This is a genomic window from Bacillus sp. AP8, assembly GCF_000321185.1.
Classification (GTDB): Bacteria; Bacillota; Bacilli; order Bacillales; family DSM-1321; genus Bacillus_AD; species Bacillus_AD massilioanorexius.
This window is the reverse complement of the sequence record NZ_CAPG01000051.1, coordinates 1-57671: the sequence shown is the minus strand read 5'-3', so window position 1 is coordinate 57671 and position 57671 is coordinate 1. Positions and strand designations below refer to the sequence as shown.

Genomic DNA, 57671 nt, shown 5'->3' with positions numbered 1-57671 from the left:
AAGCTGTAAACTTCGGTATAGTATATGGAATTAGTGATTATGGTTTATCTCAAAACCTTGGAATTACAAGAAAAGAAGCGGGTAATTTCATTGATCGTTATTTAAAAAGCTTCCCTGGTGTTCAGGAATATATGTCGGAAATTGTTCGACAAGCAAAGGAGCAAGGTTACGTTACAACTTTGTTGCATCGTAGACGTTATTTACCAGAAATAACAAGCCGTAACTTTAACTTGCGTAGCTTTGCAGAAAGAACAGCTATGAATACGCCGATTCAAGGAAGTGCTGCAGATATCATTAAATTAGCGATGATTAACATGAGTAAACGTTTAGAAAAAGAAAATTTACAAGCTAAATTGCTACTTCAAGTACACGATGAACTAATTTTTGAAGCGCCAGAAGAGGAAATTGAAATATTAAAAGTAATTGTTCCAGAAGAAATGGAACATGCTATTTCGTTAAAAGTACCGCTAAAAGTAGATTATGCATACGGTTCAACATGGTACGATGCTAAATAATAATTGCTAGGAGAAATGTAAGAATGCCAGAACTTCCTGAAGTTGAAACAGTCCGAAAAACGCTTGAACATTTAGTTGTCGGTAAAATTATTCAAGATGTTGTTGTCCAATGGCCTAATATTATAAAAAAACCAGTAGATCATGAACAATTTTCAGATGCTTTAAAAGGACAGGAAATTGAAGCGATAGGTAGACGTGGGAAATTTCTTATTTTTTACCTAACAGATCTTGCTCTTGTTTCACATTTGCGTATGGAAGGGAAGTATGGTGTCTTTTCATCAGACGTTCCATTAGAAAAGCATACTCATGTTATCTTTACCTTTACCGATGGGACGGAAATGAGATATAAGGATGTTCGTAAATTTGGTACGATGCATTTATTTGTAAAAGGTGACGAAATGAAGCAATTACCATTGAAACAACTTGGTCCTGAGCCATTATCAAATGATTTTTCGGCAGAAGCACTTAAAGGACAATTGGAAAAAACATCTCGTAATATAAAAGCTGTTATTCTTGATCAAAAAACGGTTGTAGGAGTAGGAAATATTTATGTAGATGAAGCATTATTTCGCTCGCAAATCCATCCTGCTAGAATTGCCTCTTCACTAAGTGATGAAGAAGTAAATAAGCTTGTAGAAGAAATTAAAGCTACGCTTTCTGAGGCAATTGAGCAAGGAGGAAGTACAATTCGTTCTTATATAAATTCTCAAGGTCAAATTGGAATGTTTCAGCAGCAACTACTTGTTTATTCACGAAATGGTGAAGAATGTAAAAATTGTGGAACACCTATTGATAAAATAAAAGTGGCAGGTCGAGGAACGCATTATTGTCCTAACTGTCAAAAGCTTTAATTGTACATGTAACATTGGGCGGTCTCCCTCATATACTATCTTATTGATTGTAGGAGGGAGCTCTTTTTTATGTCGAACTTTATGGCACTTATTTTACTGGCCTTTGCAGTAAGCCTAGATAGCTTTAGTGTAGGCTTTACGTATGGTCTTCGAAAAATGAAAATTCCATTTAAATCAACGATGATCATAGGATGTTTATCTGCAGCAACTATATTAGTTAGTATGCTAATCGGAGAAGTGCTGAGCAATTTCCTTTCCCCGTCTTTTACTGCAAGAATAGGAGGAATGATTTTAATCCTGCTTGGAATATGGGTGACCTTTCAAACATTTCGCTCCAAAGATGATGATATTATTGATTTCCAAGAGCGTGGGGAGAAAGTCATTGCTACTATTGAAATGAAGTATTTCGGCATTGCTATTAATATCTTGAAAAAACCTATGGCTGCAGACATTGACCGTTCAGGGGTAATCAGCGGTAAGGAAGCACTAATACTTGGTGCAGCACTTTCCTTTGATGCCTTTGGAGCCGGTTTAGGTGCAGCGATGCTTGGTTACTCTCCTATTTTATTAGCTGGTTGTATTGGGATTATGAGTAGTTTGTTTATCAAAATGGGCATGTTGTTTGGAAATAAATTATCTTATCAAAGGTGGATTAATAAATTAACACTGTTACCAGGTATTTTACTCATTCTTATTGGTATATTAAAATGGTAGTAGATGAACCTAGAGGGGGAATATCTACAAAGTGAGAAAAATAGTTGGAATTACAGGTGGTATTGCTAGTGGAAAAAGTACAGTGAGCAACATGATTAAAGGGCTTGGATTTACGGTCGTAGATGCAGATCAAGCTGCAAGAGATGTCGTAGAACCTGGTAAAGAAGCTTTGTTAGAAGTTGTTGCGGCGTTTGGTAAGGAAATACTTAATAATGATGGAACATTGAATCGTGCAAAATTAGGTTCTATTATTTTTAATGATGATGAGAAAAGATTGCAGCTTAATGCGATCATGCACCCTGCTATTCGTAAACATATGGATGAGCAAAAGGAAGCTGCATTTGCAAATGGAGAAGAAGTAGTATTTATGGATATCCCATTGTTATTCGAAGGTAAAACAGATGATACTGTCGATGTGACTTTGTTGGTATATGTAGATGCTGATGTTCAATTACGTCGATTAATGGACAGAAATCAATTTTCTCATGATGAAGCACTTGCACGAATTAATTCTCAGCTTCCTTTAGCAAAGAAAAAAGAGTTAGCAGATGAAGTAATAAACAACAATGGCACATTACAAGAAACAAAGGAACAGTTATTGACTATTTTAAATAAATGGCACATTCCATATAAATGAATAGAAGGCTGTATTAGGGGCATCACAAAGGTGATTGTTAATCTTTCTTGAGACGCCCCTATGCTTGCTTTTTTATGTAATCGTTGTGTTTCTTTTTTAGATGGTGCTAGTGATAATTAGCTATTTTGATCGAGGGTAAGAGAAGAAGTTATTGTATTAAAATAGAAGAATCTATACTCTATTAATGTTTCACCATACTAAAATGTATGATTCGTTATTGACAAATAATTCCATCAAAATTTACAATGGTCTTATACATTAGATAAGATGATAGGTGGTGTATTCATGAGTACAATGAAAATAGGGAAGGTAGCCACCTTATTAGCAATGCTTGAAGATGAAGAATTAACCATATATGAATATTTGCTAAAAGATTATAAGAGTTGCTTTGGTAAAGTAGGATCAATGAATCTACAAAAAATTATTTCAGCTGTTGAAACAACTGCAAAGCGTCATAAAATCATCCAAGAAGATTTATATAGAGAAACACATGCCCTATATCATGCAATATTAGAAGCACTTGAGGGTGTGACAAGAGGACAATTAGCCATTGGGGAAATGATGAGAACGGTAGGTTTGCGTTTTGCTATTGTAAGAGGTAAAGCGTTTCGAAATGAAAAAGAAGGAGAATGGATTGCTGTCTCTTTCTATGGAACAATCGGAGCACCTGTAAAAGGACTAGAGCATGAAGCTATTGGTCTTGGGATAAATCATATATAATCAAAACCCCTTTACGATTTTCTTATGGAAGACAGCTGATGCAAATAATGAGTTGCATCGACCTTCCAAATAGAAAAGGAAAACTGAATTATTTTTCTGAAGTCATGACCTAAAGTGAGTAGTGAGTAGGAGGTAATGATGGTATTTTACATGCCATTATTACCTCTTTTTTGTTTTTAGAATAGAAATAGGAGGGAGAATGATGATTGAGTTAACTGGTCATAGTTTAACGGTGGATCAGCTTAAGAGAATCTGTTTTGAAAACGAAAATGTATCAATTTGCCAGGAAAGTTTAGAGAGAGTTCAAGAAAGCCGATTAGCTGTAGAACAGATTGTAATGGAAAAAAAGACGATCTATGGAATTAATACAGGGTTTGGAAAATTCAGTGATGTAACGATTGATGATCAGGATGTAGAAGATTTACAGCTCCACTTAATTCGTTCGCACGCTTGTGGAATGGGAGACTATTTTTCACCGATTATTGTAAGAACGATGATGGTATTACGCTTAAATGCATTATTGAAAGGGTTTTCTGGTGTACGAACTGTTATAGTAGAAACGTTAGCTCTGCTTATAAATCATCATATTTATCCATTGATACCTCAACAAGGTTCCTTAGGTGCTTCGGGTGATTTAGCTCCTCTATCTCATTTAGCATTAACGTTAATTGGAGAAGGAAAGGTATATGGAGAAAATAATCTTCCGCAAGATTCTTCTTTAGTATTAAAGAAAAAAGGAATTCGTCCCATCATACTTCAAGCGAAGGAAGGTTTAGCATTAATCAATGGTACTCAAGCGATGACGGCTGTTGCAGTAGTAAATTATATTGAAGCAGAAAAATTAGCATATGACAGTGAATGGATCGCAGCATTAACGATGGAGGGGTTAGAAGCGATCATTGATGCTTTTCATCCAGCAATCCATCAGGCACGAGGATATCAAGAGCAAATCGATGTTGCGAGACGGATAGTGCAGTATTTACAAGGCAGTCATCTCATTGGTCGTCAGGGAGAAAAGCGCGTACAAGATGCTTATTCGATTCGATGTATTCCACAAGTACATGGTGCATCTTGGCAGGCGCTTCGCTATATAAAAGAAAAAATTGAAATCGAAGTGAATGCTGCTACAGATAATCCACTGATATTTGATGGAGGAAGGATTGTCGTGTCTGGTGGGAACTTTCATGGACAGCCAATTGCTTTTGCTATGGATTTTATGAAAATAGCTATTGCAGAATTAGCAAATATATCAGAAAGAAGGATTGAACGATTAGTTAATCCACAATTAAATGATTTACCTGCATTTTTAAGTGCTCAACCAGGTTTACAATCAGGTGCAATGATCATGCAATATGCTGCAGCATCTCTTGTGTCTGAAAACAAAACATTGGCTCATCCAGCAAGTGTTGATAGTATTCCGTCTTCAGCGAATCAAGAAGATCATGTGTCAATGGGGACTATTGCGGCTCGACATGCCAATATGATTATTCAAAATACAAGGCGAGTGCTTGCAATCGAATGCATTTGCGCACTTCAAGCAGTTGAATATAAAGGTGTTGATCGCATCGCACCAAAATTAAAAATAAAGTGGGAAACGATGAGAAGGATAGTTCCAAGTATTACACATGATCGTGTTTTTTCTGAGGATATTGAACATGTTACTCAGGCATTGAAACCACAGATACAGTGCAATTGGCAAGTATCTGATTCTACAATCTAGTCATCTTCAATCACGTGGATATAAGCTAGTTCGCCAAAAAGGTCAGTTTGTAATAGAAGGATGCACAATAGCTTATTGAGGTATTTCAGCTTTGTTCGTTATTTGAAAGACCATTATGTTTTCTTATTAGAGGAGGAAATAGGTTATGAGTCAAATGAAAAATGAAAGAATAATCACGGCCAAAAAAGGTTTGAACTTAGAATGTAAGGGATGGGAGCAAGAAGCCGTTCTTCGGATGCTTTATAACAATTTAGATCCACTTGTGGCAGAAAAGCCAGAGGAATTGGTCGTATATGGAGGGATTGGAAAAGCGGCGAGAAATTGGGCAGCCTTTGATGCTATTGTGGAGACTTTACGTCGTTTAGAATGTGATGAAACCATGCTTGTTCAATCAGGGAAACCAGTTGCTGTTTTTAAAACACATATTGCGGCTCCACGAGTTCTTTTATCCAATTCTATGATAGTACCGAAATGGGCAACATGGGAACATTTTCATGAATTAGATCAAAAAGGGTTAATGATGTATGGGCAAATGACGGCGGGAAGTTGGATTTATATTGGTACACAAGGTATTTTACAAGGAACATTTGAAACATTTGCTGCTGTAGCAAAAGAACATTTTAACGGTAGTTTAAAAGGAACATTGACTTTAACAGCAGGTCTAGGAGGAATGGGAGGAGCACAAGCATTAGCAGTTACCATGAATGAAGGTGTAGTCCTGGCAATAGATGTGGACCCAGAAAGAATAAAGAAAAGAATAGACACAGGTTATTGTGATTTTATGACAGATTCGATTGATGAAGCGATTGAAATCGTACTGCGAGCTAAGGGTGAGGGACAGCCATTGTCTGTTGGTCTTGTAGGAAACGCTGCATTTGTCCATCATGAATTGCTTGCTAGAGGAATCGTGATTGATATAGTAACAGATCAAACATCTGCTCATGATCCTTTAAATGGATATGTACCAGAGGGATATTCCATTCAGGAAGCTAATGATTTGCGAGTTCAAGATCCAAAAACATATACCGAACTAGCGAAGAAATCAATGGCTAAGCACGTGGAAGCAATGCTAGCTTTTCAGCAAAGAGGTGCCATTGTTTTTGATTATGGTAATAATATTCGCCAAGTGGCTAAAGATGAAGGCATTGAAAATGCTTTTGATTTTCCTGGTTTTGTTCCTGCTTACATTAGGCCTTTATTTTGTGAAGGAAAAGGTCCTTTTCGTTGGGCGGCGCTGTCAGGGAATCCAGAGGATATTTATCGAACAGATCGCTTAATTCAAGAGTTATTCCCAGAAAATGAACCACTACAACGTTGGATAAAGATGGCCAATGAAAAGGTTATGTTTCAAGGGTTACCAGCACGCATATGCTGGCTTGGTTATGGAGAACGTTTAAAAATGGGTATCGCGATTAATGAACTAGTAAGAAACGGTGAAATAAAAGCGCCAATTGTTATTGGTCGTGATCATCTTGACTGTGGATCAGTGGCTTCGCCGAATAGAGAAACAGAAGCAATGAAGGATGGTAGTGATGCAGTTGCTGATTGGGCGATATTAAATGCATTGGTAAATACAGCAGCGGGTGGTTCCTGGATTTCAGTACATCATGGTGGAGGAGTTGGAATGGGGTATTCATTACATGCTGGAATGGTCGTTGTGGCAGATGGAACACAGTTGGCAGAAGAACGTTTAAGAAGAGTTCTTACAACAGACCCAGGCATGGGAATCGTACGACATGCAGATGCAGGTTATGAGAAAGCGATTGCAGAAGCAAAAATAAAAGGTGTAGATATTCCAATGTTATAGGACGATGAAGGGGGAAACAAAATGTTAGATACACTTATTATCCATATAGGAGAATTGTTATTACCAAGACGTAGTACTTTACCCTTAAAAGGTGATGAAATGAAGAAGTTAGACGTACGAAGAAATGCGGCGATAGGTATAAAAGATGGGAAAGTGTCTTGGGTTGGAACGAGTGTAGAAGCTAAGGAACATCGTGCAAAGCATGTGATCGATGCAGAGTATAAAGTGGTATCTCCGGGGCTAGTCGACCCCCATACTCATTTAGTTCACGGAGGCTCAAGAGAAAACGAGCTAGCCATGAAGCAAAGGGGTGTAGCATATTTAGATATTTTAAAACAAGGTGGAGGAATATTATCTACTGTACGTGCAACAAAGGAAGCGAGTATGGAAAAGCTTTTCATGAAATCGATACAACACTTAGAAACAATGATTTCATATGGTGTTACGACTCTTGAGGCGAAAAGTGGCTACGGCTTAGAGCGTGAAACGGAGCTAAAGCAATTAGAGGTAGTAAAACGATTAAAAGAGCAATATCCGATTGATATTGTTTCTACATTTTTAGGACCACACGCAATCCCGCTTGATTACATTGGATGTGAGGATAAGTTTCTCGAATTAATGATAGATCTTTTACCAGAAATAAAAGAAAAACAGCTAGCAGATTATGTAGATATATTTTGTGAAACAGGTGTATTCTCTATAGCGCAATCCCGCATTTTTCTGGAAGCTGCACAACAACTAGAGTTTGGTTTGAAAATACATGCAGATGAAATAGATTCTTTAGGAGGAACAGAGTTAGCAGTTAGGTTAAAAGCTCAAAGCGCAGATCATTTAGTAGCAGCATCCGAAGACGGAATTCAACAGCTCGCTCAATCAAATACAGTTGCTGTTCTTTTGCCAGGTACAACTTTTTATTTAGGAAAAGAGGCCTTTGCACAAGCTCGAAAAATGATTGACGAGGGTGTGGCAGTCGCGTTAGCAACAGATTTTAATCCTGGAAGCTGTGTTACTGAAAATCTTCAATTTATTATGTCTTTAGCGGCTCTAAAGTTAAGGATGACCCCAGAAGAAGTATGGAATGCTGTCACCATTAATGCGGCTTATGCAATAGGTAAATCAGAGGTAGCAGGTGCGTTAAATATAGGAGACGCTGCAAACTTTGTTATATGGAATATTCCAAATTACACATATCTACCGTATCACTATGGCATTAACCATGCTAATGAGGTTTTTATCAATGGTAAAACCATTTGGAAAAAGGAGAGATTACGTGACGTTTCAATATTGTAATCATGGGACAAATGCTATTTTTAAGGATCGTTTTGTAAAAAAAACGAGTGAATGCTTATTACCCTACAAAGCAGGTGTTAAGGGAGAGGTTGGCATGCTTGGACTCCCATCTTCAAAGTCATCTATTACGTTGTCATTGGCGGCTAATGCTCCTAGTGCTATTAGAAATGCTCTGTATTCGTATAGCGTGTATAGTAGTGAAAGGCGAAGAAACCTTCCTTTTAAAGATATTATTGATTTTGGTGATGTGACTATCCATCCAACAGATAATGAAGAAACAATCAATCGTCAATATTTAAGTGTAAAGGAAATATTGCAATCAGAGATTTGTGATACTTTTATTTTTCTTGGTGGTGATCATGGGATTAGTTTCCCAGTTATAAAAGCTTTTGCGGAAGCAAAGGGGAAGATAGGTGTCATTCAATTTGATGCGCATCATGATGTGCGGAATTTAGAAGATGGTGGACGGACGAACGGAACTCCTTTTCGTAGTTTATTAGATGGCGATATTATCGAGGGACAGCATCTTGTTCAAATAGGTATTCGTGATTTTGCTAATGCAGAAGAATATGATCACTATGTCCGGGAGCAGGGGGTTCATGTGTACACAATGGGTGATATAGATACACTAGGACTTACTTCCATAATTCGTAAGGAATTAGTAAGATTGAGCTCGGAAGTAGAGATTATATATATTTCATTAGATATGGATGTGATTGATCAAGCATTTGCTCCAGCTTGTCCAGCGCCAAATCCATACGGACTTACTTCAAGAGAATTGTTAACAAGTGTGGCTACAATTGCCGAGTATTCAAAAGTAAAAGCGATAGACATTGTAGAAATTGATCCTTCAAAGGATATTAGAAATTTAACAAGTAATCTAGCAGCTTACGTTATTTTAACATTCCTTAACCATTTAAAATAACAATTCGTTTATTCTTCATTTCTATCATAAGAACCGTTGAATATATAAGAGATATTGAGTTTGTGTCAAAAAGAAATAGGATGTTGAAAATGTGATATTTGCTTATTTTTTTCAAAAAAATAGAACAATTGAGCATATTTTTGTCGCAATTAAAATGTATTGTGTTATACTAATGACATATAAGGTACTTTTGAGTATAACATTAATTCGGGAGGGGCCGAAAAATGAAGGCACGAATTGCGATCAATGGGTTTGGACGAATTGGGAGAATGGTTTTTAGAAGAATGATTTTAGACAATACAGTAGATCTTGTGGCTGTTAATGCCTCATATCCTGCAGAGACATTAGCTCACTTAATCAAATATGATACAAACCATGGGAAATTTGATGGAGAAGTAATTGCAGAAGATAATTCATTAGTTGTTAATGGAAAACGTATTATGCTATTAAGTAATCGTGATCCAAGAGAATTACCATGGAAAGATATGAATATTGATATTGTGATTGAAGCAACTGGTAAATTTAATGAGCGAGAAAAAGCAGCCATGCATTTAGAAGCAGGAGCGAAAAAAGTAATCTTATCAGCTCCTGGGAAAAATGAAGATGTTACAATTGTAATGGGTGTTAATGAAGGGGTATTAAATATAGAAGAACATGATGTTATCTCAAATGCTTCTTGTACAACAAACTGCCTAGCTCCAGTAGCAAAAGTTTTAAATGAGCAATTTGGAATTATCAATGGATTAATGACAACTGTTCATGCATATACAAATGATCAAAAAAACTTAGATAATCCACATAAAGATCTAAGAAGAGCTAGAGCTTGTGCACAAAGTATTATTCCTACAACTACAGGTGCTGCGAAAGCGTTGTCACTTGTACTACCTGAATTAAAAGGGAAATTACATGGTATGTCACTACGTGTACCAACATCAAATGTTTCATTGGTTGACCTTGTAGTTGACTTAGAGTGTAATGTAACAGCCGAAGAAGTGAACAGTGCTTTTGTTACGGCTTCAGAAGGAGCGCTTAAAGGGATTATTCAATATACTGAAGAACCTTTAGTTTCTATTGATTTTAATACTAATTCACATTCATCTATTATTGATGGCCTTTCCACAATGGTAATTGGAGATAACAAAGTGAAAGTATTAGCTTGGTACGACAATGAATGGGGATATTCATGTCGAGTAGTAGATTTAACTAAACTTGTAGCTAAAGAGTTGCTTGCTCTTGAAAGTGTTGCAGTCGGATAAGTATCAATCGTATAAGAGCTAAAAGAAGTACTCTTGCTTCTTTTAGCTTTTTTTTGTGAAAAAAGCTTAGAAAAATTAAAATCAATTGATAAAAGATACACTATTCGGTGTTGAGACTGAAAAAAATGTAGGAATACCACGAGGAATGGGCAAATAGTGGGAAGGAAGCATCATGAGAAAGAGTGACCATTTTAAAGAGGTGTTTTTACACCTCTTTTTTTAATGCTTATTATTGTGAATGGATAACAAAAGATTAAAGAATAATCAATTATATATCTCCTGTATTATTTGATGAAATCTCCTATTATGTTTAAAATATACAACATATATAGGTGTTTTAGCTTTTACTATTGTGAAACATCAATGTTTTTTATAATATAAGGGTACAATACAACGTCTGACAAATTAAAATACTTATGCCGATTATTATAATAACGGAGTTGATCATATGAAATGTCCTAGTTGTCAACATAACGGAACTCGAGTTTTAGATTCTCGTCCGATTGATGAAGGTCGAGCGACTAGAAGAAGGAGAGAGTGTGAAAGTTGTGGATTCCGTTTTACGACTTTTGAAAAAGTAGAAGAAATGCCTTTAATTGTTGTGAAGAAAGATGGTACTCGTGAAGAATTTTCAGGAGATAAAATTTTAAGAGGTTTAATAAAGTCCTGTGAAAAACGACCTGTTTCGTTGAAAAATCTAGAAGATCTCATTTTAGATATTGAAAAAGAATTACGAAGTAGTGGTATTTCTGAAGTGAAAAGTGAGATAATTGGTGATATGGTAATGAATCGATTAGCGAAACTTGATGAAGTTTCTTATGTACGATTTGCATCCGTATATCGTCAATTTAAGGATATTAATGTTTTTATTGACGAGTTGAAAGATTTAATTAATAAAGAACGTTAAGAGCTGAATTTTTAGCTCTTTTTTTCAAAGACTTGAAAATTGAAAGGTTTGAATTGTGATGATGAAACATTGGCAGCAACTCCTTCCTGTTGATCAATATCAGGTTATGACAAAAGGAATGCTTGGAGAGTATGACCGAAAAATCATTACATTGCTATATCAGCCTCTTATTGGTCCATTAAGTGTTAGTTTATATATGACGCTATGGAGTGAAATTGAGAGTAACAGATTATGGTCGAAAGATAGTAATCATTATTGTTTAATGAATATGATGGGACTGTCATTAAAGGAAATTTATGAAGCAAGAAGTAGACTTGAAGGGATTGGACTGTTGAAGGTGTATAAGCAATCAAGTCAAGAAGCAACATCATTATTATATGAATTGATGGCTCCTCTAAATCCAGAGCAATTTTTTACAGATGGCATGTTAAATGTATATTTATATAAAAAGATAGGGAAAAGTCAGTTTGCTAAACTAAAGCATTTCTTTAGTGATGAAGCAATGGATGTGAAGGGCTATCAAGAAACAACCAAAACGTTTCCTGAAGTATTTGCTTCTTCGCATCTTGATTCGCTTTATGTGTCAGAAGAATCTAGGCAAGACTTAGAAGTCGAGCATGGACAATCCTTTGTTAGCCGAATGGAATCACAAGAATTAGATGGTTTTGCAGAGCATTTTGATTTTGGTTTATTCTTTGCTGGAATGAAGTCTACGCTTATCTCAGAAAAGGCATTTACGAAGGATATTCAAATGACAATCGCTAAGCTTTCATACATATATGGAATAAACCCCATTGCCATGCAATCCATTGTTATGAGAGCGGTTATTAGCGATGATGAAATCGATATGGAAGAATTGCGTAGAGCAGCGCGAGATTGGTATCAAATCGAATATAATCAGGAACTACCTTCTTTAGTTGAACAAGTGCAACCTATTAAATATAGACATACAGAAAAACCGAAAACAAAAGAAGAGGAATGGATTCAACATCTTGAACAAGTTTCGCCTAGAGAATTGCTGATTCAATATGGTGGTGGAGTCGAGCCTACGTTGACAGAGCTTAAAATTGTTGAAGAGGTTATGATTGAACAAAAATTATTACCAGGTGTAATGAATGTTCTGATAGAATACGTTATGATTAAAAATGATCGAAAGTTTCCAAAGGCATACGTGAAAACAATTGCCAGCCATTGGGCAAGGAAAAATGTTAAGACCGTTAAAGCAGCAATGGATTTGGCTAAAAAAGAATATGAGAAAGATCAAAAACGTAATTCAAAGCAAAAACAATCCTATTCTAAGACCAAAAAAGTTATTAGAACAGAAATTGTCCCTGATTGGTTAAAAGATGCAAAAAATAGGGAAACAAATCAAATAGAAGCCGATCATTCAAATACTAAAGAAACGGAAGAAAATGCAGATTTCCTAGCAGAAAAAGAGAAGTTAGAAGCAGAACTTAGAGAAAAATATTAAATAAAGGGTGATAGTTGTGAAAAAAATTAATCAAAGCTTCGGCAAGCTCACCCATACGGATTCATTTTCTAAGCGATATGAAGCGATAAGGAGTGAAGTCTTATCACATCCTGATGTTGTCACTTTTTTAAAAAGCCATAGTTCTTCTATTGATTCTGAAATCATAGAAAAAAGTTTAATGAAGCTTTATGAGTATACAACACAAACGAGAGATTGCTCCAAGTGTCATACCTTATTAGATTGTACAAATATGATGAAGGGCTATGTACCTCGCTTGAAATTACAGGGGAAATCGATCGAATTATTTTACGAGCCTTGTGAGAAGAAAATTAGGGATGATGAAAGAAGAAAGAGAGAAAAATTAATTCAAAGCTTGTATATACCGCAAGATATTCTGTTAGCCACTTTAAAAACGATTGATATTAATACAGTAGGTAAAATGAAAGCCGTGAAGGCTGCACACCACTTTATTGAATCGTATATGAATGGTGAAAGTCCGAAAGCACTTTATTTGCACGGATCCTTTGGAGTTGGGAAGACTTACTTGCTTGGCGCAGTTGCCAATAATCTAGCTGATAAAAACGTATCCTCGTTATTAGTGTATGTACCTGATTTTTTACGTGAAATAAAATCTGCTATTGGTGATCAAACATTAAATACTAAGCTTGAATTTGTGAAGACAGCACCTATTCTAATGCTAGATGACATTGGGGCAGAAACGATGTCTAGCTGGGCAAGGGATGAAGTACTAGGTCCAATTTTACAGCATCGAATGGCTGATAAATTACCTACATTTTTTACTTCAAATTTTGATTTTAAGCAACTAGAAAATCATTTAACGTATTCGCAAAAAGGGGAAAAAGAAGAGGTAAAAGCTGCTCGGATTATGGAACGAATTCGAACATTAGCAGAACCGTATCTGCTAGATGGAGAAAATAGAAGAAACGAATAGTTTTTCACATTATAATGGAATATTTGTTGTGAGATTTATAAGCCATGCTCAGATTTTGCGGAGCATGGCTTATTTTTGTTCGTCATTTTCAACAATATCGTCTTATTTTAAAGTAGAGTGTAATTCATTTTTGTAAAAGGTTGCTTCCTAAAAGTTTATTGTTTTTAAATAGGAGCCGGAAGGTTCGAGATTTCACAAGTCCTATGTGCCAAGTATGCTCGTTGTCCGCTCTTAGTTCTCCGTTTATATTCGTTTTATGGTATGTGCAAACTCCTTTGTTAAAATGCGCAATTATCCCCAAAAATAGGGGTGATGCTTTTTCTTATTCTTACTACTTCTAAATAAGGACATCTTTCCATATACATATATGGAACGTTTGGCTAGGAGGGGTATTATTGGTACATATTTATTTTGAAACGAAAGAACAAGCAGAGCGTATTATGCATATCTTTTCTCAACAATTTAAAAATAATGATTTACTTTCATATATAAATTATTATCAAAATGATTCGATTTCACTTGTAGTAGAGGAGGACAATTATGTAAAGTTGCTTGAAATTACTCGTGAAGCTATTTTATCATTTATTCGCGATGATTTATTCCTTCAATGGCTTTTAAAGATTGTTCGTGAAAAATTCTACTTTAGTGACAAAGAAGAATGCGATCAAATTGTTGAAATGGCAGTGTCGGTTATGCAGGAGGATAAAAGGAAGAATGAAGCATTTTGGAATGAATTAAGACAAAAAATTGATCACAGCTTAGCTGTAATTTTTGAAAGAAAGGTTTCTTTGTCATTTCCTTCTTTTCTGAAATTTAGAATGAAGGGTGTGATGAATTATTTATTGGATTATGTAGAAATTGCAATTGATGAGTATAAAATGGAACAGGAGTTTCAGCATTTTCTTCATAAGCTAAGAGCTTTTATGCTATCTAAATCTCCTTCGATGGAGGAGCTTCATCTTGTGCATCAGAAGGACTTCAAGTTTTACAATGAATTTTTTTCCGAATTGGAAAAAGAAGAAGTAAAACAGTTTATTGATCGTAAGCTCTTTTATGACTATCCGATGTATATAGACTCTCATGTACTTGCTCCACTTATCTCAATTGCGCCAAGAAATCTATATATATATTGCGATCAAGATGATTATCCTTTAATTATCACCATTCAACGGATATTTGAAGAGAGGGTTCAAATTTTACCAATTGCTCGTTTTGAATCAAATAAAATAGACGCACAAATGAAAAGTACTTAAATGTGAAACCTCACTTGCTTTTACTTACATAACAATTTATAATATCTTACATAATCAAACTACTATATGAAAAAAGTGATGATGAGGACAAGAGTAATTTTGTGATGGTTTTTAGAGAGGGAAGTCTATAGGCTGTAAGCTTCCTATCCTAGCGCTTTACTTACCACCTCTAAACTTCAGCTGTGAAAGAAGATCGAGTAATAGCTGACGGACGCTGCCGTTAACAGCTTTCTTAAGAGTCATTTATTTTTCAAATGAGAATAAATGAAACAAGGGTGGAACCGCGGGTTATAAACGTATAGCTCGTCCCTGTATTTCATACAGGGGCGGGCTTTTTATTATGTCTAAAATGCTCTGACCCCTGAAATTTAAAGGAGGAAACAATATGTCTGAAATGCTAAAAATTACTTTCCCAGATGGCACTGTAAAGGAGTTTGCTAATGGAACAACAACTGAACAAATTGCCGCTTCTATAAGTCCAGGGTTAAGAAAAAAATCACTTGCTGGAAAAGTGAATGGTACATTATTTGATTTGAAACGTCCAATAACAGAAGACGCTTCTATTGAGATTATTACTGAAGATTCTGCTGAGGCACTAGAAATTCTTCGCCATAGTACAGCTCACTTAATGGCTCAAGCTGTTAAAAGAATTTACGGAAAAGAAAATGTTAAGCTTGGTGTAGGTCCTGTAATCGAAGGTGGTTTCTATTATGACATCGATGTGGATCAACCAATTTCAACTGATGATCTTCCAGCTATCGAAAAAGAAATGAAGAAAATTATTAATGCTAACATTGAGGTTGTTCGTAAAGAAGTAACTCGTGATGAAGCACTTGCTTTCTTTAAAGATGATGAATACAAAGTGGAGTTAATCGGAGCTATTCCTGCAGATGAGAAAGTAACGATTTATGAGCAAGGTGATTTTGCTGACCTTTGCCGTGGAGTACATGTTCCTTCAACTGGGAAAATTAAAGAGTTTAAATTATTAAGCGTAGCAGGTGCGTATTGGAGAGGAAATAGCGGTAACAAAATGCTTCAACGTATTTATGGAACTGCATTCTTTAAAAAAGCAGATTTAGAAGAGCATTTACGCTTATTAGAGGAAGCAAAAGAACGTGATCACCGTAAAATCGGGAAAGAATTGAATTTATTCACTAACTCACAAAAAGTAGGACAAGGTCTTCCAATGTGGTTGCCAAAAGGTGCTACAATCCGTCGTATAATCGAGCGTTATATAGTGGATAAAGAAGTTCGTTTAGGTTATGACCATGTATACACTCCAATTATGGGAAGTGTTGATTTATATAAAACATCAGGTCACTGGGATCACTATCAAGATGATATGTTCCCTGTAATGGATATGGATAATGAACAATTGGTATTACGTCCAATGAACTGTCCACATCATATGATGATTTATAAAAACGATATCCACAGCTATCGTGAATTACCAATTCGTATCGCTGAATTAGGAACAATGCACCGTTATGAAATGAGTGGTGCTCTTTCTGGACTTCAACGTGTACGAGGAATGACTCTTAATGATGCTCATATTTTTGTCCGTCCAGATCAAATTAAAGAGGAATTTAAACGAGTTGTTCATTTAGTTCTTGACGTATATAAAGACTTCAATCTAAATGACTATTCTTTCCGTTTATCATATCGTGATCCTGAAAACACAGAAAAATACTATGATGACGATCAAATGTGGGAAAAAGCGCAAGCCATGCTGAAAGAAACAATGGATGAATTAGAATTACCTTATTTTGAAGCTGAAGGTGAAGCGGCATTCTATGGTCCTAAAGTTGATATTCAAGTAAAAACAGCACTAGGTAAAGAAGAAACATTATCTACTGTTCAACTTGACTTCTTATTACCAGAACGCTTTGATTTAACTTATGTAGGTGAAGATGGTAAACCACATCGCCCGGTAGTTATTCACCGTGGGGTTGTATCAACTATGGAACGTTTCGTTGCATTCTTAATCGAAGAATACAAAGGGGCATTCCCAACTTGGTTAGCGCCTGTTCAAGTACAAGTAATTCCTGTATCTCCTGATGTGCACCTTGATTATGCGAAAGAAGTGCAAGAGAAGTTAATTGCTGCAGGTTTACGTGTAGATTTAGATCACCGTAATGAAAAAATTGGATACAAAATCCGTGAAGCACAAATGCAGAAAATCCCTTATATGCTAGTTCTTGGCGATAAGGAAGTGGCTGAAGGCACTGTGAATGTCCGTAAATATGGTGAACAGAATTCAGAAACTGTAGCTTTTGAAGAATTTAAAAACATGATTGTGGCAGAAGTTGCTCGTTAATCATTAATTATATTACGAAGTGAGCTATCGAGAAGAAAAAAATTCTTCTCGATAGCTCATTTTTGTTAGTAAAAGCTCATTTATTGAATTATGTTACGCTGTCTCTATTTATTTGGAAATGTATTATTGTAAGGTGTTTTTTATAAAAAAGTGTCACTGAAGGCTGATTATAGCGAAAAGAGAAGGTAGTGTTTTTCTATATATGTGAAAAAATATATTGCAAAAATGAAATCTCTTTGATAATATAAATTTTGTTGTTAGAAAAATAGTTTTAACGTTTGACATGTTAGAAGAACTATGATATATTTCTAAGGTATGAAATTGAATACTTCTTTGAGAAAAGAAGGAGCACCCGCTTCTCACCTGATAACGCATTGAGCAGTTTACAGGTCTTGGTTTTCTATTTGGCAGTTTTGTCTAATTAGTCTATCATAAGTGTGGGTGTATAAGCATCCACACTTTTTTAATGCGGTTATCTTCTTTATTCGCTTAAACGATGTATTCGGAAATAAACCTTGGAGGTGGCTAACTATTAGTAAAGACATGATGGTAAACGAGGGCATCCGTGCCCGCGAAGTTCGTCTCATTGACCAAAACGGAGAGCAGTTGGGCATTAAGACAAAATTCGAAGCTCTGGATATTGCTGCTCGTGTAAATCTTGATGTAGTGCTAGTTGCTCCAAACGCAAAACCTCCTGTAGCCCGTATTATGGACTACGGAAAATACCGTTTTGAGCTACAAAAGAAAGAAAAAGAGGCGCGAAAAAATCAAAAGATCATCAGTTTGAAAGAGGTTCGCTTGAGCCCAACAATTGATGAGCATGACTTTAATACAAAACTTCGCAATGCCCATAAGTTCCTGCAAAAGGGAGATAAAGTGAAAGCATCCATTCGCTTTAAAGGTCGTGCGATTACTCATAAAGAAATCGGACAGCGCGTATTGGACCGCTTCTCTGCGGAATGCACAGAAATTGCTACTGTAGAGCAAGCTCCTAAGATGGACGGACGCAGCATGTTCTTAATCTTAGCACCGAAAAACGAAAAGTAATTTTTAGATTGTATTGAGGAGGAAATCCATATGCCTAAAATGAAAACTCACCGCGGATCTGCAAAACGTTTCAAGAAAACGGGTTCTGGTAAGTTAAAGCGTTCAAACGCATATACTAGCCACTTATTCGCAAACAAATCTACAAAACAAAAACGTAAACTACGTAAAGCTAGTCTTGTAAGCGCAGGCGATTTCAAACGTATTCGCCACATGTTAGACAACATTAAGTAATTAATCGTTGATTGATCGATTTATATAGGAGGGAATTACATGCCACGTGTAAAAGGCGGTACTGTTACTCGCAAACGTCGTAAAAGAGTTCTTAAATTAGCAAAAGGTTATTATGGTTCAAAACATACATTATACAAAGTTGCAAACCAACAAGTAATGAAATCTCTAATGTATGCATTCCGCGATCGTCGTCAAAAGAAACGCGACTTCCGCAAATTATGGATCACTCGTATCAATGCAGCTGCTCGTATGAACGGTCTTTCTTATAGCCGTTTAATGCACGGATTAAAGCTTGCTGGTATTGAAGTTAACCGTAAAATGTTAGCAGATTTAGCTGTTGCTGATGCTGCTGCATTCACTGAATTAGCTAATACTGCTAAAAAACATTTAGAAAAATAATATAGGATTTTACTCATAAAATCCTATTGAAAAAGCTGTCTCTAGAGTCCGTACTTACGAACGTTAGAGGCAGCTTTTTTTTTGTTCTAGAAGAAGTGCTACGATTTATATTTTTGAAAAATTAGTATACATGGTGCTTTAATGCCTAAGGCACCATGTTAATAGGGAGATGGAAAGGTGAAATGGATTTTGTTGTATTTGTTTATTTGTAGTGTGATTGGATTTGTTGTTATGGGAATCGACAAACAGAGAGCGATACACAAGAAATATAGAATTTCCGAAGCGACACTTTGGGTGCTAGCTATTATAGGTGGAGCTATTGGAGCGACTTTTGGTATGTTTTATTTTAGACACAAAACGAAACATATGATATTTAGGATTGGTTTACCAGTATTAGCTTTTATTCATATTCTTCTAATGATTACTTATTAAGTGAATTGGGTAGATATAGAATGACTATGCATCATCCTTGTTTAATAATTCCTTAATAGGACTCTTCCAATCAAGAATGGTGGTTGGGTAATATTTTTGAATTTCTTTTTCGATAATTTTAAAGTCTTCTTGTTTTAAGTTATGAATTTCCTCGATGTTTTCAGGCCAAATGAAGATAGATAGAATTTTATAATCTTTTCTTTGTGGATCGATATACTTTTCGCCTTGAAAAACTATTCCTTTGTATGTGATGTGAAAATTTTTTCTGAAATTTTTAGCATCATCTACAAATAGCAGCTTCTTTTTTCTTTGTGCTTGTCTAAGCCTTAGGTTAGGGTTAGTCAAATATTTATAAGTTGTAAATCCAAGAACTAATAGCAGTAAAAGGATTAATACTCGTATTAAAAAGATAAACATAAGAACCCTCCGTTTTAGAGATGAGTATTGTAATTAACTTACGATACGATTAATAGAAGGAAAAGTTTCATTTTTTTCCTGAAAAAATTTCATTTTGTTATATGTTCCTGTTGTTTTTTTAGGGAAAAAAGTGAGAATCCATAATACTTCTACTTGAAAAGCAAGATCTCACAGTAAGGATTTTAGGTTCGTTCCCGAAAAGTAAATGGATTGGGGCTATTTTCAACATGGAAGGTTAAATGCAGCTAAAAATTTATTAAAGGAGAATGACTATGGTACCAGAAAAAAATTCTTCCATACAAGAGTTACCGGATCAAAATCCGAAGGAATACAATCATACACACTCCTCCACATCTACAAATGAAATAAATTTTTTAGATTTATACGTGCAATTAGGTAAGATGGCTAACTTAATGAGTAGCACAAACGAACAACAGATATTTGAGGAAGAGGTATTAAAGAAGAATTTATTAGAGTCTTATGTGAAAGGTCTTTACCTGATTTCAATTATAGGAAATGATTTCGGTTTTGGCAGAGAAGTGTATGATCATCGAATGTTGAATATAATAGAAAAAGATATAACAAATCAATTTTTGCATGTATTCGAAGCAGTTACTTTATTAAAAGTAAAAAAATCTCTGAGTGTATATAAATTTTTGCTTTTTAATTATTTACATTTAGGAACTTTACTTGAAATATCCAAAAATGAGATTGATGATTACTATTTACAAGAATATGGAATAGCTCAAAAATTTCTGTAAATTTAGTTCGACCATTTTTGTAAATTGTGATTAAGAATACTGTTGAAAGATGAATGGTTTTTCAAGGGGCTTTCTATTTTAGTTCATCCACGATATTGGAATGAAAATCATCTACAAAGTTAACAGAGTTAATTGTAAAAATGCTATAATAATTTTGAATATTTGTTAGGGAGGCGAAGTATATGACAAAAATGGATTCTACATTATCAATGTTGAAAGATTTAACAGATGCAAAAGGAATTCCAGGTAATGAAAAAGAAGCACGTGAAGTAATGAAACAATACATAGCTCCATTTGCTGATGAAATAACAACTGATGGATTGGGAAGTTTGATTGCGAAGAAAATAGGACAAGAAAATGGCCCGAAAATTATGATTGCAGGTCATCTTGATGAGGTAGGCTTTATGGTCACTCGTATAGATGATAAAGGGTTTGTTTATTTTCAAACAGTTGGGGGCTGGTGGTCACAAGTTATGCTAGCTCAGCGTGTGACAATTGCGACTAATAAAGGTGAAATTACAGGTGTAATTGGTTCAAAACCACCACATATTCTTTCACCAGAAGCTCGTAAAAAACCAGTTGAAATCAAGGATATGTTTATTGATATTGGTGCTTCTAATCAAGATGAGGCAAAAGAATGGGGGGTACGCCCTGGAGATATGGTCGTACCGTATTTCGAATTTACAGTAATGAATAATCCAAAGATGTTGTTAGCAAAAGCATGGGATAATCGTATTGGCTGTGCGATTGCTATAGATGTTTTAAAGAATTTAAAAGATGCTAAGCATCCTAATGTTGTATATGGTGTAGGCAATGTGCAAGAAGAAGTAGGTCTACGTGGAGCGAAAACAGCGACACATAAAATACAGCCTGATATCGGTTTTGCAGTTGATGTTGGTATTGCAGGTGATACTCCTGGAGTGACTGAAAAAGAAGCGATGGGTAAACTGGGAAAAGGTCCAGGAATTGTCTTGTATGATGCAAGTATGGTATCTCATAAAGGCTTGCGTGACTTTATTACAAATGTAGCGGATGAATTGAATATTCCTTATCAATTCGATTCAATGCCAGGTGGGGGAACGGATTCGGGTTCTATTCATGTTACAGCTAATGGTGTCCCAGCTTTATCTATAACAATTGCAACTCGTTATATCCATTCCCACGCAGCTATCATACATCGTGATGACTTTGAGAATACAGTGAAATTAATAACAGAAGTTGTAAAACGTTTAGATCGTGATGCTGTTAACGCGATTACATTCGATTAATTTAATTATCAAAACAAATAACAGCCGCAAGAAGCGGCTGTTATTTGTTTAAACCAGACTCTAAAGCATAGAGCATTTCTTTCTTTTCTTCGTCGGTAGAATTTTTCCAAATGACTTCAAAGAGAACCCCTAATCCGGGTAGCATTTTTTCTTCTCCGCTTTGGATTGCGTCTACAATGGTTTCTTGTAATTGATCTTGACTATTACCTGTTACATTATGCAAAATAGCATTTCTTAGATTTAATCCCATAATTATTCCTCCATTTTTGGTGTTCATTCTATTTTTTCTCAACTATCGATTTATTATGTATCATGTTTAGGCTATAATAGGAAAATCGAATTGACTAGAAAAGGAGTGAATGAACGTATGAAATTCATTCAATCTATACAAAATGAAAGAGTAAAGGCTTGGAAGAAGCTTTTAACGAAAAAAGGTCGAGATAAAGCAGGACTATTTCTTGTAGAAGGATTTCATTTAGTAGAGGAAGCTTTAAAACAAGATTTTGTTTTAACTTTAATAAAGGATGAAAAGATAGAATTCCCGATTAATTGGAATGTAGATGGGATTGAAATATATAATACAACGGCCTCAGTGGTAAAAGAATTAGCAGAAACTGAAACATCTCAAGCTGTTTTTGCTGTGTGTAAACAAAAAAAATATGAAGAAAAAAAATATCAAAAGTTATTATTGTTAGACGGTGTTCAAGATCCAGGGAATATGGGAACGATTATTCGAACAGCAGATGCAGCAGGTGTTGAAATAGTGGTATGCGGGGAAGGTTGTGTTGACATTTATAATAGTAAATCATTACGTTCAACACAAGGATCTATTTTTCATTTGCCTATTGTCAAAGCAAATTTGACCGAATATATTCATGGTTTACAAGATAAGAATATTCCTGTATTTGGGACATCGCTTTCTAATGCAATAGATTATCGAGAAGTAGAGACTAAAGAATGTTTTGCTTTAGTGATGGGGAATGAAGGAAATGGGGTTCGTGAAGAAATTCTAAATCAATGTACGCAAAATTTATATATACCTATTTATGGTGGAGCAGAATCTTTGAATGTAACGGTAGCAACAGGGATTCTTTTATATCATTTAAATAAATAGCAAGAACTTTACAAAGTACGGTTGCATACAGTAATAAAAATTACTATAATAGTTAGGTATATAAATAATGAAAAGCAGTGACAGAGAAAAGTAACTCTATTGGAACATACAGGGAGAAAATACCATTTGATTGAGAGTGTTTTCATGAAGAAAAAAGAGTGAAGTTCACCTCTTGAGCTGACATCGGGACCGCAATTTTTTGCGTAAAGATGCTCCGGTTGAGAAAACCGTTATCCTAATGAAGTAGTGTATAGATTATTTGTACATGTAACAAGGGTGGTACCGCGACGATTACCTCGTCCCTTTTTAGGGAGCGAGGTTTTTTTATTGTTAAAAAGATGTATCATTTTGGATTTAGTTTAATGTCTATCTTCAGCGTCTAGCCCCTCGAGGTCATAAGCCAATCCGGCTAGGAGGTTAAAGAGCAACCTTCTAGCCGACTCGTCTTATGCTTGTCGGGGCTGACCAAGACGCTTGCGCTTTTCTAATAAATTGGGAGCATAGTCTTTAGTCATTTGTCCAAATTAAGTGGAATTTACATACCGATTGAGTTCGGGAATAAAGGAGGAAATACATTATGCAAGAAACGTTAAAGCAACTACAAGCAGAGGCGCTTCAAAAAATTGAAGCAGCATCGGATTTGAAAGAATTAAACGATGTGCGAGTAGCTTATCTTGGAAAGAAAGGCCCAATTACTGAAGTTTTAAGAGGTATGGGTAAATTATCAGCTGAAGAGCGTCCAAAAATGGGAGCTTTAGTCAATGTTATTCGTGAAGAAATCGCTAAGAGTATTGAAAGCAAGCAAGCTGTATTAGAGGAAGCAGCAATTAATGCGAAATTGGCTGCTGAAACAATTGACGTAACGCTTCCTGGTTACACAGTGAAAGCTGGAGCATCTCATCCACTAACAAGAATAATTGAAGAAGCAGAAGATTTATTCATGGGAATGGGCTATACAGTAGAAGAAGGTCCTGAAGTAGAACAAGATTACTATAACTTTGAAGCATTGAACTTGCCACAAGGACACCCTGCTCGTGATATGCAGGATAGCTTCTATATTACGGATGAAACATTAATGCGTACACATACTTCACCAGTTCAAGTAAGAACGATGTTGAAGCATGCTGGTAAAGGACCAGTAAAAATTATTTGCCCTGGTAAAGTATACCGTCGTGATAATGATGATGCGACTCACTCACATCAATTCATGCAAATTGAAGGTTTAGTTGTAGATAAAAACATTGCAATGAGTGATTTATCTGGAACTTTAGAAGTGTTCGCGAAGAAAATGTTCGGTCAAGAACGTGAAATTCGCCTACGTCCAAGCTTCTTCCCATTCACAGAGCCTTCAGTAGAAGTAGATATTTCTTGTAAAATCTGCAGCGGTAAAGGCTGTAACGTTTGTAAGCAAACAGGTTGGATTGAAGTACTTGGAGCGGGTATGGTTCATCCAAACGTCTTAAGAATGTCAGGCTTTGATCCTGAGGTGTATTCTGGATTCGCTTTCGGTATTGGTGTAGAACGTATTGCGATGTTGAAATATGGTATCGATGATATTAGACATTTCTACAGTAATGATATTCGTTTCTTAAAACAATTCGAGCGTAACGAAGAATAATAAGAGGAGGGTTATATAATGTTTGTTTCATATAAATGGCTACAACAATATGTAGATTTAAACGGTATTTCAGCAGAAGATTTAGCTGATAAGATTACAAAGAGTGGTATTGAAGTTGAAGGTGTCGAAAAGAAAAGCGAAGGAATTAAAGGTGTAGTAGTTGGACACGTTTTAGAAAAAGTAAAGCATCCAGAAGCTGACAAACTAAATGTATGTCAAGTGGATATTGGAGCAGAAGAGCCAGTACAAATCGTATGTGGTGCTCCAAATGTGGATGCTGGACAAAAAGTTGCTGTAGCTACTGTAGGTGCAGTATTACCAGGCAACTTCAAAATTAAGAAAGCGAAACTTCGTGGTCAAGCTTCACACGGTATGATTTGTTCATTACAAGAGCTTGGTATTGAAACAAAGTTAATTGCGAAAGAATACAGCACAGGTATTTTCGTATTCCCTAATGATGTTGAAGTTGGAACAGATGCTTTAGTGCAACTTAGCTTAGATGACGAAGTATTAGAATTAGGCTTAACACCTAACCGTTCTGATTGCTTAAGTATGCTAGGTGTTGCATACGAAGTTGGAGCAATTTTAGGCAAAGAAGTAAAATGGCCTGAAATTAATGTAACAGAAAGCAGTGAAAAAGCTTCTGATTACATCTCTGTAGAAGTGGAAGCAAACGAAGATAATCCGCTATATACAGCTCGTGTTATTAAAGATGTAAAGGTTGGTCCATCACCACTTTGGTTACAAACAACGTTAATGTCTGCTGGTATTCGTCCACACAATAACGTAGTGGATATTACAAACTATATTTTATTAGAATATGGTCAACCACTTCATGCTTTCGACTATGACAAATTAGGTTCTAAGAAAATTGTTGTACGCAAAGCGAAAGCAGGAGAGAAAATGACTACTCTTGATGATGCAGAGCGTACGCTTCAAGATCATCAATTAGTTATTACAAATGGTACTGAGCCAGTTGCACTTGCAGGTGTAATGGGGGGAGCTAATTCAGAAGTAAGTGATACAACAACTACTGTACTTCTTGAATCAGCATACTTCACGGGTGCTTCTGTACGTAGAACGTCTAAAGATCATGCACTTCGCAGTGAAGCAAGCGCTCGTTACGAAAAAGGGGTAGATCCAGCTCGTGTACGTGCAGCAGCTGACCGCGCAGTAGCTCTTATCGAGCAATATGCAGGTGGAACAGTGTTAGAAGGATCAGTAGAAGTGGATACTTTAACTGTTGAGCCGGCGGTAGTTTCAATTACAATTGATAAAATCAATACATTATTAGGTACTTCTTTAACAATGTCTGAAGTAGAAGCTATTTTCGCAGCATTGAAATTCGAAAGTGCTGTTGAAGATGACACAATTACAGTCACAGTACCTACTCGTCGTGGTGATATCACGATTCCAGAAGACTTAGTGGAAGAAGTAGCTCGTCTTTATGGTTATGATAATATTCCAAAAACACTTCCTTTTACAACTGGAACAGTAGGACAATTAACTCCTTACCAAGCAAAACGCCGTCTCGTTCGTCGTTACTTACAAGGTGCTGGTCTATATCAAGCTGTAACATATGGTTTAACTTCTGAAGCAAAAGCAACAGCTTTCGCGATCGAAAAAGCGGATACTGTGAAGCTTGCAATGCCAATGAGTGAGGAAAGAAGTGTACTTCGTCAAAGCTTAGTACCTCATTTATTAGAAGCGCTACAATACAATGTAGCTCGTCAAAATGATACTGTCGCTTTATATGAAACAGGTACAGTATATTTAAATAATACGGATGATGATTTACCATCCGAAAGAGAACATGTGGCTGGAGCAATGACTGGCTTATGGCATTCTCAACTATGGCAAGGTGAGAAGAAACAACTTGATTTCTTCGTAGCCAAAGGTATTCTTGAAGGCATGTTTGAAAAGCTTGGTGTTAGTGAGCAAATCGTATTCCAAGCGGCTGTTATCGAAGGTATGCACCCAGGTAGAACAGCTAGCATTACGCTAAACGGAGAATACATCGGTTATGTTGGTCAAGTACACCCAATGGTTGAACAAAACCATGACATTAAAGCAACATATGTATTCGAGCTTTCATTAAAAGCATTACTAGAAGCTGCTGTAGCACCAATTGCTTATACTAGCATCCCACGTTTCCCATCTATTACTCGTGATATCGCACTTGTTGTTGATAAAGCAACTGTAGCGGGTGATATTCAAGCAATTATTACAGAAGCTGGTGGTAAGTTATTAAAAGAGGTTTCTGTGTTCGACTTATACGAAGGAGAGCGTATGGAAGAAGGGAAGAAATCAATCGCGTTCTCATTAAAATACTTCGATCCTGCAAAAACATTAACAGACGAAGATATTACAAAAGCGCATAACAAAGTTTTAGATGCAGTGAAAGAAAAAATCGGAGCTGAGCTTCGAGGATAATAAAAAAAGTGCCTAAAAGTTGTTGGCTTTTAGGCACTTTTTAACAAGATGAGGAAGTATTTTTCTTGTTATAAGAGTCTCATTCAAAAGTCAGTTCTTCGACCAGCTTTTGAATGAGGCTTTTATTTTTTTGCCAATAATTTCTTGGCTTTATCTGTATTGGCGAAATGTAGTTTCGTAAAAGATTGTAAACTTTCGAGACCTTTTGATTGAATTAATCTAGCTGCAGCTATGTCTACTTTCGGTCCAGCACCTTTAGGAATGATGAAACCGGCTTCCTTACTAAGTTCATCAAACTTTTTGACAAAGGCAGCTCTGGCCAAAATCGACGCGGCAGCAACGCTAACATGGATGCTTTCGGCGCCAGTACTTAAGTAAATTTTGTCGGCAGAAAACATCTCTTGATTCTTTAAGTAGCCGAAAAAGACATCTGGCTTTGCGAATTGGTCAATTAAGACCGCCTCTGCTTTTATAGGTTGAATTTTATCAATTAATTTTTTTAAGGCTAAATTATGTAAGTAAGCTTTAATTTTTCCTTGTGACATTCCTTTTGCTTGAAGAGTATTGTACTTTGCATTATCCAAAACAAGTAATGTAAAAGGAACAGCATGCTTTAGCTGTGAGGCGATTTGCAAGATTTCTGGATCCTTAATATTTTTAGAATCGCGGACACCTAATTCTTTAAGTATTGGTATAGTTTCGCGGTTTGCATATACGGCTGCTACAGTAATTGGTCCAAAATAGTCACCAGTTCCCACTTCGTCAGATCCAATGACATTTAGTTCACCAATGTTTGCTGGTGGAGAATAGGAATGATGTTTAACATTATTTTTCTTTACTGTAGATGTGGATTTTATTTCCGTTTGCTGAGATTGCCATTTTGCTGCTTCTTGTTCAGCAAGTACTCCTTGAAATAATACTTTCCCTGATTTATACGCAGTAACATTGCATTGATTTACTTTGGCAGAAAAGATTCCACCAGCAGGAGTTACAGATTTTAATTGGTCTTTGTAATAATCAGCCATTTTTGATATAGTCGATACATTCATTTGTAAAACGACAGTTGCCATTGTGAAACTCCTTTCCAATATGGATGATAGTATACTCTATTGTATCACTTTGGGATTTTATATTTTCATGCCGATAGTGTTCATGTTATCATAGAGATTAGGATTCTTTAGATTGGAGGTTATGATTTTGTCAGACATCAAAAAAAATAAAATAACCGTTGATATTTATGGGCAACAATATACGATTGTCGGCACTGAATCATCTAGCCATATCCGTTTGGTAGCCTCTTTAGTAGATGATAAAATGCGGGAAATCAATGAGAAGAATCCACATTTGGATGTTAGTAAACTAGCTGTTTTAACAGCTGTCAATACGATTAGTGAATATCTTAAACTAAAAGATCAATTAAATCTTTTAGAGATGGAACAAAAGACAGAAAAGGATTGAAAAAAATGCTAGATTTAATACTTTTAGTTATTTTCCTAATGGGTGTAACAGTTGGATTAAGACGTGGTTTTATTCTTCAACTTATACATTTAACTGGATTCTTAGTAGCATTTATTGTTGCTGTTTTAACATATGATCAACTTGCGCCGAAGCTTGAATTATGGATTCCTTTTCCATCTATGGGAGAAACATCTTCCTTTAATTTGCTATTCGATAGTGTTGGTTTAGATCAAGCGTATTACAATGCGATAGCTTTTATCGCCATTTTCTTTGGCGTTAAAATTTTGTGGCAAATATTTGGTTCGATGCTAGACTTTATTGCGCAATTCCCAATTCTGAAACAATTAAATAGATGGGGTGGCGGGATCTTAGGGTTTCTAGAATCTTATCTTATCATATTTGTTTTATTATACCTAGCAGCCCTTCTGCCAATAGAATTTATTCAGAATCATATTCAAAACTCTTTCTTGGCAGAATCTATGATTAAACATACACCGATTCTTTCGGAAAAGTTAAAGGATCTCTGGTTTCATTATATGTCAGCATAGAGCTGATCCAAAAAAGCTGAACATTCCATTGGCTATTTTGGATTAGCTTTTTTGTTTAAAGGTTTAAATATTATATAATTTTGGACATAGATTATGGAAATGAAGGTGAAATTTGAATGGTAAATAAAAAAGATATTATTAAGTTGCTCGAAACGATAGCTTTATATATGGAACTAAAAGGAGAAAATCCATTTAAAATTGCTGCTTTTCGAAAAGCAGCAGCTAGTTTAGAAAGTGATCAGCGCAGTCTAAAAGAAATAGATGATTTCACTCAATTATCTGGTATTGGAAAAGGAACCGCAGCTGTCATTACTGAATACATAGAGAAGGGTGAATCTGAAACTCTCCATCAATTGCAATCTGAAGTTCCAGATGGTCTGCTTCCATTGTTAAAAATTGCAGGTCTTGGAGGTAAAAAAATTGCAAAGTTATATAAGGAATTAAATATTACTAATGCACAAGAATTACAAGCTGCTTGTGAAGCGAAAAAAGTGAGCGCATTAGCTGGATTTGGAGCAAAGTCAGAAGAGAAGATTTTGGCAGCTTTACAGGAACAAAGCTCAGGTCCGGAGCGGTTACCACTTGCTTATGTATTACCTATTGCAGAAGAAATTGAAGCATTCTTAGCTACTATTCCAGAAGTTGAGAAATTTTCGAGAGCTGGTAGTCTGCGACGAATGAAAGAAACGGTTAAAGACTTGGATTTTATTATTGCTACGAATAATTCTTTGGCTGTTAAAGAGAAACTTTTAAGCATTGAAAACGTAAAGAATATTATCGGTGCAGGAAATACAAAAGTATCGGTGACACTTGCTTATCAATATGATGTATCGGTGGATTTTCGTCTTGTTAAACCAGAAGAATTTTATACAACCTTACACCATTTTACAGGATCGAAGGATCATAATGTTCGAATGCGACAATTAGCAAAGGACCGAGGCGAAAAAATTAGTGAATATGGTGTGGAAAATGTAGAAACGGGTGAAGTTCGTACATTTAATAGTGAAGAAGAATTTTATGCCTATTTTGATTTGCCTTATATAGCACCTGAATTTCGAGAGGATGGAAGTGAAATCGATTCTTTTGCTGGCAAAGAGCTTCTTTCACAAGGTGAAATTCAAGGCGATTTACATATGCATACGACATGGAGCGACGGTGCTTATTCAATAGAAGAAATGATTGAAGCTTGTCGTGCTAAAGGATATAAATATATGGCTATTACCGATCATTCAAAGTATTTAAAGGTTGCCAACGGTTTAACAGAAGAACGATTAAGAGAGCAAATCAAAATAATAAAAGAATTAGATAAAAAATATGATGATATATTAATACTTGCTGGAATAGAGATGGACATTTTACCGGATGGAACATTAGATTACGATAATGAATTACTTCAAGAATTAGATATAGTTATCGCTAGTATTCACTCGAGTTTTTCTCAAAGTCGAGAGAAGATCATGGATCGATTGAAAACTGCACTTCAAAATCCACATGTAGATTTGATAGCACATCCGACGGGGCGATTAATTGGTCGACGAGAAGGATATGATGTGGATATTGAGGAATTGATTGAACTAGCAAAAGAAACAAATACAGCATTGGAGCTAAATGCAAATCCAAATCGTTTAGATTTATCGGTAGAGCATTTGAAGAAAGCTCAGGCTGCTGGAGTCAATATTATGATTAATACAGATGCACATAATATGGATATGCTCGACCATATGAGCATTGGTGTGTCGAATGCTATGAAAGCACATATGAAAAGTGCAACAATATTAAATACCAAAAGTACAGATGAATTATTAGCATTTTTAAAAAGAAATGACTGACTAATACAAGACACAAATTAAAAATAGGAGGATTATTCTCCGTGAATAATAAAACGTTAAAATCATTAGAATTTGATAAAATTCGTGAGCAGTTACTACAGTTTGGATCTTCCTCATTGGGAAGAAAAAAAATTGAACAGTTAGTTCCATCAACTTCATTTGCTGAAGTTGAAAAATGGCAGGCTGAAACTGATGAAGGAGCTACAGTGATACGTCTAAAAGGCAATGTCCCTTTAGACGGAATATTTGACATATCGCCACATGCAAAAAGAGCAAAAATTGGCGGTATGTTAAGCCCAAATGAATTAAAGGAAATCGCATCTACTTTGCGTGCTGGGAGAGTACTGCAGCATTTTATTGACGACTTAATCGATGCAGAAGTGGAGCTGCCACTTTTAGATGCACAAATCCATTCATTATACGATTTATATGATATCGAAAAACTGATTTCAAATGCTATTGGTGACCAAGGAGAAGTATTAGATACTGCCAGTGAGAAGCTTAGAATTCTTCGTAGTCAATTGCGAGCAAATGAAGCACGAGTGAGAGATAAATTAGAAGGTATGATTCGTTCATCAAATGCAGCAACCATGTTATCGGATAGCATTATTACGATTCGCAATGATCGCTTTGTAATTCCTGTAAAACAAGAATATAAAGGAGTCTATGGCGGAATCGTTCATGATCAATCATCTTCCGGACAAACTCTATTTATAGAACCACAAGCAATTGTTGAATTAAATAATGCTTTACAAGAAATTAGAGCAAATGAACAACAAGAAATTGAAAGAATTCTAATTCAACTTTCTGTAACGGTTGGAGAGTATACATCGGAGCTAATGCATAATGTCTATATTCTCGGACAGATGGATTTTATTTTTGCCAAAGCAAGATATGCTAGTAGTATGAAAGCGACGAAACCAACTCTTAATAATGAGGGAAGAGTCAATCTTATTAAAGCGAAGCATCCATTGATTGATCGAAACCAAGTGGTTGCCAACGATATTTTTATAGGGAAGGACTTCTCTACTATTGTTATTACAGGTCCTAATACAGGTGGTAAAACGGTAACTTTAAAAACAGTAGGTTTATGCTCATTGATGGCCCAAGCAGGTTTACAAATTCCTACTTTAGATGGTTCGGAAACATGCGTATTTGAAAAAATCTTTTCAGATATTGGAGACGAACAATCGATTGAACAAAGCTTAAGTACATTTTCTTCTCATATGGTAAATATTGTAGAGATTTTAGATGAAGTCGATAGTAATACGTTAGTATTGTTTGATGAATTAGGTGCAGGAACGGATCCTCAAGAAGGAGCAGCGTTAGCAATCAGTATTCTAGATGAAGTACATGCACGTGGAGCACGTATTATTGCGACCACTCATTATCCAGAATTAAAAGCATACGGTTATAACAGAGAAGGTGTAGTTAACGCGAGTGTAGAATTTGATGTTGAGACATTAAGTCCAACATATAAGCTGTTAATTGGTGTACCAGGACGTAGTAATGCTTTTGAAATATCGAAAAGACTTGGTTTATATGACAGAATTATAAATAATGCTAAAGGATATATTGGTGAAGATACGAATAAAGTGGAGAATATGATTGCATCCCTTGAATATAGCCGTAAGCAAGCTGAAGATGAAAGAATGGAAGCAAGAGAATATTTAAGAAGTGCTGAAAAGCTTCACAGTGATCTTCAACGTGAGATGGTAGCATATTACGAAGAAAGAGATGCTGAAATTAATGCGGCCAAAGAGAAAGCTCAAAAAATTATTGAACAAGCAAAAATTGAGGCAGAGCAGGTAATTTCTGATCTTAGAAACTTGAGATTGCAAAAGCATGCAGAAGTTAAAGAGCATGAACTGATTGAAGCAAGAAAAAAATTAGAAGATGCTACTCCAACTATTACGAAAAAAACGAAAAAAATTATTCCGCAAAAACATGAGTTGCAAGTTGGAGATGAGGTAAAGGTTATAAGCTTTAATGGAAAAGGTAGCTTATTGGAAAAAGTTTCGAATGATGAATGGCTCGTACAAATTGGAATTATGAAAATGAAGGTAAAAGAACATGATTTAGAGTATATTAAACCTCAAAAGCAGACCGAAACAAAACCACTAGCAACGGTTAAAGGGAAAGATTTTCATGTAAGTCTAGAATTAGATTTACGTGGAGAACGCTATGAAAATGCTCTAGCTCGAGTGGAAAAATATATTGATGATGCACTGCTAGCTAATTATCCAAGAGTATCTATTATTCATGGAAAAGGTACTGGTGCACTGCGACAAGGTGTTCAAGAATACTTAAAAAACCACCGATCTGTAAAAAAAATTCGTTTTGGAGAAGCGGGTGAAGGTGGAAGTGGTGTAACGGTAGTCGAGTTTAAATAAGAAAAACAATCACCGATTCTTTTTAAAGAAAATAATATGCTCGAGTATTGTTTGATCTATAATTATTGTCATAAAAATGATTAAACTCCCATCAAACAGGAGTCATTCGGGAGCAATAAGACGTACCTTGTAAAAAGGGAGTTTTTCCCTTCTGAAAAGGAACGAATTTTAGTCAAGCATGGCAGGTGTATGGTTAGACAAAGAAATGCAAAAATGTCATATAAGATATGGAACAAAGGCTTAAGATCGCCACTTCCTATGACAATGCCTTTGTGAACCATATCCTGTAGAGGCCTCCAATCAGCATAAGTCAAGCTATCTAGATGGTAGCTTTTGGAACCTTCTGGATAGCTTGGCTAAACACTATCTGATTTTAATGGATATTTATCTTTTCTTTTGACTTGTTTTCTAATAGATTGTTGTTTTTAAATAAGTTCAGTGAATAAAATGAGCATAAGTGTAAGTTGAGAAACGCTTGCTGTATCAGCGGAGAAGGTTAAGCGCCCGTACCGTGTAAGCGAGTGAAGCGGAATTCAATCAGACTGTAATCACTAAATGGTTCTTAGGCAACAAAGTATGCGAAAACAGCCTTTCTTTTAAAAGTAGAACCATTAATAAACTGAGGAGTAAATCGAATGGAAGCATTTTGGTCTAATGAATATGTTTATATGGCTGCTTATTGTAGCGTAGTTGTGCTATGCATAGTCGTATTTTTAGCTGTTTTTGAATTAGTTACAAAGTATCGTAACTGGGAAGAAATAAAGAAAGGAAATATGGCTGTTGCCATGGCAACGGGGGGGAAAATCTTCGGTATCGCGAATATTTTTCGTCATTCCATTTTACAAAATGATGATTTAATTCATATGGTCTATTGGGGAGTATTTGGATTTGTTTTATTGCTTGTAGGATATTTTATTTTTGAATTTTTAACACCAGGATTTAAAATTGATGAAGAAATACAAAATGATAATAGAGCTGTAGGCTTTATTTCGATGATGATCTCCATAGGCTTTTCATATATAATTGGGGCTGGAATTTCGTAAAATGTTATTCCTTCATTGAAAATGACTGGAAATAAGAATAGATATTCAGTTATTACGAGAAATTTTTTCTTTTCATTGCTGCTTTATGCAGAGTGGCCTAGTTTTATGAAATTCTATTTTATAATTTTGCAAAAGTATCTAAGTTTGTTATCTTAATTTTGAACGATGAGCTCAAGCTAGTGCGTGATAAAAGGGGAGAGTATATGTGGAGACTTTAGCAAAGGTGTTAATTTCTGTAGCATCATGCTTTGTGATTATTGGAATTGTTTATTTAATTGTAGGAATTTAATAGAATATAGGTCTAAATTTACTGATTCAAAAGTAGTGAAATGTCACAGCTATAGGAAAGCAATTTTGCTTAATAGCTGTGTTTTTTAATTTAAATATTCATAATTGTCACAAAAAAGATAATATATTATAATTAAATGGTATGAATTCAATAATTTTACAAAGGAGGTATTTTGATGGGAGAAAAGTTGTGGGAAAAGCACTATCCAGAAGATATGCCGATAAATATGGAGTATGGAACGCTTCCACTTCAAACTTACTTAAAAGATGCTGCGGAAAAATCTCCACAAAAAGCTGCAATTCATTTTATGGGAAAAGAATTAACTTTTCTAGAATTGTATCATTCAGCATTAAAGGTAGCTAATTACTTACAGGAAATTGGAATTAAAAAGGGCGACCGTATTGCTATTATGCTTCCGAATACACCACAATCCGTTATTAGTTATTATGGTATACTTTTCGCCGGTGGTGTAGTCGTTCAAACAAATCCCCTTTATATGGAAAGAGAATTAGAATATCAGATGAATGACTCAGGGGCAAAAGCTATTATTACGTTAGATATATTATTTCCTAGAGTATCCTCAGTCAAAAATAATACGAATTTAGAACATATTATTGTAACCGCTATCAAAGATTATCTACCTTTTCCAAAAAATCTTATTTATCCTTACATGCAAAAAAAGCAGTACGGCATTGTTGTGAATGTAAAGCATGAGGGTTCAAATCATCTACTCCGAGAAATTATGAAAATAGCTCCTGCAAAAGAAATTGAATTAGAAGTTGATATTGAAAATGATTTAGCATTGCTTCAGTATACAGGAGGAACTACTGGATTCCCTAAAGGGGTTATGTTAACGCATAAAAATCTTGTTTCTAATACGAAAATGTGTAAATCATGGCTTTACAAATGTAATGAAGGTGAAGAATCTGTATTAGGTATACTTCCATTTTTCCATGTATATGGAATGACAACGGTTTTAATACTTGCTGTTATGGAAAGACATAAAATGATTCTATTGCCTAAATTTGATGCTGAAACTACATTAAAAACGATTGATAAACAAAAACCAACTTTATTTCCAGGAGCACCTACAATTTATATCGCCTTGTTAAACCATAAAAATCTATCAAAATATGATTTATCTTCTATCAGTGCTTGTATTAGTGGATCCGCACCATTGCCTGTAGAAGTACAGGAACGATTTGAAAGAGTAACGAATGGAAAGTTAGTTGAAGGTTATGGACTAACAGAGACTTCACCGGTTACACATGCCAACTTTTTATGGGATCGTCCTAGAGTAAAAGGTAGTATAGGGGTACCGTACCCTGATACAGATGCAGCTATTTTATCACCTGAAACTGGAGAGCCTCTTCCAATAAATGAAGTTGGAGAAATAGGTATTAAAGGCCCTCAGGTAATGAAAGGGTATTGGAATAGACCTGAAGATACAGAAAATACATTCAGAAACGGTTGGTTTTTAACAGGTGATTTAGGTTATATGGATGAAAATGGCTATTTTTATGTAGTCGATCGTAAGAAAGATATGATTATAGCTGGTGGATATAATATATATCCTCGCGAAGTGGAAGAAGTACTATATGAACATGAAGATGTTCAAGAATGTGTAGTAGCTGGAATTCCTGATCCATATAGGGGAGAAACGGTGAAAGCATATGTAGTATTAAAAGAAGGCAGTAAATTAACAGAAAAAGATTTAAATGAATTTTCTCGAAAACATTTAGCAGCATATAAGGTGCCAAGAATGTATGAATTTAGAGCTGAATTACCTAAAACAGCAGTTGGGAAAATTCTGCGTCGTTCGTTAGTTGATGAAGAGAAAAAGAAAATGGCTAATGACATAAAACAAGCTTAAATAAAAGAGCATTGCGCTCTTATATTTATCTGATTTTTAGACAAGCTTCAAATATCGTTGTATAATAAAAAATATAATAAAAGGAATCGGGTTCTCCTTTCTAGAATATACTTGACATCAATTCATTTGGATATTATTATAAAAATATGAATGATGATTCATTCATTTCTCTGAAAGGGGAACTCCATTTTGAAAAAGAATAAACCGAAGTATAAACAAATAATAGATGCAGCAGTAATCGTTATTGCGGAGTATGGTTATCACCAAGCACAAGTATCTAAGATTGCCAAACAAGCAGGAGTTGCTGATGGTACGATTTATTTATACTTTAAGAACAAGGAAGACATTTTAATTTCTCTATTCCAAGAGAAAATGGGTGAGTTAGTTGAGAAAATTGAAGATGAGGTTAGAGGAAAACAAAGTGCATCTGAAAAGCTATCAGTATTGATTAAAAAGCATTTTGAAATTCTTTCAAATGATCCTCATTTGGCAAAAGTAACTCAGTTAGAACTAAGACAGTCTAATAAAGATCTTCGTTTTAAGATAAATGAAGTATTGAAAGGCTATTTAGTATTAGTAGACAGTGTTCTTAAAGAAGGTATTGAAACAGGTGAGTTTAAAGCTAATTTGAACTATAAGTTAGCTAGACAAATGATATTTGGAACACTTGATGAAATTGTTACTACATGGGTTATGAATGAACAAAAATATGATCTTCAAGACTTAACTATGGATGTACATAATTTATTTATTGCAGGACTTATTCAAAACAAAAATGTCTAAAGATTGAAAGGGTATCGAAAAATTGATACCCTTTTAATTAAAATGTTTTGAACTGCTAAAAAATAACTTATATACTATATTATGTATTAAATAGAAAAAGAAGTAAGAGCAAGGGGGATTTGAATGCAATTAATTTCGTATAGTGTTGATGATTATGTAGCGGTTGTCAATATTACTAAACCACCAGCGAATGCCTTATCTTCACAAGTAATTCAAGAAATATCATCTTTACTAGATCTTTTAGAAGATGACCAAGCAGTACGGGTAATTGTTATTCAAGGTGAGGGAAGATTTTTTTCAGCAGGCGCAGATATTAAAGAATTCACAACGATTACATCGGGAGAAGCTTTTGCTAAATTAGCTGCTAGAGGACAAGAACTTTTCGAAAGAATGGAACAATTCTCGAAACCTATTATTGCTAGTATACATGGAGCTGCATTAGGCGGTGGACTTGAACTAGCAATGGCATGTCATATTCGCTATGTTACCGAAAATGCAAAGCTTGGTTTGCCAGAGTTACAATTAGGTCTTGTACCGGGATTTGCAGGTTCTCAAAGGCTACCACGCTATGTTGGAGTAGCAAAGGCAGCAGAAATGTTATTTACGAGTGAACCAATTTCAGGAAAAGAAGCTGTTAAATGGGGATTAGCGAATGCCGCTTATCCAGAAGAAGAACTTCAAGGTGCAGTACTAACATTAGCTAAAAAGGTAGCATTGAAGAGTCCATTAGCTTTGAGGAAAGCTATCGAACTACTAAACTATACAAAACATCAACAATTTTACCAAGGTGTACAAAAAGAAGCAGAATACTTTGGAGAAATATTTGTCTCTGAGGATGCGAAAGAAGGTATCTCTGCATTTATTGAAAAAAGGCAACCGCAGTTTTCTGGAAAGTAAATTGCGCCCTAAATATTCTAAATCTTCATAATTAAATTATAACAGGAGGCTAATACATGAATATTTATGTTTTATTAAAAAGAACATTTGACACTGAAGAAAAAATAACTTTAGCAAGTGGCAAAATCAATGAAGATGGTGCTGAATTTATTATTAACCCTTACGATGAGTACGCAGTAGAAGAAGCGATTGTTACTAGAGATGCTCATGGTGGAGAAGTGACAGTTGTTTCTGTAGGGAACGAAGAAGCTGAGAAACAATTAAGAACAGCTTTAGCTATGGGTGCTGATAAAGCCGTGCTTATTAATGTAGAAGATGATGTAGAAGATGGAGATCAATTTACAACATCAAAAATATTAGCTGAATATTTAAAAGATAAAGAAGCAGATTTAATTATTGCAGGTAATATAGCAATTGACAGTGGATCTGGACAAGTAGGTCCACGTGTTGCGGAATTGCTAGACATTCCATATATCACAACAATTACAAAATTAGATATTGATGGAACGAATGTAAGCGTTGTCCGTGACGTTGAGGGTGATTCGGAAGTAATTGAAACAAGCCTACCTCTTTTAGTAACAGCTCAACAAGGTCTAAATGAGCCACGTTATCCATCTTTACCAGGTATTATGAAAGCGAAGAAAAAGCCGTTAGATGAATTAGAATTAGATGATTTAGATTTAGAAGAAGACGATGTGGAAGCTAAAACAAAAACAATTGAGATATTCTTACCTGCTCAAAAAGAAGCGGGTAAAGTTCTAGAAGGTGAATTACAAGAGCAAGTAACGGAACTTGTAAGTCTTCTACACAATGAAGCAAAAGTAATATAAATCCAACATGATGGTAATAGGAGGTTATTATAGATGGCTAGAAAAATTCTTGTACTAGGTGAAGTTCGTGATGGTTCACTTCGTAATGTATCTTTTGAAGCAGTAGCTGCTGCTAAAATTGCTTCTGAAGGTGGGGAAGTAGTTGGTGTATTAATTGGAGATGCAGTTCAAGCACTAGGAAGTCAACTTATTCAATATGGTGCAGATCGTGTAGTTGTTGTTGAAGATAGTAAACTTGCTCAATATACGTCAGACGGATATTCTCAAGCATTATTATCAGTAGTTGATCAAGAAAGTCCTGAAGGAATTATCTTTGGTCACACGGCTCAAGGGAAAGATTTAGCACCGAAAATCGCAGCTAAACTAGAAGCAGGTTTAGTTTCAGATAGCACAGCATTAGAAGTAGCAGGTGGTAATTTAGTATTTGTTCGTCCAATATACTCTGGAAAAGCTTTTGAAAAGAAAATCGTTACGGATGGTATTATCCTTGCTACAATTCGTCCTAATAATATCGCTCCATTAGAAAAGGATGAATCTCGTTCAGGTGACGTATCAGTAGTTTCTTCTGAAATTAAAGATTTACGTTCAATTATTAAAGAGGTTGTACGTAAAGCAACTGAAGGTGTTGATCTTTCTGAAGCAAAAGTAGTTGTAGCTGGTGGACGTGGTGTGAAAAGTGAAGAAGGATTTGAACCACTAAAGGAATTAGCAAATGTCCTTGGAGGAGCAGTTGGTGCATCGCGCGGAGCTTGTGATGCAGAATATTGTGATTACTCACTTCAAATTGGCCAAACGGGTAAAGTTGTAACACCTGATTTATATATCGCTTGCGGTATTTCAGGAGCAATTCAACATTTAGCAGGTATGTCAAATTCAAAAGTAATCGTAGCTATTAACAAAGATCCAGAAGCGAACATCTTTAAAGTAGCTGACTACGGTATCGTTGGAGATCTATTTGAAGTAGTACCAATGTTAACGGAAGAATTGAAGAAATTAAAAGTTAACGTATAATATGTAATGAAAAGGTGTCTCAAAAGTAATACTTTTGTATGACACCTTTTTTATGTAATAGACTAGAATTTTTTAAAGAGATTATTTGGGTAATATACATACTAGATGTACAAATCATTTTTAGATAATCATGAAAGATTAGAATGGATTTTGTAGGAAAAGATAGCTTTGTATAAAGGTAGATTAGACAAAATCTAGTAGGAAAAACAATGGGATACTTTGAATAATCACTTTGAAATAAAGTAGAGTAATTTATAATTCTTTAATATATAGGAATATTCTTCATGAAAAAGGGTATATTACGTGTGTACAACTAAACAAATTATTAGCATCTTAGAATGTAACAATGTTATACTAACATTAGTTATTTTAGTAATTATTAGGAGGGCTTTCGTATGGCGATTGTCAATGCAACAGATCAAAGTTTTTCAACTGAAACTGCTCAAGGCTTAGTATTAGCAGATTTTTGGGCAGCATGGTGCGGACCTTGTAAAATGATTGCTCCTGTATTAGAGGAGTTAGATAGTGAAATGAGCGATACTGTAAAAATCGTTAAAGTAGATGTTGATGCAAATCCAGAAACTGCAGGAAACTTTGGTGTTATGAGTATCCCAACACTAATTCTTTTCAAAAATGGAGAAGTAGTAGATAAAGTAGTAGGATTCCAACCAAAAGAAGCTCTAGCTGAGCTGGTAAAAAGACACGCATAATAGCAAATGTCCAAAAGTTTACCTTTTGGACATTTTTTATATTGTTAAGAAAATACTAAAATTCTAGAATTGTGATTGTGCTATTTTTTCGGGAAAGAGTGAATTCTAGCAAATCTCTATGGATAGTGAAATCCTTAATTAAATATCATACTACTTAGGTACCTATATATAGGTACTTATTTTTTTAAATAGAACTTAATTAATGGATGAACGGAAGTAGGAAAGTGAGTTTACGAAAACAGCCTAATTAATCAAAATTTATGATTAGCAGTAAAGTACTACTAGATAAAGTAAAAAGATAGATTTCATTATTTTAGAATATTTTATTGTAAATGTGTGATCAATGATTAGTGAAAGCTAATGAAGCTGAAAAGAATTCATCATCTTTCTATATGATATTCGTGTAATTAGTTGGAGCTTTGTTTAGTTTTTTACAGTGACATTGTATAATAAGAGAAGTAAAATCATTCATTTTATGTGAAGAGGAGGCAAACTTGTGAATGAATTGATAAAAGCAAAACTTGCTTTGCTTCCAGATCAACCAGGGTGTTACTTGATGAAAGATCGTCAAGGTTCCGTTATATATGTTGGGAAAGCAAAAATTCTAAAAAATCGAGTGCGCTCATATTTTACAGGGTCACATGATGGAAAGACACTTCGTCTTGTTAATGAAATAGAGGATTTTGAATATATTATAACGTCGTCCAACATAGAAGCATTATTATTGGAATTGAACTTAATTAAAAAGTATGATCCTAAGTACAATGTCATGCTGAAGGATGATAAGAGTTATCCATTTATTCAGCTAACCAATGAAAAGCATCCACGGCTGATTATTACTCGTAAAGTAAAGCGTGGAAAAGGGAAATATTTTGGTCCATATCCAAATGTAAGTGCTGCAAATGAGACAAAAAAGTTATTAGATCGTATTTATCCGCTTCGTAAGTGCACATCGCTACCTGATAAAGTGTGTTTGTATCACCATATAGGACAATGTTTGGCTCCTTGTGTATTCGATATTAATGAAGAACAATACAAAGAAATTACCACTGAAATTACAAAGTTCTTAAATGGTGGTTTTGAGGATATTAAGAAAGATTTGACGGTAAAAATGACAGAGGCTGCTGAAGAATTAGATTTTGAGAGAGCGAAAGAATACCGTGATAAAATATCTCATATTGAAGCCACAATGGAAAAACAAAAAATGGTCATGACTGATTTCACGGATCGAGATGTCTTCGGGTATGCATTTGATAAAGGATGGATGTGTGTTCAAGTGTTCTTTGTAAGACAAGGAAAAGTAATTGAACGCGATGTTTCTATGTTCCCTATACATGATGAGCCAGAAGAAGAGCTTCTCACCTTTTTAGGACAGTTTTACGATAAAGCCAATCATATTAAACCAAAAGAAATTCTTTTACCATACTCTGTAGATAGTGATATCGTTCAAGAATTGTTAGGGATTAAGACGCTACAGCCACAGCGAGGTCAAAAGAAAGAATTAGTAAAGTTAGCTAATAAAAATGCGAAAAATGCTTTAAATGAAAAGTTCCTTCTTATTGAAAAAGATGAAGAAAGAACAATTAAAGCAGTTGAAAATTTAGGAGCAACATTAGGTATATATACTCCACATAGAATTGAAGCGTTCGATAACTCAAATATACAAGGAACGAACCCAGTTTCAGCTATGGTTGTTTTTATTGATGGGCAAGCAGATAAAAAGCAATATCGAAAGTACAAAATTAAATCGGTTCAGGGACCAGATGACTATGAATCAATGAGAGAAGTTGTACGAAGAAGATATAGTAGAGCCTTAAAAGAAGGGCAAGCTTTACCGGATTTAATCATTATTGATGGTGGTAAAGGGCATATAGAGTCTGTTAGGGATGTTTTAGAAAACGAACTAGGGCTAGATATTCCATTAGCTGGTTTAGTAAAGGATGAAAAACATCGTACAGCCAATTTATTAATGGGAAACCCATTGGAAATTGTACCTTTAGATGTTAGAAGTCAAGAATTCTATTTGCTTCAACGTATTCAAGATGAAGTTCACCGTTTTGCGATTACTTTTCATCGTCAAATTAGAGGGAAAAGTGTTTTTCAATCAAAATTGGATGAAATACCTGGTATAGGAGTAAAAAGGAAAACAACGTTATTGAAGCATTTTGGATCTTTGAAAGCAATGAAGGAAGCTAAACTCGAAGACTTTGTAAAGTTAGGTATTCCTCAAAACGTAGCCTCTGAGCTTATGGAAAAGCTTAAAGAATAAATCATGTAAGTACATGAGTGAAAATAACGTGATTCTTACTATAAAAACTATTCAAATAAAACCATTATCGAGCATTGCATGCAAATCAATTGCTTAACAGATAAAAAGAAGGAAACAAAAACGGTCATTTAACTTGACCTCTTTTTGTTTCCTTCTTTTTAATAGGCTGTGCTAAATTTTGTTGATACTAGTTACAATCCGGAAGAAGGCTTATAACAAAGTCTTTTATTCCTGTGAATCGTCTACTATATCTTTTGTATCCCAACGAACGATAAATTTGGCTTTTTCAGCTTTTCTCTTTGCTTCTGGTGCTGCTTCTGTAATTCGTTTCTTTTGTAGCTCAATTTGTTGTGCTAAAAAGCCAGCTTCAAGTTGAAACTCACTATCTTCATTTAAATCAAATCTTCTTGTAACAATTGGACCAAATAAGGTAAATTCCGCTTCATTTTTTGTGTGTTTTTCTTCTTGTAAAATACCCCAACCTGCATTTTCAAAGAAATCAATTACCTCATTGAGATCGGTTAAAGGGAATTTTCGTGCTAACTGTTTCCCAGCCCAATATAAAACCTGAGTATGCTCTTTTCCTAATAAGTCTGGTAACAATACATCTCTAAGAATTTCTTTACTGAATATGGAAACTGTTTCGTTTTGTAAAGGTTGATTTTGTACATCTTCGTTTTGGTTTTCTTTTGACATGAAGTACCCCTCTTTCTCAACTTATATTATATACAATTTTTCCGCTTGCTAGAACTGTTTATCAGGAAGTTTTCACTAGAATTTGTTTGTATATTAGAATAATATATTTTTGCTGGTTAAACGAAGAATCCTTCCGGTGATAAATGATAGATTTAATGTGTTATCATTAGAATATCTTAAAAAAATATAAAGAAATATGTCGTATTGCTTTATATTTTGTCTTATTGGAAAACGTAATTTTCTGAATAGTATAGCACTATTGGTTTATTTCTTTGCAAATAAAAGTAATTCTAGATTTATATACCTTTTTCTGTATCCGTTTTCTTGACGGTGCATGTATAAGAGAGTAAAATGAATTTGTCATACAATTGTAAGAATATCTCGAAATATTTAAATATATGTACTATTTGTGGTTATATTTAAGTTTGTAGGGGTATTTTATTTGTGTGTGATGACTTTTAATTTCAGACGTTTAGTGCTCTCAATGTGTAAATGTAGAGCGCTAACTGATCTTACATTTTAAGGGGGGTACATGATGGCAGGGAATAATGAGTTTGCCAAACGCAAACTACACTCGTTATTAGGAGTAATTCCAGTAGGTTTATTTTTAGTGGTACATTTAACCGTGAACTATATGGCGACAAGAGGTTCAGAAGCTTTTAATAGTGCGGTTCATTTTATGGAGAGTCTACCATTTCTAATTGTTTTAGAAGTTGTTATTATCTTTTTACCACTACTGTATCATGCAATTTACGGGGTGTATATCGCTTTTACAGCTAAGCCAAACGTAGGTAGATTTGGTTTTTTCCGTAACTGGATGTTCTTATTACAACGTGTAACAGGAATTATTACTTTTGTATTTCTTATTTGGCATGTGTGGGAAACAAGAATTGCAAAGGCATTAGGAGCGGAGTTAGATTTTGATATGATGTCTGATATTTTATCAAATCCAGCTATGCTTACATTCTACATCGTAGGTGTAGTATCGGCTATTTTCCACTTTGCTAATGGTCTTTGGACTTTCTGTATTACATGGGGTATCACAGTTTCTCCACGCTCACAAAAAATTAATACGTATGTGACAATGATTATTTTCGTTTTATTATCTATCGTAGGTATTAGAGCGTTATTAGCATTCGTATAAGAGAATACTAATATACTATTTTTTGAAGTTGAATAGATTTGTTGTTTTTAAACAGAATATTGCAAAAAAGTGCTTACTATAAGGGAGTGAGTAAGGTTGAGTAAAGGTAAAATTATTGTAGTCGGCGGTGGTCTAGCTGGATTAATGTCCACTATTAAAGCTGCAGAAGAAGGCAAACATGTTGAATTATTTTCGCTAGTTCCTGTGAAAAGGTCTCACTCTGTTTGTGCTCAAGGTGGTATTAACGGTGCCGTTAATACGAAAGGTGAAGGAGACTCACCATGGATTCACTTTGATGACACTGTGTACGGAGGAGATTTCTTAGCAAATCAACCTCCAGTAAAAGCAATGTGTGAAGCAGCTCCATCGATTATACATATGATGGACCGTATGGGGGTTATGTTTAACCGTACAGAAGAAGGATTACTTGATTTCCGTCGATTCGGTGGAACACAACACCATCGTACAGCATTTGCTGGTGCTACTACTGGACAACAATTACTTTATGCACTGGACGAGCAAGTTCGTCGTTTTGAATCACTAGGACTAGTTACTAAGTATGAAGGATGGGAATTCTTAGGAGTAATTGTAGATGATGAAGGTATTTGTCGTGGAATTACAGGACAAAACTTAACTTCAATGGAAGTGAAATCATTCTCAGCTGATGCTGTGATTTTAGCTTCAGGTGGTCCTGGTATCATATTTGGTAAATCTACTAACTCAATTATTAATACTGGTTCAGCTGCATCAATTGCTTATCAACAAGGTGTATCATACGCAAATGGTGAAATGATTCAAATTCACCCAACTGCTATTCCTGGTGATGACAAGCTTCGTCTAATGAGTGAATCAGCTCGTGGTGAAGGTGGTCGTATTTGGACTTATAAAGATGGAAAACCATGGTATTTCTTGGAAGAGAAATATCCTGCTTATGGAAACTTAGTACCACGTGATATCGCTACACGTGAAATTTTCGACGTTTGTGTAGAACAAAAACTTGGTATTAATGGTGAAAACATGGTTTATCTAGATCTTTCTCATAAAGATCCACATGAACTGGATGTTAAATTAGGTGGAATTATCGAAATCTATGAAAAATTCACAGGTGACGATCCACGTAAACTACCAATGAAAATTTTCCCGGCTGTTCACTATTCAATGGGTGGATTATGGGTTGATTATAATCAAATGACAAATATTCCTGGATTATTTGCTGCTGGTGAGTGTGATTATTCACAACATGGTGCAAACCGATTAGGAGCGAACTCTTTACTTTCAGCTATTTATGGAGGAATGGTTGCAGGTCCTAATGCAGTTAAATATATCAATGGATTAGAGAAAAGTAGCGATGCAGTTTCTTCTTCTGTATTTGATCGTCATGTTAAAGAACAAAATGCTAAATGGGATAGCATCATGAAAATGGATGGAAATGAAAATGCATATGTTCTTCATAAAGAGCTTGGAGAGTGGATGACTAAAAACGTAACAGTTGTACGTTATAATGACAAGCTTTTAAAAACAGATGAAAAAATCCAAGAAATAATGGAACGCTACAAAAAAATTAATATTAATGATACTTCTAAGTGGAGTAACCAAGGTGCAGCATTTACTCGTCAATTAGATAATATGCTACAACTTGCACGTGTTATTACATTAGGGGCTTATAACCGTAATGAAAGCCGTGGTGCACACTATAAACCAGAATTCCCAGATCGTAATGATGAGGACTTCTTAAAAACAACTATAGCTAAATATACTGGACATAATGCTACTCCAGATATTAGTTATGAAGATGTTGATGTATCATTAATTAAACCACGTAAACGTGACTATACAAAAACTCATTAATAAAGGGGGAAATTAGATTATGGCAGATCAAAAAACCGTTCGCTTTATTATTACTCGTCAAGATAATGCGGATTCTTCCCCTTATACAGAGGAATTTGAAATCCCTTATCGTCCTAATATGAACGTTATTTCTGCGTTAATGGAGATCAGACGTAATCCAGTTAATGTAAAGGGAGAAAAAACAACACCGGTTATATGGGAAATGAACTGTCTTGAAGAAGTTTGTGGAGCATGTTCAATGGTTATCAATGGAAAACCAAGACAATCATGTACAGCTTTAGTAGATCAATTAGAGCAACCAATTCGTCTAGCTCCAATGAGTACGTTCCCAATTATTCGTGATTTACAAATTGATCGTTCTCGTATGTTTAACTCATTGAAGAAAGTTAAAGCGTGGATTCCAATCGACGGTACTTACGATTTAGGTCCTGGACCACGTATGCCTGAGAAAAAACGTCAATGGGCTTATGAGCTTTCAAAATGTATGACTTGTGGTGTATGCTTAGAATCATGTCCTAATGTTAACAGTGGTTCAAACTTCATGGGACCAGCTCCATTATCACAAGTACGATTATTTAATGCGCATCCAACGGGTGAAATGCACAAAGCTGATCGTTTAGAAGCAATTATGGGAGATGGAGGATTAGCGAACTGCGGTAACTCTCAAAACTGTGTTCAAGCTTGTCCAAAAGGTATTCCTTTAACAACTTCAATTGCAGCTCTTAATCGTGATACAACAATTCAAGCATTTAAAAACTTCTTCGGAAGTGACAATAACTATTAAAAGTAGCTAGGGGCTGTGTCAAAAGGGATTGAAATCCTTTTTGACAGGCCCTTATGTTATATCTGTTTTTTCTTTTAAAGTGGAGAATTTCTATGTTTCACATGTTGAGTATAGTATTATAGGGGTAAATCATTTGGACATCAAAGTAGATTCGTGTATAGTGTTCAAAAAGATGTTACTATACTCACTTAATAAGTGGGGATCATAGTAATGTAATATGGAAAAATTTTTTCATAATTTAATGAGTGATTATTCATTCATTAATGAGTATAGGGGGCAAAGGATGTCAAGAATAGCATACATTGATGACATGAGTAAATGGGAGAAGGAATTTCAATTTTCTCATAATGTTACGGTTCGTTTTTCAGAAACAGATATGTTTGGGCATTTAAATAATACAGTGCCGTTCACGTATTTTGAATTAGCAAGAATAGAATACTTTAAATTCTTAGGATTTATGAATGATTGGGTAAACCCTGATATAGAGAGTATACCTGTTGTAGCTGATCTTCAATGTGACTTTGTTAAGCAGGTATACTATGACGAAAGTATAGATTTATATGTAAAAGCTGTTAAAATCGGAAATTCGTCTGTAGATCTACATTATATGGGAAAAAAAGTGAATGGCGAAATTGTTTTTACTGGGAGAGGTACAATTGTCCAAATATCACGAATAACCGGAAAAGCGATTGCTTGGACAGAGGGGAAAAAAAATAAATTTATTTCTACGAGTAAAAACCATGCCATCTGTTAGTAATGTAATGGTCGAGGAGTTTTATTTCATTTACACTAGTGCTAAACCTTCTATATTATAGAACGAAGAGGAATCTAAGTTGTATGAATGAGAAGCAATTAATTCAAGTAAGGGATTAACAAATAACCTTTCTAAACAAAGTTTCACATTATATATTGTATAACGTGGAAAATAGTCACTTCCTTGCCTTTTTTAACATACTATAATTTGACTAAATCTATACCCATTCCTAGGTTACAGCTGGTCAAGGCAAGGAGGGTTACAGTACTTGAAGGAGAATGAATTCACACACAAACCACTACTCACGAAAAGAGAGAAAGAAGTATTTGAGTTGTTAGTTCAGGATAAAACAACAAAAGAAATTGCTAGTGAATTGTTTATAAGCGAAAAGACGGTTCGAAATCATATTTCGAATGCGATGCAAAAGCTTGGAGTGAAGGGACGTTCGCAAGCGGTTGTTGAGCTCCTTCGTATGGGGGAACTACATTTATAGCATCATTGTTCGCAATGCTTGCCATTTGACAGTTCTACGATATGCAACTTAGTTAGTAAGCAGAGAAATGAACGCTTGGATACCTTGTATTTAAGTCTGTAATTTTTCTGCTTCTTTTTTCTTGTATTTTCATAGCTTGAAATTTCTTTGAAATTGGGTGAAAATAATAGATAATATTTCTAAGAATTCAATCAGGGGTTGTGAGTATGTCATGCAAAAAGATGATATGAAATCTCAAATGGTCGCATCTATAGAGAAAGAATTACGTTATATAGCTTCAATCATTAAGCAAGAGGGAAGAGTTCTATTAAATAATTATGCAATTACTCCTCCTCAATTCGTTGCGTTACAATGGTTAAATGAAGATGGGGATATGACAATAGGTGAGCTTTCTAATAAGATGTTTCTAGCTTGTAGTACTACGACAGATCTTGTGGATCGTATGGAAAAAAAAGAATTACTGATGAGGGTCAAGGATGAAAATGACCGTCGTGTTGTCCGCATTCATCTGCTAGAAGAAGGAAAACGCATAATTGAAGATGTTATTGAACAGCGACAAGATTATTTAAATAACATTTTATCAGATTATAGTGACGAAGAAATTTCATCATTAAATCGTTCTTTGTTAAAATTACATCAAGAAATGAAAGAAGATTGAGGCGAGTTTTTTTGAAACAACCAATTGGTATTATAGATTCAGGAGTGGGCGGATTGACAGTGGCGAAAGAGATTATCCGTCAGCTTCCTAATGAACAAATTTTGTACTTGGGCGATAATGCTAGATGTCCTTATGGTCCTAGAACAACAGAGGAAGTTCGTGATTTCACATGGGAACTAACAAACTTTTTGCTGAAAAGTAATATTAAAATGCTTATTATTGCCTGTAATACAGCGACAGCTGCTGCATTAGAAGACATTAAAGCAGCGTTACCGATTCCTGTTCTTGGTGTTATTCAACCAGGAGCAAGAGCAGCTATTAAAAACTCTAAAAACATGAAAATTGGCGTTATTGGAACAGAAGTAACTGTAAATAGTGAAGCATACTCAGAGGCTCTTCAATCTATTAATGAAGATGTAATTGTCAAAAGTATCGCATGTCCTAAATTTGTTCCACTCGTAGAAAGTGGACAATATGGCAGCTCTTTAGCAAAGAAAGTCGTTGCTGAATCCCTTCATTCATTTAAAGGTTCTGGAATCGATACACTCATATTAGGATGTACGCATTATCCATTACTTGGACCTGTGATATCTACAACTTTAGGTAAAAAAGTCAAGGTTATTTCCTCAGGTGATGAGACAGCACGTGAAACTAGTGCGATTCTTGAATATAATGGCTTATTAAATAAGACGAAGCAAAAACCGATTCATTGTTTCTATACAACAGGATCAAAAGATATGTTTCGAAGAATTGCTTCTTCTTGGTTGCAACAAGATTTACAGCATGTATACTCTGTTAAGCTTACATAAAAAAGGTGTTCAGAAGCCTAGCTTCTGAACACCTTTTTTATTTTAGATAGTCTACAATTTTGCTCACCGCTAGGCTGATAGGTTTATTATTTGAAATGAAAGCAATAAAAATTAGGATGTATAATTCGTTTCCTTTAAGAGGATTTTCTTGTGGATTATTTTTTTCATACGGTCTATTTATTCTAAAGGCTCGTATACATAGTAGTACAAACTATGCCAGGAGGGAAAAAAATGTCCAAAAATACAAAAGCGGTATTTGTTACTACACTTTTAACTTCATCCTTACTACTAAGTGGATGTGGATTGCTTAGTAATAAAGCCAAAGAAATTGATCCACCACAAAAGGAAACTGTCATTGAAGGAAATACGGAAGTAGATAAGGAAACAATGTCAACAAAAGGGGAAGAAGCACAAAAAACGGTTATGACTGAGTTGTATTTGCTAGATAAAAATGGCTATGTTGTACCACAATCAGTAGCTTTACCAAATTCAACAGGTGTTGCGAAGCAAGCTTTAGAACATCTAGTAGAGAATGGACCAGTTTCGAATATGCTTCCTAATGGTTTTCGAGCCGTATTACCAGCTGATACAGCGGTAGATGTTGACATTAATAAGAAAGGTGTAGCAACTGTAGATTTTTCTTCAGAATTTGCAAAATATAAAGCAGAAGATGAACTCAAAATATTACAAGCTATTACATGGACAATTACACAATTTGATTCTGTCAAAACTGTGAAGCTGCAAATGAATGGACATGAGCTTTCTGAAATGCCTGTAGGAAAAACTCCTATTTCGGCAGCTTTAACGAGAGCAAGTGGAATTAATATAGATTCTTCAGATGTTGTTGATATTACGAATACGATGCCTTTAACGGTTTACTATTTAGGTGGTAATGAGAAAGATTATTATTATGTACCGGTTACAAAAAGGGTTAATATGGAGAATGAGAATGTTGTCTCAGCAGTTATTGATGAACTAGCCCAAGGTCCATCCTCCTCTTCTCATTTGTTAAACGAATTTGCTCCTGAGCTTACGTTATTAGATGAACCAAAGATTAAGGATGGCAAAGTCGCGTTAAACTTTAATGAAAGCATTTATAGTAGTTTTGAAGAAAAAACAGTTTCTAAACGACTACTTGATGCACTTGTGTTATCATTAACAGAACAAAAAGACATTCAAAGTGTAGAAGTCCAAGTAAATGGAAAAGCTAGTTTAAAACTAGAAGATGGAAAAGATTTAACGGAACCGGTAAGTCGTCCTGAAAAAGTCAATAGTACTAGTTTGTAAACGCGTTTTTTTTGATATACTAAATAATAGCAAATATAGAGATGGGCTATATCTGTATAGCCTATCTTTTCTTTTTGATAATTTGAAAAGTCACCACATTTCTAGCATGGCTTTAATCCTTGCTATAAAATAGCTGAAATGGTAATAGGAAGAATAGTATTACATATAGAGGAGGAATTCAAATGCGCCATGATGGCCGTGAAAATCAACAATTAAGAAAAATACATATAGAAACAGGTTATTTGAAGCATCCTGCAGGATCTGTACTTATCACTGTAGGTGATACGAAAGTCATTTGTACAGCAACAATAGATGATCGAGTACCTCCATTTATGAGAGGAGAAGGAAAAGGCTGGGTTACTGCTGAATATTCAATGCTTCCAGCAGCTACACAGCAAAGAAATATTCGTGAAGCAGCCAAAGGAAAAATTACAGGTCGTACAATGGAAATTCAACGCTTAATCGGAAGAGCATTACGTGCTGTAGTCAACCTAGAAGCTATGGGTGAAAGAACGGTTTGGGTTGATTGTGACGTTATACAAGCGGATGGTGGAACAAGAACAGCTTCTATTACAGGAGCATTTGTAGCGATGACACTTGCATTTGAAAAACTACATAAGGAAAAGAATTTAGCAATATTTCCAATTAAAGATTACTTGGCTGCTACAAGTGTTGGTATTACAGAGGACAATGGAGCGGTTTTAGATTTAGACTATATTGAAGATAGTGCTGCTATGGTAGATATGAACGTTGTTATGACAGGACAAGGGGAATTTGTTGAGCTACAAGGTACTGGTGAAGAATCTACTTTTTCTTATTCACAACTACAAGAAATGTTATCATTGGCAAAGAATGGTCTCGAGGAGCTTTTTAAAGTACAGAAAGAAGCATTAGGTGAAGTCGCACATTTAATTACGCAACAAGAGGAGAAATAATCGTGAAAAAATTAATTATTGCAACAAAAAATAAAGGAAAAGCAAAAGAGTTTGTAGAACTATTTGCACCACTAGGCTATGAAGTTATGACTATGCTTGATTTAGAAGATGCTATTGAAGTAGAAGAAACAGGGAAAACGTTTGAAGAAAATGCCATTTTAAAAGCGGAATCGCTAAGTAAGCAATATAATACGATGGCTATTTCAGATGATTCAGGGCTTATGATTGATGCTTTAGATGGTAGACCGGGTGTTTATTCTGCGCGTTATGCTGGTGAAGCAAAAAATGATGAAGCAAATATTGAAAAAGTGTTAGAAGAACTAAAGAATGTACCTGAAGAAAAGAGAACTGCACGTTTCTATTGTGCTCTTGCAGTTGCTATTCCAGGTCAAGAAACTAAAACCGTTTCTGGTACGGTTGAAGGTAGAATTTTAACAGCTAGACAAGGTGAAAATGGATTTGGCTATGATCCAGTTTTCTATGTTCCTTCTTTAGAAAAATCAATGGCACAGCTTCAATCTGAGGAGAAAAATGCGATTAGTCATCGAGGGAATGCCTTAAGAAAATTAAAAGAAACATTAAATCAAATTCTTTAAGAAGGAAGCGATTGCTGTGAAAGTACTAATTGTGAGTGATAGTCATGGGGATTCAAAATCTTTACTTTCACTAAAGGAAAAATACAAGAATAACACAGTGGCTATGATTCATTGTGGAGATTCGGAATTAAATAAAGATGATGCGGCACTAAAGGATTTTATTTATGTAAAAGGAAATTGTGATTATGATCGTGCATTTCCAGAGTATGCAGCTGTAAATATTGCAAGCTACCGTTTTTTTATCACACATGGTCATTTATATAATGTAAGAATGACATTGCAAAATTTATCATATAAAGCTGAAGAAGAACAAGCGAAAATTGTTCTATTTGGACATACCCATCAGGCAGGAAGCGAACTTGGAAACGATGGTGTGTTATATATAAATCCAGGAAGTATTTTGTTGCCACGTGGACGAAGAGAAAGAACATATGTCATTCTGGACATAAACGATCAAAATATAAAAGTAAACTTTTATGATCACGAGGGAAATTTTTTAAATAATTTATCAGCCTCTTACAATATGGATTAAAATTATGTATAATGAGTAACAGGGAGCAAAAATCTCCCTGTTACAAAAAAAGAAAAAAAGTTTTAAAAAAAGCGTTGACTTTCTGTTGATATGCTAATATAATAATACTTGTCCTTAGGAAAAAGGAACGAAAAAAACTTACATAACATGTCCTGGTAGCTCAGCTGGATAGAGCAACGGCCTTCTAAGCCGTCGGTCGGGGGTTCGAATCCCTCCCAGGACGCTTTTGAAAATTTAATGATTAATATAAAAAAGACGTAAGCACTTTGAAATGTTGATATATCAATATTTAAGGTGTTTTTTTATTTGTTTTTATACAATAAGAAATAGTGTCGAAAAGATAAGAGTTTTATTTTTTTACACATTTTTTACACAACGTTTTTTATGATTTAACCTGTCATATCTTCGAAGGTTTTAATTGTACTTTTTTCATCACGTGCTCTAAGTTCTTTAATAACTTGAGCATAATACGAAAGGGTAGTTTCAATGTTGCTATACCCTAGGCGTTCGGATACATAATAAATTGATACTTTTTGATATAACAGTACACTAGCATTTTTATGTCTTAAACCATGTATGCTTATTGGTTGTATATTTAAGTATTCCAGTGTTTTTTGAAGTAATGAATTCACATTATTATTACTAATTACTTTATATTTTGATGAAAGACTAAAAAATACAAGTTTATGAATGTTATCTGGCATCGTATCTATTAATTGTTTAAACAAGCGCATGGTTCCACTATCTATTTTGATTTTTCTATAAGATTGTTCGTTTTTAGGAGGGTCAAATCCTTCTTTCATCTTTTAAGTATAACCTCATGTTTTATTGATATTAATCTCATTTGATTTGAAGTCAAAATCATTTTTGGTTAACCCTACTATTTCTCCGAATCGCATTCCAGAAGTCAATCCAAGTAAGATAATATAATACCCTAATCCTTGTTCTAATCGTTTAATATCCTTTTGTAAAGAGTCATCGAAATTGCAAATGTGTTTTGGTCCTCATAATTCGCAATAATCGGTTAAAAGGTGGGTTGTTATGATAGGTAAAGTTTCAAATGAACAGATTCATAAATCCATTGAGGTTCAGAAGAACTTTTATAAATCAGAATAATTATTAAAAAATGGATACTTTAAAACATCAGGAATCATTTTTCTCAGTAAAATGGCTTAACTTTTTTATCTTTTAATTCATCTACCCCTAATTTTATTAGTGTGATAACAAAAATAAAGAAAGGGAAATAGCCACCTGAAAAATTATATATTTCTATGGTGATTGCAATAAATAATAGCCAAGGACCAAGAAACAATCCATAGATACCGTGTTCGGAAATTTTCTTATTATGCAGAATAGGAGCATGCTGAATAAAACCGATAAATATCCCACTGAAAATAAATGCGAAACCTAAAAACCATAATAATGGTAACCATTTATCTATTTCATGTAGGATCATGGAATTAAATTGTATTACTTCGTTTGGAATAGAAGTAATTATCTTATCTTGATCTTTAAATACAGATAAGAAATATTTATAAAATACATTTATCATTAGATAATAAAGGATAATCAGCCATATATAATGAGGTAGAATATAGAGATTTAGTTTATTTAGTAGATTGACCGCATATTTAGTGAATTCCATATTATCCCTCCTTTCTTGCATTTATCGTCAAAAAAACATAATTTTTACTACCATAATAAACATTGTGACAAATACTTAATGATAACGTAGAAGTAGCAATAAGAAGAAAATAAAAATGCCAGGAATTCTCCCAGCAGATTGATATATATAAATTATAACATGGGAGGATGCCGATGGAACAATTAGCCCTCTTTGCAGATATAGATGAAAAATATATACGCATTGTACTAGTAAGAGAGCTTAGGAATTATAAAGCCTTAAAGGTTCGATTAACGGTTTTGATTATAGCTTGTTTCCGGAAATAAGAATTAATGATTTGAAAGTGAATTAAAAGTTATTCAAATGGAAAGAGCGTTAGAAAACAGCTTAGATTATATCGAAAGACGTATAATCGAAATGAAATACTTAGATTCAAATGATTATACCGATTTAACCATCATGATGGATTTATGTATAAAAAAGGGTAAATATTACTCTAAGAAAAAGACAGCTATATACAATTTAGCAACAGCGCTTGGAAGAATTTAGGTGCTGTTTTTTTATTGGGTTTATAGATTAAATTTTAATTCCATTCATATCTCTCCCATTTTCGTAATATTATTATTTTCGACAAAAGGAGATAATTACCTTTTTTAAAATCACCTCATTACGCTAATTACTTATTATAATAGTTTTGGAGAACTCTTACCCCCTTGTCCCACACTGTAGCCGATTAGTAGCAAGTCAGAATATAGCTCAGGTTATGGAGCTGGTAGAGGAGAAATCATTACAGAAAAATATAAATGTCTTTGTGGAGATGGTATCGTCGAATATCAAAAAGATGATATTCCTGGATTTAGAGATAGGACTATTTTTTGTACGTGTAGTAAGTGCAGAGATGAATATGATTTTGGAAGAGGTACGGCAACAGAGATTAGTGCAATATAAGATTATCCAAGTTAAAGCATTCACTTGTGTGAGTGTCTTTTTATTTAAAGGAATATGTTCCCTTTTGTCGAAATAAGGAAACAAAGGGGTGTAATGATGGTAAGATTTCTAAGTTCTTTTGGATCACTTTTTGTTTTAATAAGTCTTGGATTAATTGTTGTTAATATATTTTCGACTAATACAAGCGGTTCAGTTATGGTAGCATGTTTGTTTGGTGCCTTAAATGGATTTATCGCAATAGCTATAGCTGAAATTTTGGATAAACTAAGAAAAAGAGAATAACGTAGTAATAAGTTGTATTGTCACAAATACGCCTAATTACTAAATAGGTAATGATTGTAAAATATCGAATCCTTACATTGAGGGAATAGATAATATGAATGTTAAAGAGCAAATTGATCTAAATGGAAAAAGGGTTGAGTTATTGGTTTAAAAAACTGCAGATGGTGATTATGTTGTAGCTGCAAACTTTAAGGGTGGGGTATCCTTAGCTGTTTTTCGTGATGATGATAAAGATAAAGCGAGTAAAGTATGTTTAGAAAGTTTAATTGAACAAGAGTTGATTATGAGAAAAACTGTTGAGGAGTATAGAAAAAGTTTAAGTTAAATAAAATATATTCTCGTTTTCGCATCTCTTTTGAGGTGCTTTTTTATATTAAAAACCCTATCTCATGACAGGGCTAAATAGATTTCTTCATACCACAGTTTCTGCATTCACGTAGAAAGATGGTGTCTTTTATTGAACTTTTAAAGTGTGCATTACCGCAGTTGTCGCATCTTCCAGATATCACATCTGGGTTAGTTTTATAATTATAAATAATTTTAGTATCATAAGTTCCGTATTTTTCTTCTTGAGACAAAGTTGATCACCTTCATGAATAAATTCGCTTTAATTATTGTAGCAAATATTCTTTTCTATCGAAAGTTGCACGTAAATATACCTTTTTGTAGAATTGAATCAATAAAAGGGAGGAAATTTGTTTAATGAGCGATTTTATTAGTTTACTGAAAAAACCTGTTGTACCTATATTTATTATTCTTATTTTATCATTACCAATTATAGCTAACTTAGCTTTATTTAGTTGGGGAAGTTCTTTAACTAATGGAAAATTAGATACATGGATAGGTTTTTTCGCTACTTATTATGGTGCAATTAAAGGTGGGGTTGTTTCAGGTGCGTTAACTTTGTTAGGTGTAAGGATTACTATTAAGTCAACTATGGATGTAATGCATGAAACTATAAAAGAACAACGACAAATTAGAGATGAAGACTTATTAATACAAACAAATAAAGAGAGATTGATTAAACTTTTTAGTCCAATAAATACATTAATTAATAATTTTCATTATAAGTATGGAGCACATGATTTTATAGATTTATCAACAAAAGAGCAACTAAAATTTATAAATTTTCTTGTTGAAAATGAAGTTTATGTAAATAGGGAAATTAGTATTAAAGTTGGATTTAGGTCAATATCTTGGACACCAAAAAGTTAAGTTTTAAGCAATTTTTCTAGCTGCTTCTTCCATAGCTTGTGGTGTTTTATATCCAATGCTACTATGAATACGTTTTCC

Annotated in this window: 58 protein-coding genes, 1 tRNA gene and 3 other annotated features (1 of these 62 running past the window's edge); of the genes, 52 read left to right on the top strand and 7 right to left on the bottom strand. The window is 34.7% G+C overall.

What is annotated here, in order from left to right:
- The 19 genes from polA to BN349_RS13535 all read left to right on the top strand — a co-directional run.
- On the top strand, window positions 1-515 hold the final stretch of the coding sequence (polA, locus tag BN349_RS13630; RefSeq protein ID WP_019242880.1) for a DNA polymerase I. It extends 2119 nt beyond the left edge of the window; the window shows 515 of its 2634 coding nt (coding positions 2120-2634); its start codon lies off the left edge, out of view; the stop codon is at window positions 513-515.
- 23 nt (window positions 516-538) lie between these two features.
- Window positions 539-1366, top strand: a complete 828-nt coding sequence (gene mutM / locus BN349_RS13625; protein ID WP_019242879.1) for a DNA-formamidopyrimidine glycosylase — start codon at window positions 539-541, stop codon at window positions 1364-1366.
- A 69-nt stretch (window positions 1367-1435) separates the two neighbouring features.
- The gene (gene ytaF, locus BN349_RS13620; protein ID WP_019242878.1) at window positions 1436-2080 is read left to right on the top strand and encodes a sporulation membrane protein YtaF; all 645 of its coding nucleotides are present in this window, start codon (window positions 1436-1438) and stop codon (window positions 2078-2080) included.
- A 31-nt stretch (window positions 2081-2111) separates the two neighbouring features.
- On the top strand, window positions 2112-2717 hold the full coding sequence (coaE, locus tag BN349_RS13615; protein ID WP_019242877.1) for a dephospho-CoA kinase: 606 nt from the start codon (window positions 2112-2114) through the stop codon (window positions 2715-2717).
- Window positions 2718-3002: 285 nt separating this feature from the next.
- Complete coding sequence (hutP, locus tag BN349_RS13610; protein ID WP_019242876.1) at window positions 3003-3437, top strand: hut operon transcriptional regulator HutP; 435 nt, start codon at window positions 3003-3005, stop codon at window positions 3435-3437.
- Between the two features lie 202 nt (window positions 3438-3639).
- Window positions 3640-5157, top strand: a complete 1518-nt coding sequence (hutH, locus tag BN349_RS13605; RefSeq protein ID WP_019242875.1) for a histidine ammonia-lyase — start codon at window positions 3640-3642, stop codon at window positions 5155-5157.
- 154 nt (window positions 5158-5311) lie between these two features.
- On the top strand, window positions 5312-6964 hold the full coding sequence (hutU, locus tag BN349_RS13600) for a urocanate hydratase (protein ID WP_034294354.1): 1653 nt from the start codon (window positions 5312-5314) through the stop codon (window positions 6962-6964).
- Window positions 6965-6985: 21 nt separating this feature from the next.
- Window positions 6986-8254, top strand: coding sequence for an imidazolonepropionase (hutI, locus tag BN349_RS13595; protein ID WP_019242873.1), 1269 nt, complete (start codon window positions 6986-6988; stop codon window positions 8252-8254).
- Window positions 8235-9179 carry a formimidoylglutamase gene (gene hutG / locus BN349_RS13590; RefSeq protein WP_019242872.1) on the top strand — a complete coding sequence of 315 codons (945 nt, stop codon included), beginning with the start codon at window positions 8235-8237 and terminating at the stop codon, window positions 9177-9179. The genes hutI and hutG overlap by 20 nt, the downstream gene beginning before the upstream one ends.
- Window positions 9180-9403: 224 nt before the next feature.
- Complete coding sequence (locus BN349_RS13585) at window positions 9404-10435, top strand: glyceraldehyde-3-phosphate dehydrogenase (RefSeq protein WP_019242871.1); 1032 nt, start codon at window positions 9404-9406, stop codon at window positions 10433-10435.
- A gap of 448 nt (window positions 10436-10883) precedes the next feature.
- A complete protein-coding gene (gene nrdR, locus BN349_RS13580) occupies window positions 10884-11342 on the top strand; it encodes a transcriptional regulator NrdR (protein ID WP_019242870.1) in 459 nt (152 codons plus the stop codon).
- Window positions 11343-11400: 58 nt separating this feature from the next.
- Window positions 11401-12813, top strand: a complete 1413-nt coding sequence (locus tag BN349_RS13570; RefSeq protein ID WP_019242869.1) for a replication initiation and membrane attachment family protein — start codon at window positions 11401-11403, stop codon at window positions 12811-12813.
- 16 nt (window positions 12814-12829) lie between these two features.
- The gene (gene dnaI / locus BN349_RS13565; protein ID WP_019242868.1) at window positions 12830-13765 is read left to right on the top strand and encodes a primosomal protein DnaI; all 936 of its coding nucleotides are present in this window, start codon (window positions 12830-12832) and stop codon (window positions 13763-13765) included.
- 395 nt (window positions 13766-14160) lie between these two features.
- Entirely contained in the window at window positions 14161-15018 is an 858-nt protein-coding gene (ytxC, locus tag BN349_RS23960; protein ID WP_019242867.1) for a sporulation protein YtxC, read from the top strand.
- 69 nt (window positions 15019-15087) lie between these two features.
- Window positions 15088-15332: a binding site (T-box leader), on the top strand.
- A 71-nt stretch (window positions 15333-15403) separates the two neighbouring features.
- The gene (thrS, locus tag BN349_RS13555) at window positions 15404-17335 is read left to right on the top strand and encodes a threonine--tRNA ligase (RefSeq protein ID WP_019242866.1); all 1932 of its coding nucleotides are present in this window, start codon (window positions 15404-15406) and stop codon (window positions 17333-17335) included.
- A 334-nt stretch (window positions 17336-17669) separates the two neighbouring features.
- Window positions 17670-17806: a sequence feature (ribosomal protein L20 leader region), on the top strand.
- A gap of 72 nt (window positions 17807-17878) precedes the next feature.
- Window positions 17879-18382 carry a translation initiation factor IF-3 gene (gene infC / locus BN349_RS13550; protein WP_019242865.1) on the top strand — a complete coding sequence of 168 codons (504 nt, stop codon included), beginning with the start codon at window positions 17879-17881 and terminating at the stop codon, window positions 18380-18382.
- Window positions 18383-18412: 30 nt separating this feature from the next.
- The gene (gene rpmI / locus BN349_RS13545) at window positions 18413-18613 is read left to right on the top strand and encodes a 50S ribosomal protein L35 (protein ID WP_019242864.1); all 201 of its coding nucleotides are present in this window, start codon (window positions 18413-18415) and stop codon (window positions 18611-18613) included.
- 39 nt (window positions 18614-18652) lie between these two features.
- Window positions 18653-19012 (top strand): 50S ribosomal protein L20, encoded by a 360-nt coding sequence (gene rplT, locus BN349_RS13540; RefSeq protein ID WP_019242863.1) that lies wholly within the window; start codon window positions 18653-18655, stop codon window positions 19010-19012.
- 177 nt (window positions 19013-19189) lie between these two features.
- A complete protein-coding gene (locus BN349_RS13535) occupies window positions 19190-19444 on the top strand; it encodes a DUF1294 domain-containing protein (protein ID WP_019242862.1) in 255 nt (84 codons plus the stop codon).
- 24 nt (window positions 19445-19468) lie between these two features.
- On the opposite strand, the gene BN349_RS13530 is transcribed toward BN349_RS13535, so the two are convergent.
- Window positions 19469-19861: a hypothetical protein gene (locus BN349_RS13530; protein ID WP_019242861.1), complete on the bottom strand. Its 393-nt coding sequence runs from the start codon at window positions 19859-19861 to the stop codon at window positions 19469-19471.
- A 272-nt stretch (window positions 19862-20133) separates the two neighbouring features.
- On the opposite strand from BN349_RS13530, the gene BN349_RS13525 reads away from it, so the two are divergent.
- Both BN349_RS13525 and BN349_RS13520 read left to right on the top strand, forming a co-directional pair.
- A complete protein-coding gene (locus BN349_RS13525; RefSeq protein ID WP_019242860.1) occupies window positions 20134-20622 on the top strand; it encodes a dUTP diphosphatase in 489 nt (162 codons plus the stop codon).
- A gap of 182 nt (window positions 20623-20804) precedes the next feature.
- Window positions 20805-21890: a M42 family metallopeptidase gene (locus BN349_RS13520; protein WP_019242859.1), complete on the top strand. Its 1086-nt coding sequence runs from the start codon at window positions 20805-20807 to the stop codon at window positions 21888-21890.
- A gap of 40 nt (window positions 21891-21930) precedes the next feature.
- Here BN349_RS13520 and sspI read toward each other — a convergent pair whose 3' ends face one another.
- Window positions 21931-22140, bottom strand: coding sequence for a small acid-soluble spore protein SspI (gene sspI, locus BN349_RS13515; protein WP_019242858.1), 210 nt, complete (start codon window positions 22138-22140; stop codon window positions 21931-21933).
- A 117-nt stretch (window positions 22141-22257) separates the two neighbouring features.
- On the opposite strand from sspI, the gene BN349_RS13510 reads away from it, so the two are divergent.
- The 3 genes from BN349_RS13510 to pheT all read left to right on the top strand — a co-directional run bounded on the left by BN349_RS13510 (window position 22258) and on the right by pheT (window position 27055).
- Window positions 22258-23004 carry a TrmH family RNA methyltransferase gene (locus BN349_RS13510; RefSeq protein ID WP_019242857.1) on the top strand — a complete coding sequence of 249 codons (747 nt, stop codon included), beginning with the start codon at window positions 22258-22260 and terminating at the stop codon, window positions 23002-23004.
- Window positions 23005-23072: 68 nt separating this feature from the next.
- Window positions 23073-23311: a binding site (T-box leader), on the top strand.
- Between the two features lie 270 nt (window positions 23312-23581).
- Window positions 23582-24622: a phenylalanine--tRNA ligase subunit alpha gene (gene pheS, locus BN349_RS13505; RefSeq protein ID WP_019242856.1), complete on the top strand. Its 1041-nt coding sequence runs from the start codon at window positions 23582-23584 to the stop codon at window positions 24620-24622.
- 18 nt (window positions 24623-24640) lie between these two features.
- The gene (pheT, locus tag BN349_RS13500) at window positions 24641-27055 is read left to right on the top strand and encodes a phenylalanine--tRNA ligase subunit beta (RefSeq protein WP_019242855.1); all 2415 of its coding nucleotides are present in this window, start codon (window positions 24641-24643) and stop codon (window positions 27053-27055) included.
- Window positions 27056-27177: 122 nt separating this feature from the next.
- Here pheT and rnhC read toward each other — a convergent pair whose 3' ends face one another.
- Entirely contained in the window at window positions 27178-28125 is a 948-nt protein-coding gene (gene rnhC / locus BN349_RS13495; RefSeq protein ID WP_019242854.1) for a ribonuclease HIII, read from the bottom strand.
- A 127-nt stretch (window positions 28126-28252) separates the two neighbouring features.
- On the opposite strand from rnhC, the gene zapA reads away from it, so the two are divergent.
- The 12 genes from zapA to uvrC all read left to right on the top strand — a co-directional run bounded on the left by zapA (window position 28253) and on the right by uvrC (window position 42988).
- Window positions 28253-28513, top strand: coding sequence for a cell division protein ZapA (gene zapA, locus BN349_RS13490; RefSeq protein WP_019242853.1), 261 nt, complete (start codon window positions 28253-28255; stop codon window positions 28511-28513).
- A 5-nt stretch (window positions 28514-28518) separates the two neighbouring features.
- Window positions 28519-29061 carry a CvpA family protein gene (locus BN349_RS13485; RefSeq protein WP_019242852.1) on the top strand — a complete coding sequence of 181 codons (543 nt, stop codon included), beginning with the start codon at window positions 28519-28521 and terminating at the stop codon, window positions 29059-29061.
- A gap of 116 nt (window positions 29062-29177) precedes the next feature.
- Complete coding sequence (gene polX / locus BN349_RS13480) at window positions 29178-30890, top strand: DNA polymerase/3'-5' exonuclease PolX (RefSeq protein ID WP_019242851.1); 1713 nt, start codon at window positions 29178-29180, stop codon at window positions 30888-30890.
- A 41-nt stretch (window positions 30891-30931) separates the two neighbouring features.
- Window positions 30932-33283, top strand: coding sequence for an endonuclease MutS2 (locus tag BN349_RS13475; protein ID WP_019242850.1), 2352 nt, complete (start codon window positions 30932-30934; stop codon window positions 33281-33283).
- A gap of 635 nt (window positions 33284-33918) precedes the next feature.
- Window positions 33919-34326 (top strand): DUF350 domain-containing protein, encoded by a 408-nt coding sequence (locus BN349_RS13470; protein WP_019242849.1) that lies wholly within the window; start codon window positions 33919-33921, stop codon window positions 34324-34326.
- Between the two features lie 464 nt (window positions 34327-34790).
- Entirely contained in the window at window positions 34791-36488 is a 1698-nt protein-coding gene (locus BN349_RS13460) for a long-chain-fatty-acid--CoA ligase (RefSeq protein ID WP_019242848.1), read from the top strand.
- Window positions 36489-36677: 189 nt separating this feature from the next.
- Window positions 36678-37271, top strand: coding sequence for a TetR/AcrR family transcriptional regulator (locus BN349_RS13455; RefSeq protein ID WP_019242847.1), 594 nt, complete (start codon window positions 36678-36680; stop codon window positions 37269-37271).
- Between the two features lie 123 nt (window positions 37272-37394).
- Window positions 37395-38168, top strand: a complete 774-nt coding sequence (locus BN349_RS13450) for an enoyl-CoA hydratase (protein ID WP_019242846.1) — start codon at window positions 37395-37397, stop codon at window positions 38166-38168.
- Window positions 38169-38224: 56 nt separating this feature from the next.
- Complete coding sequence (locus BN349_RS13445; RefSeq protein WP_019242845.1) at window positions 38225-38998, top strand: electron transfer flavoprotein subunit beta/FixA family protein; 774 nt, start codon at window positions 38225-38227, stop codon at window positions 38996-38998.
- Between the two features lie 33 nt (window positions 38999-39031).
- A complete protein-coding gene (locus BN349_RS13440; RefSeq protein ID WP_019242844.1) occupies window positions 39032-40009 on the top strand; it encodes an electron transfer flavoprotein subunit alpha/FixB family protein in 978 nt (325 codons plus the stop codon).
- A 395-nt stretch (window positions 40010-40404) separates the two neighbouring features.
- On the top strand, window positions 40405-40719 hold the full coding sequence (gene trxA, locus BN349_RS13435; protein WP_019242843.1) for a thioredoxin: 315 nt from the start codon (window positions 40405-40407) through the stop codon (window positions 40717-40719).
- Window positions 40720-41215: 496 nt separating this feature from the next.
- Complete coding sequence (uvrC, locus tag BN349_RS13430) at window positions 41216-42988, top strand: excinuclease ABC subunit UvrC (protein ID WP_019242842.1); 1773 nt, start codon at window positions 41216-41218, stop codon at window positions 42986-42988.
- A gap of 225 nt (window positions 42989-43213) precedes the next feature.
- On the opposite strand, the gene BN349_RS13425 is transcribed toward uvrC, so the two are convergent.
- Window positions 43214-43684 carry a YslB family protein gene (locus tag BN349_RS13425; protein WP_019242841.1) on the bottom strand — a complete coding sequence of 157 codons (471 nt, stop codon included), beginning with the start codon at window positions 43682-43684 and terminating at the stop codon, window positions 43214-43216.
- Window positions 43685-44219: 535 nt separating this feature from the next.
- Between BN349_RS13425 and BN349_RS13420 the strand changes: the two genes are divergently transcribed.
- The 12 genes from BN349_RS13420 to BN349_RS13365 all read left to right on the top strand — a co-directional run bounded on the left by BN349_RS13420 (window position 44220) and on the right by BN349_RS13365 (window position 53747).
- Window positions 44220-44828 (top strand): succinate dehydrogenase cytochrome b558 subunit, encoded by a 609-nt coding sequence (locus BN349_RS13420; RefSeq protein ID WP_019242840.1) that lies wholly within the window; start codon window positions 44220-44222, stop codon window positions 44826-44828.
- A 96-nt stretch (window positions 44829-44924) separates the two neighbouring features.
- Window positions 44925-46676: a succinate dehydrogenase flavoprotein subunit gene (sdhA, locus tag BN349_RS13415; protein ID WP_019242839.1), complete on the top strand. Its 1752-nt coding sequence runs from the start codon at window positions 44925-44927 to the stop codon at window positions 46674-46676.
- A gap of 19 nt (window positions 46677-46695) precedes the next feature.
- The gene (sdhB, locus tag BN349_RS13410) at window positions 46696-47460 is read left to right on the top strand and encodes a succinate dehydrogenase iron-sulfur subunit (RefSeq protein WP_019242838.1); all 765 of its coding nucleotides are present in this window, start codon (window positions 46696-46698) and stop codon (window positions 47458-47460) included.
- A gap of 283 nt (window positions 47461-47743) precedes the next feature.
- Complete coding sequence (locus BN349_RS13405) at window positions 47744-48214, top strand: acyl-CoA thioesterase (RefSeq protein WP_019242837.1); 471 nt, start codon at window positions 47744-47746, stop codon at window positions 48212-48214.
- 268 nt (window positions 48215-48482) lie between these two features.
- Complete coding sequence (locus BN349_RS13400; RefSeq protein WP_019242836.1) at window positions 48483-48707, top strand: helix-turn-helix domain-containing protein; 225 nt, start codon at window positions 48483-48485, stop codon at window positions 48705-48707.
- A gap of 211 nt (window positions 48708-48918) precedes the next feature.
- Window positions 48919-49365 carry a MarR family winged helix-turn-helix transcriptional regulator gene (locus BN349_RS13395; RefSeq protein WP_019242835.1) on the top strand — a complete coding sequence of 149 codons (447 nt, stop codon included), beginning with the start codon at window positions 48919-48921 and terminating at the stop codon, window positions 49363-49365.
- Window positions 49366-49376: 11 nt separating this feature from the next.
- A complete protein-coding gene (gene racE / locus BN349_RS13390; protein ID WP_019242834.1) occupies window positions 49377-50174 on the top strand; it encodes a glutamate racemase in 798 nt (265 codons plus the stop codon).
- Between the two features lie 231 nt (window positions 50175-50405).
- The gene (locus BN349_RS13385) at window positions 50406-51461 is read left to right on the top strand and encodes a GerMN domain-containing protein (protein ID WP_019242833.1); all 1056 of its coding nucleotides are present in this window, start codon (window positions 50406-50408) and stop codon (window positions 51459-51461) included.
- A gap of 182 nt (window positions 51462-51643) precedes the next feature.
- Window positions 51644-52396 (top strand): ribonuclease PH, encoded by a 753-nt coding sequence (rph, locus tag BN349_RS13380; protein WP_019242832.1) that lies wholly within the window; start codon window positions 51644-51646, stop codon window positions 52394-52396.
- 2 nt (window positions 52397-52398) lie between these two features.
- Entirely contained in the window at window positions 52399-52992 is a 594-nt protein-coding gene (locus BN349_RS13375) for an XTP/dITP diphosphatase (RefSeq protein WP_019242831.1), read from the top strand.
- A 16-nt stretch (window positions 52993-53008) separates the two neighbouring features.
- Window positions 53009-53524, top strand: a complete 516-nt coding sequence (locus BN349_RS13370; protein ID WP_019242830.1) for a metallophosphoesterase — start codon at window positions 53009-53011, stop codon at window positions 53522-53524.
- A 149-nt stretch (window positions 53525-53673) separates the two neighbouring features.
- Window positions 53674-53747, top strand: a tRNA-Arg gene (locus tag BN349_RS13365).
- A 166-nt stretch (window positions 53748-53913) separates the two neighbouring features.
- On the opposite strand, the gene BN349_RS23955 is transcribed toward BN349_RS13365, so the two are convergent.
- The gene (locus tag BN349_RS23955) at window positions 53914-54327 is read right to left on the bottom strand and encodes a tyrosine-type recombinase/integrase (RefSeq protein WP_051024257.1); all 414 of its coding nucleotides are present in this window, start codon (window positions 54325-54327) and stop codon (window positions 53914-53916) included.
- Between the two features lie 356 nt (window positions 54328-54683).
- Window positions 54684-55169, bottom strand: coding sequence for a hypothetical protein (locus BN349_RS13355; protein ID WP_019242829.1), 486 nt, complete (start codon window positions 55167-55169; stop codon window positions 54684-54686).
- A 173-nt stretch (window positions 55170-55342) separates the two neighbouring features.
- Here BN349_RS13355 and BN349_RS26660 point away from each other — a divergent pair, with 173 nt between their 5' ends.
- The 3 genes from BN349_RS26660 to BN349_RS13340 all read left to right on the top strand — a co-directional run bounded on the left by BN349_RS26660 (window position 55343) and on the right by BN349_RS13340 (window position 56378).
- Entirely contained in the window at window positions 55343-55474 is a 132-nt protein-coding gene (locus tag BN349_RS26660) for a hypothetical protein (protein WP_269719700.1), read from the top strand.
- Window positions 55475-55511: 37 nt separating this feature from the next.
- Entirely contained in the window at window positions 55512-55697 is a 186-nt protein-coding gene (locus tag BN349_RS26395; protein ID WP_051024256.1) for an ArpU family phage packaging/lysis transcriptional regulator, read from the top strand.
- A gap of 492 nt (window positions 55698-56189) precedes the next feature.
- On the top strand, window positions 56190-56378 hold the full coding sequence (locus BN349_RS13340; RefSeq protein ID WP_148335184.1) for a hypothetical protein: 189 nt from the start codon (window positions 56190-56192) through the stop codon (window positions 56376-56378).
- A 398-nt stretch (window positions 56379-56776) separates the two neighbouring features.
- On the opposite strand, the gene BN349_RS26390 is transcribed toward BN349_RS13340, so the two are convergent.
- A complete protein-coding gene (locus BN349_RS26390; protein WP_081591242.1) occupies window positions 56777-56956 on the bottom strand; it encodes a hypothetical protein in 180 nt (59 codons plus the stop codon).
- A gap of 124 nt (window positions 56957-57080) precedes the next feature.
- Between BN349_RS26390 and BN349_RS13335 the strand changes: the two genes are divergently transcribed.
- Entirely contained in the window at window positions 57081-57593 is a 513-nt protein-coding gene (locus BN349_RS13335; RefSeq protein WP_019242826.1) for a hypothetical protein, read from the top strand.
- Window positions 57594-57671 lie beyond the last annotated feature (78 nt).

Bases quoted from the DNA above. Each gene is read 5' to 3' on its own strand.
- rplT (WP_019242863.1), top strand. From the start codon at position 18,653: ATGCCACGTGTAAAAGGCGGTACTGTTACTCGCAAACGTCGTAAAAGA.
- rnhC (WP_019242854.1), bottom strand. From the start codon at position 28,125: ATGGCAACTGTCGTTTTACAAATGAATGTATCGACTATATCAAAAATG.
- BN349_RS13585 (WP_019242871.1), top strand. From the start codon at position 9,404: ATGAAGGCACGAATTGCGATCAATGGGTTTGGACGAATTGGGAGAATG.
- ytaF (WP_019242878.1), top strand. From the start codon at position 1,436: ATGTCGAACTTTATGGCACTTATTTTACTGGCCTTTGCAGTAAGCCTA.
- BN349_RS13485 (WP_019242852.1), top strand. From the start codon at position 28,519: ATGCTAGATTTAATACTTTTAGTTATTTTCCTAATGGGTGTAACAGTT.
- BN349_RS13460 (WP_019242848.1), top strand. From the start codon at position 34,791: ATGGGAGAAAAGTTGTGGGAAAAGCACTATCCAGAAGATATGCCGATA.
- BN349_RS13570 (WP_019242869.1), top strand. From the start codon at position 11,401: ATGATGAAACATTGGCAGCAACTCCTTCCTGTTGATCAATATCAGGTT.
- BN349_RS23955 (WP_051024257.1), bottom strand. From the start codon at position 54,327: ATGAAAGAAGGATTTGACCCTCCTAAAAACGAACAATCTTATAGAAAA.
- rpmI (WP_019242864.1), top strand. From the start codon at position 18,413: ATGCCTAAAATGAAAACTCACCGCGGATCTGCAAAACGTTTCAAGAAA.
- BN349_RS13530 (WP_019242861.1), bottom strand. From the start codon at position 19,861: ATGTTTATCTTTTTAATACGAGTATTAATCCTTTTACTGCTATTAGTT.
- BN349_RS13335 (WP_019242826.1), top strand. From the start codon at position 57,081: ATGAGCGATTTTATTAGTTTACTGAAAAAACCTGTTGTACCTATATTT.
- BN349_RS26660 (WP_269719700.1), top strand. From the start codon at position 55,343: ATGGAACAATTAGCCCTCTTTGCAGATATAGATGAAAAATATATACGC.
- BN349_RS13510 (WP_019242857.1), top strand. From the start codon at position 22,258: ATGAAATTCATTCAATCTATACAAAATGAAAGAGTAAAGGCTTGGAAG.
- rph (WP_019242832.1), top strand. From the start codon at position 51,644: ATGCGCCATGATGGCCGTGAAAATCAACAATTAAGAAAAATACATATA.
- BN349_RS13355 (WP_019242829.1), bottom strand. From the start codon at position 55,169: ATGGAATTCACTAAATATGCGGTCAATCTACTAAATAAACTAAATCTC.
- BN349_RS13395 (WP_019242835.1), top strand. From the start codon at position 48,919: ATGCAAAAAGATGATATGAAATCTCAAATGGTCGCATCTATAGAGAAA.
- sdhB (WP_019242838.1), top strand. From the start codon at position 46,696: ATGGCAGATCAAAAAACCGTTCGCTTTATTATTACTCGTCAAGATAAT.
- hutU (WP_034294354.1), top strand. From the start codon at position 5,312: ATGAAAAATGAAAGAATAATCACGGCCAAAAAAGGTTTGAACTTAGAA.
- hutI (WP_019242873.1), top strand. From the start codon at position 6,986: ATGTTAGATACACTTATTATCCATATAGGAGAATTGTTATTACCAAGA.
- BN349_RS13420 (WP_019242840.1), top strand. From the start codon at position 44,220: ATGGCAGGGAATAATGAGTTTGCCAAACGCAAACTACACTCGTTATTA.
- BN349_RS13525 (WP_019242860.1), top strand. From the start codon at position 20,134: ATGGTACCAGAAAAAAATTCTTCCATACAAGAGTTACCGGATCAAAAT.
- hutP (WP_019242876.1), top strand. From the start codon at position 3,003: ATGAGTACAATGAAAATAGGGAAGGTAGCCACCTTATTAGCAATGCTT.
- BN349_RS13450 (WP_019242846.1), top strand. From the start codon at position 37,395: ATGCAATTAATTTCGTATAGTGTTGATGATTATGTAGCGGTTGTCAAT.
- BN349_RS26395 (WP_051024256.1), top strand. From the start codon at position 55,512: ATGGAAAGAGCGTTAGAAAACAGCTTAGATTATATCGAAAGACGTATA.
- BN349_RS13470 (WP_019242849.1), top strand. From the start codon at position 33,919: ATGGAAGCATTTTGGTCTAATGAATATGTTTATATGGCTGCTTATTGT.
- BN349_RS13440 (WP_019242844.1), top strand. From the start codon at position 39,032: ATGGCTAGAAAAATTCTTGTACTAGGTGAAGTTCGTGATGGTTCACTT.
- nrdR (WP_019242870.1), top strand. From the start codon at position 10,884: ATGAAATGTCCTAGTTGTCAACATAACGGAACTCGAGTTTTAGATTCT.
- BN349_RS13520 (WP_019242859.1), top strand. From the start codon at position 20,805: ATGACAAAAATGGATTCTACATTATCAATGTTGAAAGATTTAACAGAT.
- BN349_RS13385 (WP_019242833.1), top strand. From the start codon at position 50,406: ATGTCCAAAAATACAAAAGCGGTATTTGTTACTACACTTTTAACTTCA.
- mutM (WP_019242879.1), top strand. From the start codon at position 539: ATGCCAGAACTTCCTGAAGTTGAAACAGTCCGAAAAACGCTTGAACAT.
- pheS (WP_019242856.1), top strand. From the start codon at position 23,582: ATGCAAGAAACGTTAAAGCAACTACAAGCAGAGGCGCTTCAAAAAATT.
- thrS (WP_019242866.1), top strand. From the start codon at position 15,404: ATGTCTGAAATGCTAAAAATTACTTTCCCAGATGGCACTGTAAAGGAG.
- trxA (WP_019242843.1), top strand. From the start codon at position 40,405: ATGGCGATTGTCAATGCAACAGATCAAAGTTTTTCAACTGAAACTGCT.
- infC (WP_019242865.1), top strand. From the start codon at position 17,879: ATGATGGTAAACGAGGGCATCCGTGCCCGCGAAGTTCGTCTCATTGAC.
- sspI (WP_019242858.1), bottom strand. From the start codon at position 22,140: ATGGGATTAAATCTAAGAAATGCTATTTTGCATAATGTAACAGGTAAT.
- polX (WP_019242851.1), top strand. From the start codon at position 29,178: ATGGTAAATAAAAAAGATATTATTAAGTTGCTCGAAACGATAGCTTTA.
- BN349_RS13425 (WP_019242841.1), bottom strand. From the start codon at position 43,684: ATGTCAAAAGAAAACCAAAACGAAGATGTACAAAATCAACCTTTACAA.
- hutH (WP_019242875.1), top strand. From the start codon at position 3,640: ATGATTGAGTTAACTGGTCATAGTTTAACGGTGGATCAGCTTAAGAGA.
- pheT (WP_019242855.1), top strand. From the start codon at position 24,641: ATGTTTGTTTCATATAAATGGCTACAACAATATGTAGATTTAAACGGT.
- BN349_RS13445 (WP_019242845.1), top strand. From the start codon at position 38,225: ATGAATATTTATGTTTTATTAAAAAGAACATTTGACACTGAAGAAAAA.
- BN349_RS13405 (WP_019242837.1), top strand. From the start codon at position 47,744: ATGTCAAGAATAGCATACATTGATGACATGAGTAAATGGGAGAAGGAA.
- BN349_RS13340 (WP_148335184.1), top strand. From the start codon at position 56,190: ATGATGGTAAGATTTCTAAGTTCTTTTGGATCACTTTTTGTTTTAATA.